48 protein-coding genes (2 of these 48 running past the window's edge) are annotated in these 56,812 nt (G+C 65.5%); 30 read left to right on the plus strand and 18 right to left on the minus strand.

Features of this window, described 5'->3' with window-relative positions; all coding sequences use genetic code 11:
• The 9 genes from ACQR0Z_RS23995 to ACQR0Z_RS24035 form a co-directional block, all read left to right on the plus strand.
• Nucleotides 1-756, plus strand: partial view of a methyl-accepting chemotaxis protein gene (locus tag ACQR0Z_RS23995; RefSeq protein WP_434920533.1) — the end only. Its footprint begins 1,269 nt before the window's first position; 756 of the gene's 2,025 nt are visible here — the last part of the coding sequence; its start codon lies off the left edge, out of view; it ends in the stop codon at nt 754-756.
• Nucleotides 757-1,028: 272 nt separating this feature from the next.
• A complete protein-coding gene (locus ACQR0Z_RS24000) occupies nt 1,029-2,735 on the plus strand; it encodes a methyl-accepting chemotaxis protein (RefSeq protein ID WP_434920282.1) in 1,707 nt (568 codons plus the stop codon).
• Nucleotides 2,736-3,022: 287 nt separating this feature from the next.
• Nucleotides 3,023-4,729, plus strand: coding sequence for a methyl-accepting chemotaxis protein (locus ACQR0Z_RS24005; RefSeq protein ID WP_434920283.1), 1,707 nt, complete (start codon nt 3,023-3,025; stop codon nt 4,727-4,729).
• Nucleotides 4,730-4,968: 239 nt separating this feature from the next.
• Nucleotides 4,969-6,645, plus strand: coding sequence for a methyl-accepting chemotaxis protein (locus tag ACQR0Z_RS24010; RefSeq protein ID WP_434920534.1), 1,677 nt, complete (start codon nt 4,969-4,971; stop codon nt 6,643-6,645).
• Between the two features lie 229 nt (nt 6,646-6,874).
• Nucleotides 6,875-8,551 (plus strand): methyl-accepting chemotaxis protein, encoded by a 1,677-nt coding sequence (locus ACQR0Z_RS24015; protein WP_434875308.1) that lies wholly within the window; start codon nt 6,875-6,877, stop codon nt 8,549-8,551.
• Nucleotides 8,552-8,822: 271 nt separating this feature from the next.
• Nucleotides 8,823-10,514, plus strand: a complete 1,692-nt coding sequence (locus ACQR0Z_RS24020) for a methyl-accepting chemotaxis protein (protein WP_434920284.1) — start codon at nt 8,823-8,825, stop codon at nt 10,512-10,514.
• Between the two features lie 298 nt (nt 10,515-10,812).
• Nucleotides 10,813-11,778: an MBL fold metallo-hydrolase gene (locus ACQR0Z_RS24025; protein WP_434920285.1), complete on the plus strand. Its 966-nt coding sequence runs from the start codon at nt 10,813-10,815 to the stop codon at nt 11,776-11,778.
• A gap of 39 nt (nt 11,779-11,817) precedes the next feature.
• Nucleotides 11,818-12,933 carry a tetratricopeptide repeat protein gene (locus ACQR0Z_RS24030; RefSeq protein ID WP_434858318.1) on the plus strand — a complete coding sequence of 372 codons (1,116 nt, stop codon included), beginning with the start codon at nt 11,818-11,820 and terminating at the stop codon, nt 12,931-12,933.
• Nucleotides 12,934-13,039: 106 nt separating this feature from the next.
• Complete coding sequence (locus ACQR0Z_RS24035) at nt 13,040-13,378, plus strand: hypothetical protein (RefSeq protein WP_434858319.1); 339 nt, start codon at nt 13,040-13,042, stop codon at nt 13,376-13,378.
• Nucleotides 13,379-13,559: 181 nt separating this feature from the next.
• Here the strand turns inward: ACQR0Z_RS24035 and ACQR0Z_RS24040 are convergent, their stop codons facing one another.
• Nucleotides 13,560-15,071 (minus strand): acetyl-CoA acetyltransferase, encoded by a 1,512-nt coding sequence (locus tag ACQR0Z_RS24040; protein ID WP_434875311.1) that lies wholly within the window; start codon nt 15,069-15,071, stop codon nt 13,560-13,562.
• Nucleotides 15,072-15,253: 182 nt separating this feature from the next.
• On the opposite strand from ACQR0Z_RS24040, the gene yghU reads away from it, so the two are divergent.
• The 3 genes from yghU (at nt 15,254) to ACQR0Z_RS24055 (ending at nt 18,022) form a co-directional block, all read left to right on the plus strand.
• Nucleotides 15,254-16,129 carry a glutathione-dependent disulfide-bond oxidoreductase gene (gene yghU, locus ACQR0Z_RS24045; RefSeq protein WP_434875312.1) on the plus strand — a complete coding sequence of 292 codons (876 nt, stop codon included), beginning with the start codon at nt 15,254-15,256 and terminating at the stop codon, nt 16,127-16,129.
• A gap of 361 nt (nt 16,130-16,490) precedes the next feature.
• Nucleotides 16,491-17,690, plus strand: coding sequence for a molybdopterin-dependent oxidoreductase (locus ACQR0Z_RS24050; RefSeq protein WP_434920286.1), 1,200 nt, complete (start codon nt 16,491-16,493; stop codon nt 17,688-17,690).
• An 11-nt stretch (nt 17,691-17,701) separates the two neighbouring features.
• Nucleotides 17,702-18,022 (plus strand): cytochrome c, encoded by a 321-nt coding sequence (locus ACQR0Z_RS24055; RefSeq protein WP_434858323.1) that lies wholly within the window; start codon nt 17,702-17,704, stop codon nt 18,020-18,022.
• Between the two features lie 24 nt (nt 18,023-18,046).
• Here ACQR0Z_RS24055 and ACQR0Z_RS24060 read toward each other — a convergent pair whose 3' ends face one another.
• Nucleotides 18,047-18,658, minus strand: a complete 612-nt coding sequence (locus tag ACQR0Z_RS24060) for a flavin reductase family protein (RefSeq protein ID WP_434858324.1) — start codon at nt 18,656-18,658, stop codon at nt 18,047-18,049.
• Between the two features lie 185 nt (nt 18,659-18,843).
• Here ACQR0Z_RS24060 and ACQR0Z_RS24065 point away from each other — a divergent pair, with 185 nt between their 5' ends.
• Complete coding sequence (locus ACQR0Z_RS24065) at nt 18,844-19,134, plus strand: hypothetical protein (protein WP_434858325.1); 291 nt, start codon at nt 18,844-18,846, stop codon at nt 19,132-19,134.
• Nucleotides 19,135-19,221: 87 nt separating this feature from the next.
• Here ACQR0Z_RS24065 and ACQR0Z_RS24070 read toward each other — a convergent pair whose 3' ends face one another.
• Nucleotides 19,222-20,055 carry an alpha/beta hydrolase gene (locus ACQR0Z_RS24070; protein ID WP_434875315.1) on the minus strand — a complete coding sequence of 278 codons (834 nt, stop codon included), beginning with the start codon at nt 20,053-20,055 and terminating at the stop codon, nt 19,222-19,224.
• 169 nt (nt 20,056-20,224) lie between these two features.
• Entirely contained in the window at nt 20,225-21,004 is a 780-nt protein-coding gene (locus tag ACQR0Z_RS24075; RefSeq protein ID WP_434920287.1) for an SDR family NAD(P)-dependent oxidoreductase, read from the minus strand.
• Between the two features lie 167 nt (nt 21,005-21,171).
• On the opposite strand from ACQR0Z_RS24075, the gene ACQR0Z_RS24080 reads away from it, so the two are divergent.
• Genes ACQR0Z_RS24080 through ACQR0Z_RS24090 form a run of 3 tightly spaced genes read left to right on the plus strand, consistent with a single transcriptional unit; the run spans nt 21,172 to nt 23,338 of the window.
• A complete protein-coding gene (locus tag ACQR0Z_RS24080; protein WP_434858328.1) occupies nt 21,172-21,966 on the plus strand; it encodes an enoyl-CoA hydratase/isomerase in 795 nt (264 codons plus the stop codon).
• Nucleotides 21,963-22,952: a phosphotransferase family protein gene (locus ACQR0Z_RS24085; RefSeq protein ID WP_434920288.1), complete on the plus strand. Its 990-nt coding sequence runs from the start codon at nt 21,963-21,965 to the stop codon at nt 22,950-22,952. Before ACQR0Z_RS24080 ends, ACQR0Z_RS24085 begins: the two co-directional genes overlap by 4 nt.
• A complete protein-coding gene (locus ACQR0Z_RS24090; protein WP_434920289.1) occupies nt 22,952-23,338 on the plus strand; it encodes a DUF6285 domain-containing protein in 387 nt (128 codons plus the stop codon). The genes ACQR0Z_RS24085 and ACQR0Z_RS24090 overlap by 1 nt, the downstream gene beginning before the upstream one ends.
• A 127-nt stretch (nt 23,339-23,465) precedes the next feature.
• On the opposite strand, the gene ACQR0Z_RS24095 is transcribed toward ACQR0Z_RS24090, so the two are convergent.
• Nucleotides 23,466-24,245, minus strand: a complete 780-nt coding sequence (locus tag ACQR0Z_RS24095; RefSeq protein WP_434920290.1) for an enoyl-CoA hydratase-related protein — start codon at nt 24,243-24,245, stop codon at nt 23,466-23,468.
• 155 nt (nt 24,246-24,400) lie between these two features.
• On the opposite strand from ACQR0Z_RS24095, the gene ACQR0Z_RS24100 reads away from it, so the two are divergent.
• Complete coding sequence (locus tag ACQR0Z_RS24100; protein ID WP_434920291.1) at nt 24,401-25,675, plus strand: acyl-CoA dehydrogenase family protein; 1,275 nt, start codon at nt 24,401-24,403, stop codon at nt 25,673-25,675.
• Nucleotides 25,676-25,994: 319 nt separating this feature from the next.
• Here ACQR0Z_RS24100 and ACQR0Z_RS24105 read toward each other — a convergent pair whose 3' ends face one another.
• Nucleotides 25,995-27,575, minus strand: a complete 1,581-nt coding sequence (locus tag ACQR0Z_RS24105; RefSeq protein WP_434920292.1) for a fatty acid--CoA ligase — start codon at nt 27,573-27,575, stop codon at nt 25,995-25,997.
• Between the two features lie 120 nt (nt 27,576-27,695).
• Nucleotides 27,696-28,571, minus strand: coding sequence for an SDR family oxidoreductase (locus ACQR0Z_RS24110; protein WP_006613814.1), 876 nt, complete (start codon nt 28,569-28,571; stop codon nt 27,696-27,698).
• Between the two features lie 103 nt (nt 28,572-28,674).
• Between ACQR0Z_RS24110 and ACQR0Z_RS24115 the strand changes: the two genes are divergently transcribed.
• The 3 genes from ACQR0Z_RS24115 (at nt 28,675) to ppc (ending at nt 34,101) form a co-directional block, all read left to right on the plus strand.
• Entirely contained in the window at nt 28,675-29,484 is an 810-nt protein-coding gene (locus tag ACQR0Z_RS24115) for a crotonase/enoyl-CoA hydratase family protein (RefSeq protein ID WP_434875322.1), read from the plus strand.
• 147 nt (nt 29,485-29,631) lie between these two features.
• Nucleotides 29,632-31,176 carry an acyl-CoA synthetase gene (locus ACQR0Z_RS24120; protein WP_434920293.1) on the plus strand — a complete coding sequence of 515 codons (1,545 nt, stop codon included), beginning with the start codon at nt 29,632-29,634 and terminating at the stop codon, nt 31,174-31,176.
• A 156-nt stretch (nt 31,177-31,332) separates the two neighbouring features.
• Entirely contained in the window at nt 31,333-34,101 is a 2,769-nt protein-coding gene (ppc, locus tag ACQR0Z_RS24125; RefSeq protein ID WP_434920294.1) for a phosphoenolpyruvate carboxylase, read from the plus strand.
• 1,109 nt (nt 34,102-35,210) lie between these two features.
• Here ppc and ACQR0Z_RS24130 read toward each other — a convergent pair.
• The 4 genes from ACQR0Z_RS24130 to ACQR0Z_RS24145 all read right to left on the minus strand — a co-directional run bounded on the left by ACQR0Z_RS24130 (nt 35,211) and on the right by ACQR0Z_RS24145 (nt 39,173).
• Nucleotides 35,211-36,326 (minus strand): SMP-30/gluconolactonase/LRE family protein, encoded by a 1,116-nt coding sequence (locus tag ACQR0Z_RS24130; RefSeq protein ID WP_434920295.1) that lies wholly within the window; start codon nt 36,324-36,326, stop codon nt 35,211-35,213.
• 128 nt (nt 36,327-36,454) lie between these two features.
• Entirely contained in the window at nt 36,455-37,369 is a 915-nt protein-coding gene (locus ACQR0Z_RS24135) for an SDR family oxidoreductase (RefSeq protein WP_434875326.1), read from the minus strand.
• Nucleotides 37,370-37,615: 246 nt separating this feature from the next.
• Nucleotides 37,616-38,755, minus strand: coding sequence for a thiolase C-terminal domain-containing protein (locus tag ACQR0Z_RS24140; protein WP_434920296.1), 1,140 nt, complete (start codon nt 38,753-38,755; stop codon nt 37,616-37,618).
• 4 nt (nt 38,756-38,759) lie between these two features.
• Nucleotides 38,760-39,173: a Zn-ribbon domain-containing OB-fold protein gene (locus ACQR0Z_RS24145; RefSeq protein WP_434858340.1), complete on the minus strand. Its 414-nt coding sequence runs from the start codon at nt 39,171-39,173 to the stop codon at nt 38,760-38,762.
• A gap of 192 nt (nt 39,174-39,365) precedes the next feature.
• Between ACQR0Z_RS24145 and ACQR0Z_RS24150 the strand changes: the two genes are divergently transcribed.
• Nucleotides 39,366-39,713: an AtuA-related protein gene (locus ACQR0Z_RS24150; protein ID WP_434920297.1), complete on the plus strand. Its 348-nt coding sequence runs from the start codon at nt 39,366-39,368 to the stop codon at nt 39,711-39,713.
• 6 nt (nt 39,714-39,719) lie between these two features.
• Nucleotides 39,720-41,072, plus strand: a complete 1,353-nt coding sequence (locus tag ACQR0Z_RS24155; RefSeq protein WP_434920298.1) for an amidase — start codon at nt 39,720-39,722, stop codon at nt 41,070-41,072.
• 14 nt (nt 41,073-41,086) lie between these two features.
• On the opposite strand, the gene ACQR0Z_RS24160 is transcribed toward ACQR0Z_RS24155, so the two are convergent.
• Nucleotides 41,087-41,845, minus strand: coding sequence for a transglycosylase domain-containing protein (locus ACQR0Z_RS24160; RefSeq protein ID WP_434920299.1), 759 nt, complete (start codon nt 41,843-41,845; stop codon nt 41,087-41,089).
• A 230-nt stretch (nt 41,846-42,075) separates the two neighbouring features.
• Between ACQR0Z_RS24160 and ACQR0Z_RS24165 the strand changes: the two genes are divergently transcribed.
• From ACQR0Z_RS24165 to ACQR0Z_RS24175, 3 genes are all read left to right on the plus strand, one after another.
• Nucleotides 42,076-42,819, plus strand: a complete 744-nt coding sequence (locus tag ACQR0Z_RS24165; RefSeq protein ID WP_434920300.1) for a 2OG-Fe(II) oxygenase — start codon at nt 42,076-42,078, stop codon at nt 42,817-42,819.
• A gap of 5 nt (nt 42,820-42,824) precedes the next feature.
• Nucleotides 42,825-43,478 (plus strand): DNA oxidative demethylase AlkB, encoded by a 654-nt coding sequence (alkB, locus tag ACQR0Z_RS24170; RefSeq protein WP_434920301.1) that lies wholly within the window; start codon nt 42,825-42,827, stop codon nt 43,476-43,478.
• Between the two features lie 74 nt (nt 43,479-43,552).
• Entirely contained in the window at nt 43,553-44,779 is a 1,227-nt protein-coding gene (locus ACQR0Z_RS24175; protein ID WP_434920302.1) for an MFS transporter, read from the plus strand.
• Nucleotides 44,780-44,794: 15 nt separating this feature from the next.
• Here ACQR0Z_RS24175 and ACQR0Z_RS24180 read toward each other — a convergent pair whose 3' ends face one another.
• The 5 genes from ACQR0Z_RS24180 to hpaH are packed head-to-tail and all read right to left on the minus strand — an operon-like array spanning nt 44,795 to nt 50,095.
• Nucleotides 44,795-46,420, minus strand: coding sequence for a thiamine pyrophosphate-dependent enzyme (locus ACQR0Z_RS24180; protein WP_434920303.1), 1,626 nt, complete (start codon nt 46,418-46,420; stop codon nt 44,795-44,797).
• A gap of 18 nt (nt 46,421-46,438) precedes the next feature.
• Nucleotides 46,439-47,308, minus strand: coding sequence for a fumarylacetoacetate hydrolase family protein (locus tag ACQR0Z_RS24185; RefSeq protein WP_434920304.1), 870 nt, complete (start codon nt 47,306-47,308; stop codon nt 46,439-46,441).
• 12 nt (nt 47,309-47,320) lie between these two features.
• Nucleotides 47,321-48,859, minus strand: coding sequence for a 5-carboxymethyl-2-hydroxymuconate semialdehyde dehydrogenase (hpaE, locus tag ACQR0Z_RS24190; RefSeq protein ID WP_434920305.1), 1,539 nt, complete (start codon nt 48,857-48,859; stop codon nt 47,321-47,323).
• 15 nt (nt 48,860-48,874) lie between these two features.
• Nucleotides 48,875-49,267, minus strand: a complete 393-nt coding sequence (locus ACQR0Z_RS24195) for a 5-carboxymethyl-2-hydroxymuconate Delta-isomerase (protein WP_434920306.1) — start codon at nt 49,265-49,267, stop codon at nt 48,875-48,877.
• A gap of 21 nt (nt 49,268-49,288) precedes the next feature.
• The gene (hpaH, locus tag ACQR0Z_RS24200; protein ID WP_434858351.1) at nt 49,289-50,095 is read right to left on the minus strand and encodes a 2-oxo-hept-4-ene-1,7-dioate hydratase; all 807 of its coding nucleotides are present in this window, start codon (nt 50,093-50,095) and stop codon (nt 49,289-49,291) included.
• Nucleotides 50,096-50,225: 130 nt separating this feature from the next.
• Between hpaH and hpaR the strand changes: the two genes are divergently transcribed.
• From hpaR to ACQR0Z_RS24220, 4 genes are all read left to right on the plus strand, one after another.
• Nucleotides 50,226-50,741, plus strand: a complete 516-nt coding sequence (gene hpaR / locus ACQR0Z_RS24205) for a homoprotocatechuate degradation operon regulator HpaR (protein WP_434920307.1) — start codon at nt 50,226-50,228, stop codon at nt 50,739-50,741.
• A 168-nt stretch (nt 50,742-50,909) separates the two neighbouring features.
• A complete protein-coding gene (locus ACQR0Z_RS24210) occupies nt 50,910-51,995 on the plus strand; it encodes a malate/lactate/ureidoglycolate dehydrogenase (RefSeq protein WP_434875339.1) in 1,086 nt (361 codons plus the stop codon).
• Nucleotides 51,996-52,125: 130 nt separating this feature from the next.
• The gene (locus ACQR0Z_RS24215) at nt 52,126-52,905 is read left to right on the plus strand and encodes an HpcH/HpaI aldolase family protein (protein WP_434858354.1); all 780 of its coding nucleotides are present in this window, start codon (nt 52,126-52,128) and stop codon (nt 52,903-52,905) included.
• A gap of 93 nt (nt 52,906-52,998) precedes the next feature.
• Nucleotides 52,999-54,522 carry a UxaA family hydrolase gene (locus tag ACQR0Z_RS24220; protein WP_434858355.1) on the plus strand — a complete coding sequence of 508 codons (1,524 nt, stop codon included), beginning with the start codon at nt 52,999-53,001 and terminating at the stop codon, nt 54,520-54,522.
• A gap of 217 nt (nt 54,523-54,739) precedes the next feature.
• Here the strand turns inward: ACQR0Z_RS24220 and ACQR0Z_RS24225 are convergent, their stop codons facing one another.
• The gene (locus ACQR0Z_RS24225; protein ID WP_006613836.1) at nt 54,740-54,937 is read right to left on the minus strand and encodes a hypothetical protein; all 198 of its coding nucleotides are present in this window, start codon (nt 54,935-54,937) and stop codon (nt 54,740-54,742) included.
• A gap of 435 nt (nt 54,938-55,372) precedes the next feature.
• On the opposite strand from ACQR0Z_RS24225, the gene ACQR0Z_RS24230 reads away from it, so the two are divergent.
• Nucleotides 55,373-56,812, plus strand: partial view of a DUF2126 domain-containing protein gene (locus tag ACQR0Z_RS24230; protein ID WP_434920308.1) — the 5' end (the start) only. 1,875 nt of this gene lie beyond the right edge of the window; 1,440 of the gene's 3,315 nt are visible here — the first part of the coding sequence; the start codon lies at nt 55,373-55,375; its stop codon lies beyond the right edge, outside the window.

A 56,812-nucleotide genomic window follows, 5' to 3' on the forward strand; every position in this document is an offset into this window, starting at 1 on the left:
GCTTCGGCGAAGACGTTGACCTCGACAGCCGAGCGCTCGCAGCAACTCGCCATCACCGTGGCCTCGGCGTCGGAGGAAGCGTCCACCAACGTGGCGTCGGTGGCGTCCGCGACCGAGGAGCTGTCGTCCTCCGTCACCGAGATCAGCCGCCAGGTGCAGGAATCCGCGCGCATGGCGGTCGGCGCCGTCGAGGAGGCGCGTCGCACCAACGAGCAGGTCAGCGAGCTGTCCAAGGCCGCCGCGCGCATCGGCGATGTCGTCGAGCTGATCAACACCATCGCCGGCCAGACCAACCTGCTGGCGCTCAACGCCACCATCGAGGCGGCGCGCGCGGGCGAAGCGGGCCGCGGCTTTGCGGTCGTCGCCACCGAGGTGAAGGCGCTGGCGGAGCAGACCTCGAAGGCCACCGGCGAGATCGGTCAGCAGATCGCCGGCATCCAGGCCGCGACCCAGGAATCGGTCAACGCGATCCGGGCGATCTCCGGCACGATCGAGAAGCTGTCGGAAATCTCGTCGGCCATCGCGGCGGCGGTCGAGGAGCAGGGCGCGGCGACGCAGGAGATTGCGCGCAACGTGCAGCAGGCGGCAGCCGGCACCGAGCAGGTCTCGTCCAACATCACCGACGTGCAGCGCGGCGCGACCGAGACAGGATCAGCCTCCTCGCAGGTGCTGTCCGCGGCGCAGATGCTGTCCGGTGACAGCAGCCGCCTCAAGACGGAAGTCGAGCGCTTCCTGGGGACGGTGCGGGCGGCTTGATCAAAGCGCGCCTGCGATGATGCGAAGGGCGTGGCCACTGGCCGCGCCCTTTTTATTTTGAGCCGAGCTCGTAGCGGACCGCTGCTCCGGCGCGACACGTGTGGCTCCTCTGGAGCTCCGTATTCTCCCGGAGGGAGTCCTACGGATCACAGTTAATACAATCGTCGTGGTGATCGAGAGACATTGACCGGGTTCCGCCAATGATGCCGGTGAGCGCTTTTCTTGCGGCTAGACAGCCGTTGCAGCGACTCATGGCTCTGATGAGGTCTTCGATGTCGCTGTTGTCCCGCTTTCGCGTTCTCACCAAGATTCTTGCCATCGTCGTGTTGATGGCGGCCGTCGCCGGCATCATCAGCTGGTTCGCCATCAGCGCGCTGGAGAACGTTGCCGAAGGCGCTGCCGCAATGAAATCCGCGGCTAATCGCGCCCTGATGGCCGCGCGCGTCAACCAGAACGTGGTTGCATTGAATCGCGCTGAATTCCGCGCGGCGCTCGATCCCCGTTCGGAAAACCGCGAGGCGGCACTCAAGGCCGTAGAGGAGCAGCGCAAGCTGTTCCTCGAGCGCCTCGATGAGGTCGCCAAGACCAAGGACGATCAGGCGCGCGCGATGATCCCCGACGTCCGCGTACTGTACGACGAATACGTCAAGAGCATGGAGGAGACCTTCCGCGTCGTCACCGCAGCCAAGGACATGCAGCTCAACGAGCAGACCGAGAGAATGCGCGATGCCGCGATGAAGAGCCGCGCCAATTCCGAGAAGCTGCAGTTCAAGGTCGCCGAGGTCGCCAACCGGTTGAATGCGCGCGTCGAGAATCTCGCCAAGGCGGCCGAGGAGGAGTACGAGAAGACCGCGCGCATGCTGGTCACGGTGGCGCTCGTCGGCATCGCGCTCGGCCTGACGCTGGGTTTCGTCATCGGTCAATACGGCATTGCCAAGCCGATGCGGGCGCTGGTCGCCGTGCTGCAGCGCATGGCCAAGGGCGAAGAGGTTGCAATCTCCGGCGAGGGACGCGGCGACGAGATCGGTGAGACCGCCCAGGCTGTCAACGAGATCAAGATCATGCTGGCCGAGAAGGCGAAGCAGGAGGCCGAGGCTAAGGTCGCCATGGACAAGATGATGGCCGAGAAGCGCCGCGCCGAGATGCACCAGATGGCCAACGGCTTCGAGCAGGCCGTCGGCCAGATCGTCGACACCGTCTCGCATGCCTCGACCGAGCTCGAAGCGTCAGCGACCTCGCTGAGCTCGACGGCGTCGCGCTCGCAGACGCTGGCGACCACCGTCGCCGCCGCATCCGAGGAAGCCTCGACCAACGTTCAGTCGGTTGCGTCCGCGACCGAGGAGATGTCATCCTCCGTCAGCGAAATCAGTCGCCAGGTGCAGGAATCCGCGCGCATCGCGAGCGATGCCGTCGATCAGGCGCGCCGCACCAATGAGCGGGTCGGCGAATTGTCGAAGGCGGCAACGCGCATCGGCGACGTCGTCGAGCTGATCAATACGATCGCCGGCCAGACCAATCTGCTGGCACTCAACGCCACCATCGAGGCGGCGCGCGCCGGCGAAGCCGGCCGCGGCTTCGCGGTTGTCGCTTCCGAAGTGAAGGCGCTCGCCGAACAGACGGCCAAGGCCACCGGCGAGATCGGCCAGCAGATCGGGAGCATCCAGGCGGCGACCCAGGAGTCTGTCGGTGCCATCAGGGAGATTTCCGGCACCATCGAGAAGCTGTCTGAAATCTCCTCGGCCATCGCCGCGGCGGTCGAGGAGCAGGGTGCTGCAACGCAGGAGATCTCGCGCAACATCCAGCAGGCCGCGATCGGCACGCAGCAGGTGTCGGCGAACATCGCCGAGGTCAGGCGCGGGGCCGGCGACACCGGCTCGGCCTCGTCGCAAGTGCTGTCGGCCGCGCAGATGCTGTCGAGCGACAGCAATCGTCTGAAGCTCGAGGTCGGCCGCTTCCTGGAGACGGTGCGCGCCGCCTGATCGCCAGGACGTCGGCATTCCTTCAACGAAGGGCGTGGCCACCGGCGACGCCCTTCGTTCTTCGAGCAGCTTGCGAGTACCGCCCAGGCGGACGCCATCGAGCGTCGTTCGCGCTCCCCGCGGTTTCCCGGACGGAATTCTACGGCGCGCAATTTTAATCAATTTACGGTGCGCGCGACATCAGACTGGCTCGGTTCCACATCCGCCGATGGTGCCGGATAGACGCGTGTTGGCACGGTTCGACCGTTCCTTGTCTGCCGCATCAGAGAGCTCCGACGAGGTCATCGATGTCGCTCCTGTCCCGCTTTCGCGTGCTCACCAAGATCCTCGCCATCGTCGTGCTGATGGCCGCCGTCGCCGGCACGATCAGCTGGTTCGCCATTGGCGCACTTGAATCGGTCGCAGAGGGCGCCCTTGCGATGAAGGCCGCGGCCAACCGTGCGCTGCTGGCCGCCCGCGCCAATCAGAACGTCATCGCACTCAACCGTGCCGAATTCCGTGCCGCGATCGACCCGCGCAATGAGAACCGCGAAGCCGCGCTGAAGGTCGTCGAGGAGCAGCGCAAGCTGTTCGCCGAGCGCCTCGACGAGGTCGCCAAGACCAAGGACGATCAGGCCCGCGCCATGATCCCCGATGTCCGCGCGCTCTACGAGGAGTACGTCAAGGGCATGGAGGAGACGTTCCGCGTCATCACCGCCGCCAAGGACATGCAGCTCAACGAGCAGACCGAAAAGATGCGCGACGCTGCGATGAAGAGCCGCGCCAATTCCGAGAAGCTGCAATTCAAGATCCGCGATGTGGCGGACCGCCTGAACGCACGCGTCGACAATCTCGCCAAGGCGGCTGACGAGCAGTATCAGCAGACCTCGCGCATGCTGATCATCGTCGCGGGTCTCGGCATCGTGATGGGCCTCGTGCTCGGCTTCGTCATCGGCCAGTACGGCATCGCCAAGCCGATGCGGGCGCTGGTCGCCGTGCTGCAACGCATGGCCAAGGGCGAGGATGTCGCGATCTCCGGCGAGGGGCGCGGCGACGAGATCGGCGAGACCGCGCAGGCCGTGAACGCGATCAAGGTCATGTTGGCCGAGAAGGCGAAGCAGGAGGCCGAAGCCAAGATCGCGATGGACAAGATGATGGCCGAGAAGCGCCGCGCCGAGATGCACCAGATGGCCGATGGCTTCGAGCAGGCGGTCGGGCAGATCGTCGGCACCGTGTCGCATGCCTCGACTGAACTGGAAGCCTCGGCGACCTCACTGAGTTCGACCGCCGCGCGCTCGCAGACGCTGGCGACGACGGTCGCTGCCGCGTCGGAGGAAGCCTCGACCAACGTGCAATCGGTCGCGTCGGCCACGGAGGAGATGGCCTCTTCCGTCAGCGAGATCAGCCGGCAGGTACAGGAATCCGCACGCATGGCGAGCGATGCCGTCGAGCAGGCGCGCCGCACCAACGATCGCGTCGGAGAACTGTCGAAAGCGGCAGGCCGTATCGGCGACGTCGTCGAGCTGATCAACGCCATCGCCGGCCAGACGAACCTCTTGGCGCTCAATGCCACCATCGAAGCGGCGCGCGCCGGCGAGGCGGGACGCGGCTTCGCGGTCGTCGCCTCGGAGGTCAAGGCGCTCGCCGAGCAGACTGCGAAAGCGACCGGCGAGATCGGCCAGCAGATCGGCAGCATCCAGTCGGCGACCCAGGAGTCCGTCGGCGCCATCCGGGAAATCTCCGGCACCATCGAAAGGCTGTCGGAGATTTCCTCGGCGATCGCCGCCGCCGTCGAAGAGCAGGGTGCCGCAACCCAGGAGATCTCGCGCAACATCCAGCAGGCGTCGATCGGCACCCAGCAGGTGTCGTCGAACATCGCCGAGGTGCAGCGCGGCGCCAGCGAGACCGGCACGGCCTCGTCACAGGTGCTCTCGGCCGCGCAGATGCTGTCCGGCGACAGCAACCGGCTGAAGGTCGAGGTCGATCGCTTCCTCGATACGGTACGCGCGGCCTGATCGCCGCGCGCGCCTTTGGTTGTGGCCGGCTGAGCGACCGCGAGGTCGTGCACCGCTCTGCACCTTCTCGGGCTTAAATCGGAACTAATTCAGTTCCATACCGGAGAACTACGACCTCGAATGTTAATGATCGTTTTAATGCCTTCTGGCCAATTGTTCGTAGTTCCCAGTCAACCGTCGCTGCCTGCCGATCGCAGGGGCTTCCAACGCCTCAGAGGACTCGTATGCTCTCGTTCCTGATGAACATGAAGACGTCGCGCAAGCTCGCCGCCGGCTTCCTCCTGACGATCATCGTCTCGGTCGTCGCCAGCTTCATCACCTGGCAGAACCTGAGCACGCTGGCGCAGAACAACGCCTGGACCGTTCACACCTATCAGGTCATCGACCAGACCAAGGCGCTGGTCTCCGCGATGGTCGACGCCGAAACCGGCGTGCGCGGCTTCCTGGTCGGCGGCACCGACAATTTCCTCGAGCCCTACAAGAACTCCGACGCCGCCTTCAAGAAGGCGCTGACCGAGGTGAAGCAACTGACCTCCGACAATCCGGCGCAAGGACGCCGTTTCGACGAGATCGCGAAGGCCGCCGCCGGCTGGCGCCAGGACGTGGCCGAGAAAGAGATCGCGCTGATGCGCAATCCGCAGACGGTGCAGGAGGCGCGCAACCTCGAATCCTCCGGCGCCGGCAAGAAGTACATGGACGGCCTGCGCGCCCTGGTGAAGGAGGTCATCGACGCCGAAGCCTCGCTGCTGCAGACGCGCGCCGACGCAGCCGACGCCGCTCTGGCCTCGTCGAAGACGGCGATCATGACCGGCGGCATCGTCATGGCTCTGATCGCGGTGCTCTCGCTGCTCGTGATGAATTCAGCCGTGACGCGCGGCATCACCAGCATGACCGCGGCGATGGGACGGCTGGCCAACAATGATCTCAGCGTCGAGATTCCCTATTCCGATCGCCGCGACGAAGTGGGCGAGATGGCCCGGGCCGTGCAGATCTTCAAGGACAACGCGATCCGTGTCCAGGCGCTCGAGGCCGAGCAGAAGGAGACCGAGCGTCGGCAGGCCGAGAACCGCCGCCGCGACATGATGGATCTCGCCGGCCGCTTCGAGCAGACCGTCGGCGACATCGTCAATGCCGTGTCCACCGCGTCGGGCCGGCTGGAAGGCTCCGCCAACACGCTGCGCCGCTCCGCGGAGCGGTCTCAGGAGCTGGCCACCACGGTGAGCTCGGCCTCGGAGCTCGCGTCGAGCAACGTGCAGTCGGTCGCTTCCGCGACCGAGGAGCTGTCCTCGTCGGTCACTGAAATCAGCCGCCAGGTGCAGGAATCCGCACGCATGGCCAATGAAGCCGTGAGCCAGGCGCGGCGCACCAACGAGCAGGTCAGCGAACTGTCCAAGGCCGCCGCGCGGATCGGCGACGTGGTCGAGCTGATCAACACCATCGCCGGCCAGACCAACCTGCTGGCGCTCAACGCCACCATCGAGGCGGCGCGCGCCGGCGAGGCCGGCCGCGGCTTCGCGGTCGTCGCCACCGAGGTCAAGGCGCTGGCCGAGCAGACCTCCAAGGCGACCGGCGAGATCGGCCAGCAGATCTCCGGCATCCAGAGCGCCACTCAGGAGTCGGTCGGCGCCATCAAGGAAATCTCCGGTACCATCGAGCGGCTGTCGGAGATCGCCTCGACCATCGCCGCCGCGGTCGAGGAGCAGGGCGCCGCGACCCAGGAGATTTCGCGCAATGTCCAGCATGCCTCGCAGGGCACCAAGGACGTCTCGACCAACATCATCGAGGTGCAACGCGGCGCCAGCGACACCGGGTCGGCCTCGTCGGAGGTGCTGACCGCGGCGCAGGCGCTGTCGTCCGACAGCAACCGGCTGAAGTCCGAGGTGAGCCGCTTCCTCGACACCGTGCGCGCCGCCTAAGCTCAACTCCCAACTTTCGACAGCAGGGCGTGGCCGCAAGGCCGCGCCCTTTTGCTGTTTGCCGGCAGCTCGCCGGCCCCGACCCATGCGCTCATCGCAGAGGACCCGTGATTTAGCGGGCGTGCCGGGCGATCTTTAACCTACATTAATTCCAAATCGGAGAATGTTCGCACCGTTACAACTTTTTGTTCATCGATATGGAACCTATAACGTGCTCAGCAATCTTCGCATGGTTTTCAAGGTCGGTCTGATCGCTCTTTTGATGGGCGCGGCGATGATCGGCCTGGTCAGCTACATGTCCAGCCAGATGTCGGCCATCGACTTGGCCTATACTGACGTCGTGAAGCGCGTCGATGCTTCAACGGTGCTGCTGGTGCGCACCAGCCGCCGCGCCGAGACCTATCGCGCATCGGCCTTCGAGTTGCTCACGGAGACCACCCCGGCCGGCAATGCGCGCCTGCTCAAGGCGTCGCAGGAGACCGCGAAGCAGGTCGTGGATGCGCTGACGAAGCTGAAGACCGATCTGCCGGAGAAGGCGGCGGGGATCGGCAAGACGGCCGACCTGTTCAACAAGGCGTTCGCCGCATGCGGCCCGGGAATTCAGGCGGCGGCCGCCGCCGATACATTGGAGCTCAACGCCAAGGCCGCCGAGAAGCTGCGCGGCGAATGCAGCGCCGATCTGAAGATCGCCGTCGATCAGGTCCTCGAAGTCGCCCGCGAGGCGATCGAGTTCTCGGAAGCCAAGGCGCGCGAGCAGCATGACAGCGTCATCGCGGGCACGCGCACCACGCTGATCATGGCGGTCATCGCGACCATCCTGGCGATCGGCGCGGCGCTCGCAGCCGGCGTGTTCGGGATTGCCCGGCCGATGCAGGCGCTCGCCGAGGTGCTGCAGCAGATGGCGCGTGGCGAGTCGCCGGCGATGGTCGGCCTCGCGCGCAAGGACGAGATCGGCGACACCGCGCGCGCCGTCGAGGGCGTCGGCAAGATGCTCGCCGAAAAGGCCCGCCTGGAGGCCGAGGCCAAGGTCGAGCAGGATAAGAAGGCCGCGCAGCAGCGCCGGGCCGACATGCAGAGGCTGGCCGACAGCTTCGAGGCTGCCGTCGGCGAGATCATCGAGACGGTCTCGTCGGCATCGACCCAGCTCGAATCCTCCGCCACGTCGCTGTCGTCGAGCGCGGGCCGTTCCAGGCAACTGGCCACCACGGTCGCAGCCGCCTCCGAGGAAGCCTCCACCAACGTGCAGTCGGTGGCGTCGGCGACCGAGCAGCTGTCGTCGTCGGTGACCGAGATCAGCCGCCAGGTGCAACAGTCGGCGCGGATGGCGGGCGAGGCCGTTGGTCAGGCCCGCTCGACCACCGATCGCGTCGGCGAGCTGTCGAAGGCCGCGACCCGCATCGGCGATGTCGTCGAACTGATCAACACCATCGCCGGCCAGACCAACCTGCTGGCGCTCAATGCCACCATCGAAGCGGCACGCGCCGGCGAGGCCGGTCGCGGCTTTGCCGTGGTCGCTTCCGAGGTGAAGGCGCTTGCCGAGCAGACCGCCAAGGCCACCGGCGAGATCGGTCAGCAGATCGGCAGCATTCAGTCGGCCACCCAGGACTCCGTCAGCGCCATTCGCGAGATCTCCGTCACGATCGAGCGGCTGTCGGAAATCTCATCGACCATTGCGGCCGCCGTGGAAGAGCAGGGCGCGGCGACCCAGGAAATCGCCCGCAACGTGCAGCAGGCCGCGGCCGGCACCGGCGAAGTGTCTTCCAACGTCGTCGAGGTGCAGCGTGGCGCGACCGAGACCGGCAGTGCCTCGTCGCAGGTGCTCTCGGCGGCGAAGTCGCTGTCGGCCGATAGCAGCCGTCTCAAGCTCGAGGTCTCACGCTTCCTGCAAACCGTTCGCGCTGCGTGATCGCGACGCGAGTCCGCACGGATCCGTCACGTCGGGAACGGCGGCAGCACCCTGGTTGCCGCCGTTTTTCGTGGATCGGGGTCAGGAGGAACAAGCGAACGACACAACCTGTGCATTTGGATCAAAAGCTCCGTAGTTGCCCGGTTGTGCCACTTTATTCTGAGTTAATCAAAGACAGGGACAATTGTCCCATAGCGACCCGAATTATTAGTCATGCCAGCGCCGGTGTGACCCTCTCGGCCATCATCGTCGATTGAAAGCCCCATCCGCCATGCGTAAGAACTTGCCTGTCACCAACGTCGAGTATCCGATTTCCGATGACACCCTGATCGTGTCGAAGACCGACACCAAGGGCAAGCTGACGTTCTTCAACGAGGATTTCGTCAAGGCCGCCGGCTTCACCGAGGCCGAGCTGATGGGCCAGCCGCACAACATCGTGCGTCATCCCGACATGCCGCCGGAGGCGTTCGACAATCTCTGGACCACGCTGAAGGCTCGGCGTCCCTGGGTCGGCGCGGTCAAGAACCGGCGCAAGAACGGCGACTATTATTGGGTGCTGGCGACGGCGTCGCCGATCTGCAAGGACGGCCAGGTGGTCGGCTACACGTCGGTCCGGACCAAGCTGCCGGCCGATCAGCGCGCCGAGGCCGAGCAGGTCTATGCGGCGATCCGTGAGAAGAAGCCGCACAATTATCGGATCGATGACGGCGTTGTCCGCCGCCGCTCGATGTTCGATCACCTCGCGATGTTCACTGGCACGATCGCGTCGCGGCTGCGGACCCTGGTCGGTCTGCAGACGGTGTTCCTCGTCGTGCTCGGCGCGATTTCGTTCGGCGAGGGCGGACTCGGCGGCATGAGCGCCGCTGCGATCGCTGCGGCCGGCGTCGTGCTGTGCGGTTTTATCGGCATGCGCACGATGAACGTGATCACCGGCCCGCTCGATCATCTCAACGAGACCATGGAGAGCATCACGCAGGGCAAGCTCGACACCCGCATGCGCATCGATCGCGACGACGAGATCGGCCGTGCCCTGCGCAATCTGCAGACGGTTCAGACCATGGTTCGCTTCAACGCCCGCGAGCTGAAGGAGCAGGAACAGCGCGCCACGGTGCAGCGAAAGCAGGAGATGGCGAACCTCGCTGAAAGCTTCGAAGGCGCCATCGGCAACATCGTCGAGACCGTCTCGTCAGCCTCGAGCGAGCTGGAAAGCTCGGCGAACTCGCTGTCGGGGACCGCGATGCGCGGGCAGGAGCTGTCGACCACGGTCGCTGCGGCCTCCGAGGAAGCGTCGGCGAACGTCCAGGCGGTCGCGTCGGCGACCGAGGAGCTGACCTCGTCGGTGAAGGAGATCAGCCGTCAGGTGCAGGAGTCCGCGCGCATCGCCTCCGACGCCGTCGAGCAGGCGCGCCGCACCAATGACCGCGTCGGCGAACTGTCGAAGGCCGCGACCCGCATCGGCGACGTCGTCGAACTCATCAACACCATCGCCGGCCAGACCAATCTGCTGGCGCTCAACGCGACCATCGAGGCCGCGCGCGCCGGCGAGGCCGGCCGCGGCTTCGCCGTCGTCGCCTCCGAGGTCAAGGCGCTGGCCGAGCAGACCGCCAAGGCCACCGGCGAGATCGGCCAGCAGATTTCCGGCATTCAGGGCGCGACCCAGGAATCGGTCAGCGCCATCAGGGAGATTTCGTCCACGATCGAACGGCTGTCGGAGATTGCCGCGACCGTGGCGGCCGCGGTCGAGGAGCAGGGCGCAGCCACCGCGGAGATCTCGCGCAACATCCAGCATGCCGCCACGGGCACGCAGGAGGTCTCCTCCAACATCACCCAGGTGCAGCGCGGCGCCACCGAGACCGGCGACACGTCGAACCAGGTCCTGACCGCGGCGCGCCAGCTCTCCGGCGACAGCCATAAGCTCAAGCAGGAAGTCAGTCGCTTCCTACAGTCGGTGCGGGCCGCCTGATGTGGTGGCGAGGGGCGCCATCAGGCGCACCCAAGTACGCTGATCGAACAGTCGCCGCACCGGCTCGGGGCACTCGCAGCCGTGTAGCGCTGTTTGTTGCGCTGCATTGCGACCGAGTCGCATGGGGCGGTCGCAACGTGGCAATTTGTCTACACTCTGTTTACCAACCAGAAAGATCCTGCTGGCGCCATAATCCCGCTAAGGTGCAAAGGTTCCTTGCAATCGACACTAGTTCAACCAGCGGTATTGAGTTGTGGTGAGTCGTGTGAAAGCGTACGGACCCTCGAGAAGGTCCGTCGTGCTGGGAGCAGTAACAGCCGCGGCAGCGTTTGGGCTCGACGCGGCTCTCGCCGTCGCCGCTGCCAAGCCGCGCCGTCGCACCGTCGACCCCGAGCGCGGCTACCGACGGATCATGGTCGGCGAGGCCGAGGTGGTCGCGCTGTATGACGGCATCTGGGAGAAGCCGCATGACGCGGGCTTCTTCAGCAATGCCAGCATCGACGACGTCAAGGGCGCGCTGCGCGCTGCAGGTCTGAGCCCCGCCTTTATTCCCGTTCCCATCTCGACCTTCGTCGTCCGGCTGAAGGGCAAGACGGTGCTGTGCGATGCCGGCGGCGGCGGCCAGGTTCAGGGCTACAATTCCGACGCGGTCTTCGTCTCGGGTCAGATGCTCAGCAATCTCAGGGCGGCCGGTCTCCGACGCGAAGATATCGACACCATCCTGATCTCGCATTTCCATCCCGATCACATCTTCGGACTGATGATCGAAGACACCAACACGCCGGTGTTTCCCAACGCCGAGATCATCGTCGCCGCGGCCGAATACAGCTTCTGGACAGATCCGTCGAAGACGGCCCGTCTGCCGCCCTGGAGACAGGCGCTGGCGCGCCGCATCCAGGGCGTGATCCCGAGCTGGAAGAACGTGTTGCCGGTAGAGGGCGAGGACGAGGTGGTGCCGGGGATCCGCTTTGTCAGCGTTCCCGGTCACACGCCCGGCCACACCGCATTCCACCTCAGCTCCGGCCAGGAGCAATTGATGATGTCCGGCGACACGGCCTATGTGCCGGCGTTCAGCCTGCGCCATCCCGAATGGCATGGCGCTTATGACCAGGACGGCCCGGCGGCGGAGGTCAGCCGGCGCAAATTGCTCGATCGAGTTGTTTCAGAAAAGATGTTGATTTGTGGATCGCATTTTCCGTGGGGCGGCTTCGGCCACCTCACCCGCGATGGCGCCCATTATGCGCTCGACCTCTTGCCCGTGTGATCCCGCCGCGAGCGCGGGGGAAGGACGCGGCACCTCGCCATGAAGAGCCATTACGAGGTGCTCGGCATTTCGCCGCGCGCCAGCCTCGACACGATCAAGCGGGCTTTTCGCCAGGCCGCGAAGGAGAACCATCCCGATCTCGTCGGCGACGGCGACGCTGCGGCCGAGCAAAAGCTCAAGATGATCATCGTGGCCTACAAGGTGCTGCGCGATCCCGACCTTCGCGCCGAATACGATGCCTTTCTCGCGCATGAGCGCGAAACGGCGCGGCGCGAGCGCTGGGATGCGATCCTGCAGTTCACGGCGGCGACGGCCGTTCTCAGCGCTGTGCTGATCGGGCTGGAGATCCTGTTCGTGCCTTCGCTCGGCGACTTCCTGAGCAGGCCGCAGCCGACGCGTTCTGTCACTCTCGATCAGCCACCGCAACCCAAGGCCGAGCCGCAGCGCGAGGCGGGCAGCCCGCCGGCATCGCCACCTGCGGTGCGGGATGAGCTCAGTGCTGCGCCGTCGGCGCAGCCTGAGGCCGTTGCAGCGGCGTCGCCGCCACCGGCAGATGTCGAGGTCGCAGAGCCGGTCGCGCCGGCAACGCCGATGAGCGCAAGCGAGTTGCTGGAGCGCGCCCTGGCCCGGAGCCGGCAGGGCGATCTTGAACTCGCCGTCGCGGATTTCGACGAGGTCGTTCGGCTCGTACCGCGCAATACCGACGTCTACCGCTATCGCGCTGAGGCTCTGGTGCGCATGGGCCGCATCGACCGGGGATTGGACGACTACGACCGGGCCATCCGGCTCGACCCGAAAAATCCTCTGCTTCTCCGTGATCGCGCGCTCGCGCTGCAGAAGCGCGGCGATCTCGACGAAGCCCTGGTCGATCTCGATCGTGCGGTGCGCATGAGCTTCAGTGACGCCGAGCTTTACAGCGATCGCGGCGCCGTGTGGCTCGCCAAGGGACGCTATGACCGGGCACTCGCCGACTTCAATCAGGCGCTGAAGCTCAATCCCGATCTCCCGCTCGCGGCCATGCGCCGCAAGGAAGCCATAGCGCGCAAGCGGGAGCATCGGCACGCCGACGATGATCGCCCATCACCCGCCGCGGCGGAAGCCGAGACCACGGGGACTCTGCCACCCGACTCCGCGTCCAAGGCGGCCCCCCGCTGAGCCGCGCCATCACGAACCCGCGGCGCGCAGATCCAATGCGCGCCACAGTTCGTTTGCCGCATGCGGTCCTCGGTCATCCGGGCTCGCAGGACCGCGGAAACATGCCATGAGTGTCTATGTCTCGATGACCGGCTTTCGCCCGAAAAGTGGAGCGAGCCGTCTTGCCCGATTCTGGTGGCATACGCTGTGGTCGCTACGGCAGGCACGCGCCGCGGCCGGCAACCTCAGCGTCGAGGTCCGGCCCGTGGCCGGTCTCTATCATACGCTGACGGTCTGGTCCGACGAGACCAGCATGCGGACTTATGTCCGCAGCGGCGCGCATCGCCGCGCGATGATGAACGTTCGTGACCTCGGCAGCGGCAAGACGCTCGGCTTCGCGGCGGACACCGCGCCTGACTGGGACACGGCCTATGCACGATGGCAGCGCGAGGCGCGGGAGGTGTAGTTGAGGGCTGATCGCTTCCCAAGAACGTCATTCCGGGGCAATCGTCATGCGCTCAAAGCGCATGGCGATTGAACCCGGAATCTCGAGCTTGTTGAGGACAGGCGCAAAACAATCTCGAGATTCCGGGTTCAAGGCCTTCGGCCTTGCCCCGGAATGACGGTGCTAGTCTAGCAACGGCGTCCTAACTCACCCGCCATTCCGGCACGCCGTCGGCGGCCATCGTGATCGAACCGAGCGCGCCGACCGGTGTCCTGTCCAGGTCCATCAGCCGCGTCAGCGTCGTCTGGTCCTGCGGCGGCACGCGCGCCAGCGTGCGCGTGTCCTGCTCGGTGCGCAGCATCACCACGCCGTGCTCGACCGCGCCGTTGCGATCATACAGCGCGGTGAAGCTCTCGACCTTGCCGTTGCCAGCCGCCTCGCTGACGAAGTCCGGCGCTGCTGAGCGATGACGATCGGCCTCCGTCTGCACGCTGACATCCTGTGACAGCGACGAGGGCTGCTCGCGCGAGATCACCAGCGCATGATGCTTGGTGACGAAGCCGCCCTGGCCGTACAGCAGGCCGCGCCTGGCGCCGCCGCGCAGCCGCCGGACCATCGCGCAGGCGGCGTGTGTCATGTAGGTGTTGAGCGGCGCGCCGAAGAAGGTCAGCCCTCCGGTGACGGTCGGCTCGACATCCGGGCCGAGGCCGAGCGTCCGCCGCGCCATCTTCGGCACGCAGGGGAAGCAGCTATAGAGCTCGATGACGTCGAACGCCGTGCCCGTGCCGCCGACGAGGTTCATCGCCGCCTGCAGCACCGCATTCTGCGGATGGCTCTCGGCGAACTGATCGCGCGTCAGATAATCGCGTGGATCTTCCGCCGAGGCGCCGCCCAGCGGATAGATCATCCGGTTCTCGGCGACGCCCGCGGCGCGCGCTTTCGCCAGGCTGGTCAGGATCAGCGCCGCGCCCATGTTGACCATGGGATTGGCGACCATCAGCTTGGTGTAGGGCCAGGCGATCGGACGGTTGTCGGCGGACGGCGTGGTGATCTCGTCCGGCGCGAAGTGCCGCTTCAGCCAGGCGTTCGGATTGTAGGCGGCGACCGCCGAGAAGCGCGACCACAGCTCGCCGGATTCGGCGAGTGCCCGCCGCGGCGTCTGGCCCCATTTGGCGGCGCTTGCGACCTCGTAGAACGGATAGACCGAGACGGGGCGGAACACGCCGAGCTTCACCGCGAGCGGCTTCTGGAACGCGGCGCCGCGCTTCGGCTCCTCGACGTCATGGGCGAACGGCGTCCACGGCAAGGTCACGCCGGCGCGCTCGGCCTTGGTGGCGGTCGATTGCGCCTCGGCGCCGCAGACCACGGCGACCTCGCATTCACCGCGCGCGATGCGCAGGGCCGCCTCATGCAAATAGCGGATCGGGCTTTCGCCGCCGACCGGCCCGTAATAACAGTGCGCAGGGTTCACACCGAGCCGCTGCGCCAGCAATTGCTCGGGATCGCGATAACGCCAGCTCAGGAAGTTGACGACGTCGAGCGAGCCGGTGTGCTGGATCAGCCTGGCGCCGGCGTCATTTTCCGCGCGGCGGATCGCCTGTTCGAGCAGCGCGAGCGGCTCCAGCCCTTCCGCGATGTCCTTGGGCCTGTCGACGATCTCGCCGACGCCGACGATCACGGGAATGCGGTCCGGGGGCAGGGCAGCTGCAGTCATGGGCGTTTCCGAAAAGCGGTCCGTGGCGAACCGTCATTGTGGTCTTGTCTTCGTTCTGTCATCGCAGGTTCGACCGCGCAATGCAGAAAATGCCGATGGCGCCCGCGCGTGCGACGGCTTCCGCTCGGCGGCATATGCGCCTAAAACCATCGCTCCTTTTGCCGCTCACGCCGGAGTCATTCGTGTCCGAACAGAACAGCTATGTGCCGCCCAAGGTCTGGACCTGGAACAAGGCCAGCGGCGGCCGCTTCGCCAACATCAACCGCCCGATCGCGGGCCCGACCCACGACAAGGAATTGCCTGTCGGCCGTCATCCCTTGCAGCTTTATTCTCTCGGCACGCCGAACGGCGTGAAGGTCACCGTGATGCTCGAGGAACTGCTGGCCCTCGGGCACAGCGGCGCCGAGTATGATGCCTGGCTGATCCGAATCGGCGAAGGCGATCAGTTCGGCTCCGGCTTCGTCTCGATCAATCCGAACTCCAAGATCCCGGCGCTCCTGGACCGCAGCGGGCCCGAGCCGATCCGCGTCTTCGAGTCCGGCGCGATCCTGGTCTATCTCGCCGAGAAGTTCGGCGCCTTGCTGCCCACCGAGCCGGCCAAGCGCGCCGAATGCCTGTCCTGGCTGTTCTGGCAGATGGGCGCCGCGCCCTATCTCGGCGGCGGATTCGGCCACTTCTACGCCTATGCGCCCACCAAGATCGAATACGCCATCGACCGCTTCGCCATGGAAGTGAAGCGCCAGCTCGACGTGCTCGATCGCCGCCTTTCCGAGAGCGAATATCTCGCCGGGCCGGACTACACCATCGCCGATATCGCGGTGTGGCCGTGGTACGGAGCGCTGTCGAAGGGCCTGCTGTACGAAGGCGGCGAGTTCCTCTCGGTGCAGGACTATAAGAACGTGCAGCGCTGGACCGACCAGATCGCACAGCGCGCCCCGGTGAAGCGCGGTCGCATGGTCAACCGCGTCTCCGGCGACCCTGCCAGCCAGCTGCACGAACGCCACGACGCCAGCGATTTCGACACCAAGACGCAGGACAAGATTGGCCAGAGCAAGTAGTTGTCTACCTTGCCGCGGTAGGGTGGGCAAAGGCGCGCCTCGATCGTTGTAGACTTGCACAGCTGTTCGAGCGCGCCGTGCCCACCATCGTCCCTCGCGTCCACCGCCGGTGGGCACGCGCCGCCTGACGGCGCCGCTTTGCCCACCTTACACATTCACCACGACCCAAGCGCTCGCGCTATTCTCGCCGCAGTGCAGCGGATCGCGGTGGCTTGACCTCCGACCTTCACATCGTTTCTCCGCCTCAGAGAATCGTGCAACTATCATCTCCTGCAGAGATCTGGCTGCGTGCCGGACGAACTGAACGCATCGTCCCGAGGTGATGACCTCTGGCGAGAACGACCACTCCGGAGGGAGTCGCATGATCGACAGGCGTGATCTGCTCAAGGGAGCGGGGCTGGCCGCCTTGCTGGGTGGCCTTGGAGCGAGCCGTGCGCTGGCCGAGGACAGCGTGACCTTGCCGTTCGCCAATGGCGAGCGCCCGCTGGTGAAATATCCGCAGAAGCGATTGATGATCGGCCTGACGAGCCGGCCGCCGCAACTCGAGACGCCGTTTTCGGTGTTCAATGACGGCGTGATCACGCCGAACAACGCCTTCTTCGTCCGCTATCATCTGGCGGGGCTTCCCTACGATCTCGATCCGGACAAGTTCGCGCTGGAAGTGAAGGGCAAGGTCGACAAGCCGCTCAAGCTGTCGCTCAAGGACATCCGCAAGCTGAAGGCGACCGAGATCGTCGCCGTCAACCAGTGCTCCGGCAACAGCCGCGGCTTCTTCGAGCCGCGCGTCGCCGGCGGCCAGCTCGGCAACGGCGCGATGGGCAATGCCCGCTGGCGCGGCGTGCCGCTCAAGACCGTGCTCGAGATGGCCGGTGTCCAGGCCGGCGCGAAGCAGGTCACCTTCAACGGCATGGATGGCCCGATCGTCGACAAGACTCCGGACTTCGTCAAGGCGCTGGACGTCGATCACGCCATGAACGGCGAGGTGATGCTGGCCTACGGCATGAACGGCGAGGATCTGCCGTTCCTCAACGGTTTTCCGCTGCGTCTGATCGTGCCCGGCTATTACGGCACGTACTGGGTCAAGCACCTCACCGAGATCACCGTCGTCGACAGCGTGTTCGAGGGCTTCTGGATGAAATCGGCCTATCGCATTCCGGATACGCCGAACAACGCGGTCGAGCCCGGCACCGCGCCGAAGGCGACGATCCCGATCAATCGCTTCACGGTCCGTTCCTTCATCACCAGCGTCAGCGATGGCGCGAAGCTCAGGGCGGGGACGGCTGTCCTGCGCGGCATCGCCTTCGATGGCGGCAGCGGGATCAAGCAGGTCGCCGTCTCGACCGATGGCGGCCAGACCTGGACCGATGCGAAGCTTGGCAAGGACCTCGGGAAGTATTCGTTCCGGGAGTGGAAGCTGCCGGTGAAGCTGACCGCCGGAGCCCACGCGCTCAAGGTGCGGGCGATCAGCAATGCCGGCGAGACGCAGCCGGAGACGCCGCGCTGGAATCCGGCCGGTTATCTGCGCAATGTCGTCGAAACCGTCCGCGTCACCGCCGCTTGAGGAGCACGACCATGCAACGGATATCTTTCCTCGCTGCGCTGGCCGTCGCGCTCGGGTGTCTTGCCGCCGGGCCGGCCGCTCTCACCGCGGCGCCCGTCAACTACAAGGTTCCTCCGGAGACGGCGGCCTTCAAGCCGGGGCCGGACCTTGCCGCCGTGCAGGGCAATTGCACGGCCTGCCACTCTTCCGATTACATCAGCACGCAGCCGCCGATGAAGAACAAGAAGGAGTTCTGGCAGGCCGAGGTCACCAAGATGATCAAGGTCTATGGCGCGCCGATCGACGACGCCGATGTCGGCAAGATCGTCGACTATCTCGCCGCGACCTACTGACCATCCGGTGCGGCTGGGCAAGGCTCAGCTGGCACCCTTCGCCGGCGGGAAATCCATCCGGTCGTTCGTGCGGCAATAGCGGTCGGCGAACATGCGTCCCACGGGATGGAACAGCTCCATCTCGACCCGCATCTTCTCGCTGTCCCACAGCTCGTCGCGGATGTGGAACGCAAGGCCCTCGCCGAGCACCAGCACGCGGTCGCCGTTGACGTCGATCAGTTGCCAGGTCTTGCACTCCATCGCGAACGGCGCGTCCGCGAGCCGCGGCACGGAGATCATGCGCGAGGGCGCGAGCTTCAGCCCGAGATGATCGGGCTCGCCGACCTCGGGTGGAAAGTCGCCGCCGGTCTCGTGCATCGCCTGCGCCAGCGGCTCGTCGGTGATGTGCACCACGAACTCGCCGGCGCGGCGGATGTTGACCAGCGTATCCTTGACCCGGCCGTCGGGGCGCAGGTTGATCGCGAACACGCAGAGCGGCGGATCCTCGCCCATCACGTTGAAGAACGAGAACGGCGCGGCGTTCACGACGCCGGTCTCGCCCTTGGTCGTGACCCAGGCGATCGGCCGCGGCAGCACGAAGGAGGTCAGGATCTTGTAGCGCTCGCGCGGGCTTAGATCGGTGGAGAGGTATTCCATGTGGTGCGGCCTCGGATATGTCGGTCGGCCGACCGTAGTCGGCCAGGGTGCGTTGCGGAAGCCGATAAAGCGGGCAGCGGCTGCGTGCATCCACGGCGATCGCTCCGTGAAATTCAGTGTTCCCTGGAACGGCACCGGACGGGCCACGTTCGAACAGCACAGCAACTAAAAATGGAGGTCACGCCATGAAACCAACGATCAGTTTGATCGCGTGTGCGCTCGTCGTCTCGGCCACCTCGGCCCTGGCGCAGGGCGGTCAGCAGCCGACCGCGCCGCCTAGCGCGAACAACTCGGGAGCAGGCATTCAAGGTGCGCCCGGCAACAAGAACGGACCGGCGGCCACTGATTCCGGCACCGTCGGCTCGTCCTCGATCATCAACCAGCAGAATCCGAACGTCAGTGCTCAGGACCCGTCGAACATCAAGGGCATGCCTGGCAACAAGAACGGGCCGCCCGCCAAGAAGCCCCAGAATTGAATATGCCCTGGCGAGGCGGTTGCTGACGCAGCCGCCTCGCTCCATTCTGGTGTTGTTGTTGAGCGGGTTCGCAGAGTCCTTGCCGTATCACGGCAGAGCCGCCGCGCCGTTCGTGACGATGAGATTGTCCGTATCGGCCGGCGCCAGCTCGCTCGTCGAATCGCCGCCGAGATATTTGTCCAGCGTCGCCTGGATCCGCTCACGCGCCGTATAAGGACCGCGATCGCTCATCCAGGTGTGCTGGAACTCGGTCTTGATGATGTCGATGCCGCTCTTCTTGCCGAGCTGCTTGGGCAGCACGTCCGGATCGGTCTTGAACTCCGGATCATCGGAGCGGAACGACAGGATCTTGAGCTTGTCCCTGACGACGAAAGGAACGCGCAGATTGTCAAGCGTCACCACCTGCGAGACGATGTTGGGATGCTCCTTGGCGAAATACATCGCGGTGTCGCCGCCGTTGGAATGGCCGACCAGCGTGAGATGATCGTAGTCGGCATTGGGATGCCGCTTCTTCATCTCGTTCAGCACGCAGAGAATGTTGGCCTCGCCCTTCTTGTAGACGTCGAGCCGGCCGACATAGGGCAGCCCGATCTTGGTGACGAGCGGCGGGTCCGTCGGCAGATCCTGCTGCACGCTGGCGACGAGATAACCGCGCGCGGCGAACACGTTCGCCAGGAACGAATACTCGGTGTTCTTCACCGTGTTGCCGTTGGAGATGATCGCGACCGGCAGCCGCCAGAGCCCGGCGTTCGCCTTCATCTCGTAATCCTTGCGGACCGCGATGTCGACGTTGATCGGCCGCTGCCGCGCGGCGTCATAGAATTCCCGGCTTTCGTGCTGAATGCCCCATTTGGCCATCGCAAAGTAACCGGCCACAGCCAGGGCGGACACACAGGCCAAAACCGTCACACCGCGCTTCATGGCATCCTTCCCCTTGGAATTCTCCTCGTCATGTGATGAGGGACAACGCCGAGGTCACGGGGGCGTGGCAGGGCAAGGCGGATTAAATTTCTGAAATCTTGGAAAAAGGGGCGGGAACAAATCCGGCCTTGGCGGACCGGCGCACCGGTCCACCGTAGGTCCTGGCCGGTCAGAACGCGGTATAGCCGCCGTCGATCACGAAGCAATCGGCCGTATGGTACGACGACGCCTTGCTCATGAGGTAGACAGCGATGCCGCCGAAATCCGACGGCTCGCCGAAGCGGCGGACCGGGATGCGTGGCATCACGTTGGCCACGAACTTCTCGTTGCCCATGATGCCGGCCGTCATGTCGCTCTTGATCCAGCCCGGCAGGATCGCGTTCGCGGTCACGCCGTAGCGCGCCAGCTCGACCGCCAGCGCCCGGCACAGCGCATTGAGCGCGGCCTTGGTGCCCGCGTAGTGCTCGTTGCGCGCGGTGCCGAACAGCGAGGCGAGACTTGATGTCGCAACCAGCCGGCCGAACGGATCGCCGGCTTCTGCCCGCGCCGTCATGTGCCGGGCGGCGGCCTGGAACGCGTGGAAGACGCCGTCGAGATTGGTCGCGAACATCGTGCGCCATTCCTCCTCGCTGCGCTCAATGAAGGGCTTGCGGCCACCGCCGCCGATGCCGGCATTGGCGAAGCAGCCGTCGACGCGGCCGAAGGTGTCGAGCGTGGCCTTCATGGCTTCGGCGACAGAGGCGGGGCTCGTCACGTCGCAGATGCGCGTGTCGACTTTGCAGGGCCCTGCGGCCATCGATGCGGCAGCAGCCTTGTTCTTCTCGGCGTTGCGTCCCCAGATCGAGACGTTGCAGCCACTGGACGCAAGTGCCTGGGCAATGCCGAGGCCTATGCCTCCATTGCCGCCGGTGACGACCGCCACGCGGCCGGTGAGATCGAACAGGGTCATGAGCGTTTCCGTGATGATGTGAGGACGCTGTGCGTCGCTTCGGTTATTTGGATGACGCAACCATGGACAAGCGAAGCGCAAAAATCAAATATGCTGCACGAAGCCGGCAATGCCGCGAATTTCCGCCGCGAAGAATGCAGCGCTCGAAAAGCTCTTGAGAGGAAACCATGCAGTTCAAGCACGTCACGCTCGATTTCGACGGGCCCGTCGCCATCCTCACGCTCGATCATCAGGAGGTGATGAACGCGGTCTCCATCGACATGCTCGGCGGCCTCGCCGAGGCGCTCGACGAGATCGAGGAGAGGAAGGCCGACGTTCGTTGCCTGGTCGTCACCGGCGCCGGCCGCGCCTTCTGCACCGGCGCCAATCTGCAAGGCCGCAACGCCCAGGCCAAGCCCGGCCGCAGCAATGCGGGCGCGGCGCTCGAGACCGCTTTCCATCCGTTCCTGCGCCGCCTGCGCAATCTGCATTGCCCGATCGTCACCTCGGTGAACGGCCCGGCCGCCGGCGCCGGCATGAGCTTCGCGCTGATGGGCGACATGATCCTGTGCGCCAAGTCTGCCTACTTCCTGCAGGCGTTCCGCCGCATCGGCCTGGTGCCGGATTGCGGCTCCACCTGGCTGCTGCCGCGTCTCGTCGGCAAGGCGCGCGCGATCGAGCTGTCGCTGCTCGGCGAGAAGCTGCCGGCCGAGACGGCGCTGCAATGGGGCCTCGTCAACCGCGTCTACGACGACGCGGCGCTGAAGGAGGAGACGATGAAGCTCGCGCACGAGCTCGCCAATGGGCCGACGGTCGCGCTGGCGCAGATCCGGCGGCTGTATTGGGAGAGCCCGGAGAATTCGTTCGAGGAGCAGCTCAACGAGGAATTCCAGTCGCAGCGCATCGCCGGCGCGACCGCCGACTTCAAGGAAGGCGTCACGGCGTTCCTCGAAAAGCGTCCGGCCAAGTTCAAGGGCCAATGATCGAGACCGAACTGTCCCGCTGTGTCGTCGCGTTCATGCCGGGCGCGACCGGCGTGCGTGGCGCCGCCAAGCTTTCCGGGGGCGCCAGCCAGGAGACATGGCGCTTCGACATCGTCCATCCTGATGGCGATGTCGGTGCTATTCTGCGCCGCTCGCCGAAGGGCTACGGCGCCGCGCCCGGTCGAGCCGCCGGGCTGGACAATGAAGCCGCCCTCATGCGGCTGGCGCACGCCGCCGGCGTGCCGTCGCCCGAGGTGTTGCATGTGCTGGCGCCCGGTGATGATCTCGGCACCGGCTTCATCATGCGCCGCGTCGAAGGCGAGACCATCGCGCGCAAGATCTTGCGCGATGCTGAGTTCGCCGAGGCGCGGCCGCGCCTCGCACGCCAGCTCGGCGGCATCGCAGCCGGCATCCACGGCATCGCGCGGGAGGCCTTGCCGTCGTTGCGCGAGATGAACGCGACCAGGGAGATCGCGGAGCTCGCTCGCGAATATCACAGCTTCGACTGGCCGCGCCCGGTGTTCGATCTGGCGCTGCGCTGGCTGTCGCAGAATGATCCCGGCCCCTCGGCGGAGGTGACGCTGGTGCACGGCGACTTCCGCAACGGCAATCTGATCATCGGGCCCGACGGCGTGCGCGCCGTGCTGGACTGGGAGCTCGCCCATCTCGGCGATCCCATGGAGGACCTCGGCTGGATCTGCGTCAACTCCTGGCGCTTCGGCGAGATCGACAAGCCCGTCGGCGGTTTCGGCTCGCGCGCGGAGCTGTTCGCCGGCTACGAGGCCGCCGGCCGCAAGGTGGATGCTGACCGGGTGAAGTTCTGGGAAGTCATGGGCACGTTGCGCTGGGGCGTGATGTGCTGCGGCATGATGCAGCGGTTTCGGATCGGCCCCGACCATTCGATGGAGCGTGCCATGATCGGCCGCCGTGCGTCTGAGACCGAGATCGATCTGCTGCGGCTTCTGGCGCCGCGAGGAGAGGGCTGATGCAGGACGAACCGACGTTGACCGAGCTGGTGCAAGCGGTGGCCGATTTCCTGCGCAACGACATCGCCCCGCTCATCTCCGGCCACCAGGCGTTCAAGCTGCGCGTCGGCATCAACGCGCTGGATCTCGTGGTTCGCCAGCTGACTCAGGCTGCGCCGGCGGACGCTGCCGAGCATGCGCGCTTGAAAGAGTTGCTTGGGCGGGATGCTACCTTGCTCGACCTCAATCGCGCACTGGCCGAGCAGATCGCGAGCGGTGCCCTCGACCTCGCGACGCCGGGACTGAAGGAGCATCTCTGGCAGACCACGCTCGACAAGCTCGCTGTCGATCAGCCCAACTACGCATCCTACAAGCGCGAGGCGGGGAGGCGCACCAATGGCTCCTAACTCTCTGTCGTCATGCCCGGGCTTGACCCGGGCATCCATCCTCTCACAAGGCTGTCGCGAGGCATGGATGGCCGGGTCAAGCCCGGCCATGACGGAGCGGAGGCAAGATCGCGCAGTCATCCAGGCACTACCGCCCCAGCCACTTCGGCGCCCGCTTTTCCGAGAACGCCTTCGGGCCCTCGATGTAGTCCTGCGAATGGATCATCGCCTGCACCGCGGGATAGTCGCGCTGCTCGGTGATGGCCTGCTCCAGCGAGACCGCGAGGCCCTTCTCGATCGCCTGCTTGGAGGCGCGGATCGACATCGGCGAGTTCTTGGCGATGGTCTCGGCCCAGCGCTCGGCCGCCGCCAGCGCCTCGCCTTGCGGCACGACCTCGTTGACGAAGCCGAGCTCATGGCCCTCGCGGGCGCCGACGTGGCGGCCGGTCAGGATCATGCCCATCGCGCGCTTCATGCCGATCTGGCGCGGCAGCCTCTGCAGGCCGCCGGCGAGCGCGGCGAGGCCGACGCGCGGCTCGGGCAGTGCGAAGGTCGCGTTCTCCGAGGCAATGATCAGGTCGCAGGCCAGCGCGATCTCGAAGCCGCCGCCCATCGCAACGCCGTTGACGGCGGCGATCAGCGGCTTGTCGCAGTCGAAGCGCGACGTCAGGCCGCCGAATCCGCTTCGGCCCCAGCCGCGCTTGCCGCCGGCCGCCTGCCATTTCAGATCGTTGCCGGCGCAGAACGCCTTGTCGCCCTCGCCGGTGACGATCGCGACCCATTGCTCGGGATCGGCGGCGAAGCCGTCGAACACCGCTTCGAGCTCGTAATGCGCGTCGGTATGCAGCGCGTTGTAGACCTCTGGGCGCGCCAGGGTGACGATCGTGACCGGCCCCTTGCGCGTGACTTTCGAGAATTTCAGCTCCATCGGCCGTTCCTCCTGGTTTCTGATTGGCAACGTTGCGCGAGCTTAGCGCCTTCACTGCGTTTTCAATCATCCAAATACGCAACCGCGCTGCGCGCCACAAGCACGCGGCGGAGATCCAAGATCAAGAACAACAACGACAGAAAGGGAGACACGCCATGGATTTTTCCTTGCCCAAGGAGCTTACCGCCTATCTCGATGAGCTCGACCGCTTCATCGCCGCCGAGATCAAGCCGCTGGAGGAGGCCGACGACAACATCCGCTTCTTCGATCATCGCCGCGAATGGGCGCGCACGGATTTCGAGAATGGCGGCCTGCCGCGACATGAGTGGGAGCAGCTGCTGCGCAAGGCCAAGGACCGCGCCGATGCGGCCGGGCACCTGCGCTTCGCAATCCCGAAGCGCTATGGCGGCAAGGACGGCTCCAATCTCTGGATGGCTGTGATCCGCGAGCATTTTGCCTCGAAGGGCCTCGGCCTGCACAATGACCTGCAGAACGAGCACTCGATCGTCGGCAATCTGCCAATCGTCACCATGCTCGACCGCTACGGCCGCGAGGACCAGAAGGCGATGATCGACGGCTCGATCACCGGCAAGTACCGCATCACCTTCGGCCTCACCGAGCCGCATCATGGCTCCGATGCGACCCATATGGAGACGAAGGCGATCCCTGCGACGCGCGACAACGTCAAGGGCTGGCTGATCAACGGCGAGAAGATGTGGACGACGGGCATGCACGTCGCCACCCATTGCGCGCTGTTCGCGCGCACCTCGGGCAATGACGGCGATGCCCGCGGCATCACCTGCTTCCTGGTCCCGGCCAAGAGCGAGGGCGTCAAGGTCGAGGAATATCTCTGGACCTTCAACATGCCGACCGACCATCCCCGCGTCAGCTTCACCGACGTGTTCGTGCCAGAGGATGCTCTGTTCGGCGAGGTCGGGCGCGGGCTGTCGCTGGCGCAATGTTTCGTCCACGAGAACCGCATCCGACAGGCGGCGAGTTCGCTCGGCGCCGCGGTGTTCTGCATCAATGAGAGCGTCAACTACGCGCGGGAACGGAAACCGTTCGGCAAGGCGCTGGCCGAGAACCAGGCGATCCAGTGGCCGCTGGTGGAGCTCGCGACGCAGGCGGAAATGTTGCGGCTCCTCATCCGCAAGACCGCCTGGGAGATGGACCAGCTCACCCAGGCGCAGGTCGAGCACACGCTGTCCGACAAGGTCTCGATGTGCAACTACTGGGCTAATCGTCTCTGCTGCGAGGCGGCCGACCGCGCCATTCAGGTGCATGGCGGAATGGGCTATTCGCGCCACAAGCCGTTCGAGCACATCTACCGCCACCATCGCCGCTACCGCATCACCGAGGGCAGCGAGGAGATCCAGATGCGTAAGGTGGCGGGCTTCCTGTTTGGGTACATGGGGGCGAACAAGCGATGAGGTTGTCGTCGTAGGAAAGTCGTCATCGCGAGCGCCAGCGCAGCAATCCAGACCTGTCACGTGGCCCCTGGATTGCTTCGGCGCAAGGGCGCCTCGCAATGACGATGGGGAGAGCGCGCACACTCTCTCCTCCGTTATTCCGGGGCGTGCGCAGCACGAGCCCGGAATCCATAACCACGACCGCCCGCGTGACGAAGACCTGCGCCACAACCAGATCGCGCCGAACCCGGTTTCGTGAGTATGGATTCCGGGTTCGCCCCGCTGCGCGGCGCGCCCCGGAATGACTCGTGGAGCGGGCATACTCCCCGTCCGCCCATTATCAATTCACCTGCCTGTCCTTGCCCGCCCAATACGGATCGCGCAGATTTCGCCGCAGGATCTTGCCGGAGGGATTGCGGGGCAAGGCGTCGAGGAAATCCACGGTCTTCGGCGTCTTGAAGCCGGCGATGCGGGTGCGGGTGAAATTGATGATGTCGGTCGCGGTCGCCTGCTTGCCCGGCTTCATCACCACGATCGCCTTGACCGCCTCGCCCCATTTGTCGTCGGGAATGCCGATCACTGCAGCTTCGGCCACGTCAGGGTGATCGCAGATCGCGCTCTCGACCTCGGCGGGATAGATGTTCTCGCCGCCGGAGATGATCATGTCCTTGATGCGGTCGTGGATGTAGACGTAGCCGTCCTCGTCCATGTAGCCGGCATCCCCAGTGCGCAGCCAGCCGTCCTTGCCGAGCGTGCGCGCCGTTGCCTCCGGTAGATTCCAATAGCCGGCCATGTTGGAGCCGGAGCGGGTGGCGATCTCGCCGACTTCGCGCGGCGGCAAGGGATTGCCAAGGGGATCGATGATCGCGACCTCGACGCCGGGCAGCGGCTTGCCGGCCGAGCGCATCCGCTCGAGCCCCTCGACGTGATCCTCCGGCGGCAGCGCGATGATGGTGCCGGTGGTCTCCGTCATCCCGTACATCTGCACGAAGCCGCATTTGAAGACGTCGATGCATTCCTTCAGCAACGCCGCCGGGATCGGCGAGGCGCCGTAGAGCATGTATTTCAGCCGCGAGAAATCGACCTGCCGCGCGCGCGGCTGCCGCACCACGAACTGCATCGCGGCGGGGACCATGAACAGCTTGGTGATTCCGGACTGCTCGAAGAAGTCGAGGATCCTGGTCGGATCGAACTCGCGGGCGATGACGCCGCGGGCGCCGTGATACAGGCTCATCAGACCCCAGCCGGAGCCGCCGATATGGAAGATCGGCATCGCGATCAGCGACACGTCGTCGGTCGACCATTTGTTCCAGTCCGGCTTGTCGTCCGGATTTCCGGTGTTGACGAGGTTGAGGAAGTTCGCATGCGACAGCATCGCGCCCTTCGGCTTGCCCGTGGTGCCGGAGGTGTAGAGCTGGAGCGCGATGTCTTTCGGCGTAATATCAACGCCCGGATCATCAGCGCTTTGCGCATCGCGCAACGCCGTATAGTCCTGCCACTCCGGCGCGCCGCCTTCGGTGGTGATGATGTGCCGCACGCTCGGAAGCTGGTCGCGGATCTGCCGGATCATGGTGATGAACTCCGGCCCGACGAACAGGGCAGGGGCCCTGCAGTCCTCGACGATGAAGGCGACCTCCGGACCGGCCAGCCGCCAGTTCACCGGCGCCATCACGACGTTGGTCTTCATGGCGCCGACCAGCAGCTCGAAGTAGCTGTCGCTGTTCTTACCGAAATAGGCGATCCGCTCACCTGGCTTCAGGCCGAGCACCTTCAGCGCGTTGGCCACCTGGTTGGTCTTGCGGTCGAATTCGGCGAAGCTGGTGGTGCGGCCCTCGAACTCATAGGCGGTCGCGGAGCCGAGTGCCTGCGCCTGGCTGCGAACGACATCGACGAGCGTCGACGCTGCCGTCGTGACGGTCATGTTTCCCCTCCGATTGTGCCGTGTTTTCGTTTTTTGTTTTGTCGTCCTCGCCCCGGATCGCGCCGGAGCGAGCATCGTTCAATCAGTCTACCGAGCGCCCGCCGCCGATCAACAGCGCCGTCAGCTCGTGCGCGTCGCCCGGTCCTTCTCGTTCTGCGCCTTGATCGACTCCTTGGCCTTGGTCCAGTCGTCGTCGCTCCAGTCGCGCAGCTGATAGAAATTGCCGCCCATCGCCAGCGCCTGGGCGCCGTCCATCGCGATGGTCTCGCCGTTGATCCAGTTGCAGCCGCCGGAGATCAGGAACACCGCGAGGTTCTGCAGCTCCTCCATGGTGCCGACGCGACCCATCGGGTTCATCGCCTTGGTGCGCGCGCCGGCCTCGTCGCCCGGCTTGATGCGCTTGCTCATGCCCTCCGTCGGAATCTCGCCGGGCGCAATGGTGTTGAGGCGGATACCGTAGCGGCCCCATTCGGTGGCGAGCGACATCGTCATCGCGTGGATCGCCGATTTGCTCATCGCCGACGGCACGACATAGGGCGAGCCGTTGCGCACCCACGTCACCGTGATCGACACGACGTTGCCCGGCTGCTTCGCCGCGATCCAGCGCTTGCCGACGGCGTGCGTCACGTAGAACGTGCCGTGCATCACGATGTTGGCGACTGCGTCGAATCCGCGCGGGCTCAATTCCTCGGTGCGGGAAATGAAGTTGCCGGCGGCGTTGTTGATGAGATCGGTCAGGCCGCCTTCCTGGAAGATCGCCTCGATCATCTCCTCGACCGCCATCGCATTGCGGATGTCGACGCCGTGGCTGGTGACGCGGCCGCCATAGAGATCCATCAGCTCGGTCGCGGTCTCGTCGCAGACGATTTTCCGCCGGCCGCAAATATGCACTTCGGCGCCGAGTTGCAGGAAGCGGGCGGCCATCGCCTTGCCAAGGCCGGTGCCGCCGCCGGTCACCAGAATACGCCGACCCTCGAGGAGATTGTCCTTGAACATGGAAGTTTCCGCCTGAGATGTTGTGAGTTAATTGGTCGATTGACTAAACTGCTCCGACAGCCTTCTGTAAAGTCACAAAGACAATCGTGAGGAGACCGCCCCGATGGACAACCGCATCGCGATCGAGATCAAGGACGGCGTCGCCGATGTCCGCCTGGTCCGCGCCGACAAGATGAATGCGCTCGATCAGGAGATGTTCGCGGCGCTGGTCGCGGCGACCGAACGGCTGTCGAACGAGAAGGGGCTGCGCGCGGTGGTGCTGTCCGGCGAGGGCCGCGCGTTCTGCGCCGGGCTCGACATGGGCCGCTTTGCGGCGATGAAGGAGTCCGGCGGCAACGGTATCGCTGGCGGCGAGAAGCGTGACCTCACCGTTCGCACCCACGGCAAGGCGAATTTCGCCCAGCAGGCGGTATGGGGTTGGCGGCAGCTGCCGGTGCCGGTGATTGCTGCGGTGCATGGCGTCGCCTATGGCGGCGGCTTCCAGCTCGCGCTCGGCGCCGACATGCGCTACGTCGCGCCCGACACCAAGCTGTCGATCATGGAGATCAAATGGGGCCTCGTGCCCGACATGGCCGGCACGCCTGTTCTGGCGACCCTGATGCGCGACGACATCCTGCGCGAGCTGACCTATACTGGCCGCGTGTTCTCGCCGGAGGAGGGGCAGGCCTACGGCCTCGTCACCCGCATCTGCGCCGATCCGCGCGCGGCCGCGCTGGAGACGGCGCGGGAGATCGCGGGCAAGAACCCGGATGCGATCCGTGCCGCCAAGCGGATGCTGAACAATCTCTCGGTCGATCCGGGCCCGGCGCTGCTGGCGGAATCGGTCGAGCAGCAGAAGCTGATCGGCAGCCCGAACCAGTTGGAATCGGTACGAGCCAACATCGAAAAGCGCGCGCCGAAGTTTGCGGATTAGCGCGGTCGTTCCGGGATGCTCCGCAGGAGTAGACCCGGAACCTCGAGATTCTCCGGTGCGCAATTGCGCACCGTAGTTCCATGCTGCGCATCGCCCCGGAATGATCACGACACTCAAACCGACGTCAGATCGGACAAGGCAACAACAATGGAAACGTCCTCTCTTTTCTCCGGCATCATCTCCGGCGACCGTCGCCGCAGCCACCCCGACATCGCCGACCGCGCCGCGCGGATCGCCAGCGGTCTCGCGCAGCTCGGCGTGCGCCAGGGCGATTGCGTCTGCATGCTGATGCGCAACGACATCGCCTTCATCGAGGCCGCCTATGGCGCGATGCGGCTCGGCGCCTATGGCGTGCCGGTGAACTGGCATTTCAAGCCGGAGGAGATCGACTACATCCTCAAGGACTCCGCGACGCGGGTGCTGATCGGCCATGCCGATCTCTTGCACCAGCTTCGCGGTCTCATTCCACCTGGCGTCACCGTCCTCAGCGTGCCGACTCCACCGGAGATCCTGTCGAACTACAAGATCGCTGCAGACCTGCTGCAAACGCCGGACTTTGCGATCGAGCTGGAGAGCTGGCTCGCCGAGCAGCCCCCCTACGACGGTCCGCAGGTGCCGCAGCCGCAGAACATGATCTACACCTCGGGCACGACCGGACACCCGAAGGGCGTGCGCCGCAGCGCGCCGACGATCGAGCAGGCGGCCTCGGCCGAGCGGATGCGGGCGCTGATCTACGGCCTGAAGCCGGGCTCGCGGGCGCTGCTGCCGGGGCCGCTGTATCACTCGGCGCCGAACGCCTTTGGTCTCCGCGCCGGCCGGCTCGGCGGCGCGCTGGTGCTGATGCCGCGCTTCGAGCCGGAAGAGTTTCTCGCCATCATCCAGGCGGAGCGCATCGACACCATCTTCATGGTGCCGACGATGTTTATCCGGCTGATGAAGCTGCCGGAGGAGGTGCGCCGCCGCTACGACATGTCGTCGCTGCGCCATATCATCCATGCCGCCGCGCCGTGCCCGGCCGACGTCAAGCGCGCGATGATCGAATGGTGGGGGCCGGTGATCTATGAGTTTTACGGCTCGACCGAATCCGGCGCGGTGACCTTTGCCACGTCGGAGGACGCTCTGCGCAAGCCCGGCACTGTCGGCAAGGTCTCGCCGGGCGCCGAGCTGCGCTTCCTCGGCGAGGACGGCCGTGTCCTGCCGCAGGGCGAGGTCGGCGAGATCTACTCGCGCATCGCCGGCAACCCGGACTTCACCTATCACAACAAGCCGGAGAAGCGGACCGAGATCGACCGCGACGGCTTCATCACCTCCGGCGATGTCGGCTACATGGACGAAGAGGGCTACGTCTTCCTCTGCGACCGCAAGCGTGACATGGTGATCTCCGGCGGCGTCAACATCTATCCGGCCGAGATCGAGGCCGTGCTGCACGCGGTGCCCGGCGTGCACGATTGCGCCGTGTTCGGCATCCCCGACGCGGAGTTCGGCGAGGCGCTGATGGCCGTCGTCGAGCCGCAGCCGGGTGTGGTGCTGGACACCGGCGAGATCAAGGCGCGGCTGAAAGCCTCCCTGGCCGACTACAAGGTGCCCAGGCACATCGAAATCCAGGGCCAATTGCCGCGCGAGGACTCCGGCAAGATCTTCAAGCGGCGGCTGCGCGATCCCTATTGGGAACGGGCGGGGCGGCAGATCTGATGCGACCGTCAAGGACAGGAGGTGAGCGTCGCATTCAATAAGGCAGCCGACGCCTCTTTCTTGATCTTGCGCTGCGGTACGGATACGGCAGACTGACCCGTAAATGGGCAGCTGCTGGAGAGCGCATCCATGTCGCCGCAAGCCATACAAGATGTCATGCCAGAGGAAATCCGTCCCAATCGCGCCGCCGAGGCGCAGGCCATGGAGGAGGACGCGCGGCTCCGCGACGATATCCGCCTGCTCGGCCGCATCCTCGGCGACACCGTCCGCGACCAGGAGGGCGCCGATGTGTTCGACCTCGTCGAACTGATACGCCAGACCTCGGTGCGCTTCCACCGCGACGAGGACCGCCAGGCGCGGCGCGAACTGGAGCAGATCCTCGATGGCATGAGCACGGCCGAGACCGTCCGCATCGTCCGCGCCTTCAGCTATTTCTCGCACCTCGCCAACATTGCCGAGGACCAGAACAACATCCGCCGCATGCGCGCCAAGAGCGACGGCAATGGCGGCGCAGGGATGCTGGCGGCGACGCTGGCGCATGCCAAGTCGGCCGGGTTCGAGGCCGCCGAACTGCGCAAGTTCTTCTCGACCGCGCTCGTCAGCCCCGTCCTCACCGCGCACCCGACCGAGGTGCGGCGCAAGAGCACGATGGACCGCGAGATGGAGGTCGCGATGCTGCTCGACCGCCGCGAGCGGATGCAGCTGACCCCGGACGAGCGAGAGGCCAATGACGAGGCGCTGCGCCGCGCGGTGCTGACCCTGTGGCAGACCAATTTGCTGCGCCGGACCAAGCTGACCGTGCTCGACGAGGTCACCAACGGCCTGTCGTTCTACGACTACACCTTCCTGCGCGAAGTGCCGCGGCTGCTGTGCACCCTGGAGGACCGGCTGAATGACGGCGCCGAGGTCGCGGGCGACCTTGCGTCCTTCCTGCGCATGGGCAGCTGGATCGGCGGCGACCGCGACGGCAATCCGTTCGTCACCGCCGAGGTGATGCGCGGCACGCTCAAGCTGCAGTCGAGCCTGGCGCTGCACTATTATCTCGAAGAGCTGCATCGGCTCGGCAGCGAGCTGTCGATGGCGGCCCATCTCGCCGATGTCTCCGAGGAGCTGCGTGTGCTCGCCGAGCGCTCGCCCGACACGTCGCCTCATCGCAGTGGCGAGCCGTATCGGCTGGCGGTGTCGGGCATCTACGCGCGCCTCGCAGCCACCGCGAAAAAGCTTGGCATCCAGATCAGCCGCCTGCCGGTGGCGGCGGTGGCGCCCTATGACAGCGTCAAGCAGCTGCAGGACGATCTCGACGTGCTGCATCGCTCGCTGATCGCCAACAATGCCGAGGTGATCGCGCGCGGCCGCCTGCGGATGCTGCGGCGTGCCGTCGACTGCTTCGGCTTCCATCTGGCGCGGCTCGACATCCGCCAGAACTCGGCGGTGCATGAGCGCACGGTGGCCGAGCTGATCGATACCGCGATGCCCGGCATGTCCTATCTGGCGCTCAGCGAGGATGCGCGTGTCAGCCTGCTGGTCAGCGAGCTGCGTAACGCGCGCCCGCTGGTGTCGCAATTCGTCAAGTACAGCGACGAGACCATCGGCGAGCTCGATCTGTTCCGCGCCGCGGCCGAGGCGCACGCCACGTTCGGCGCCGACGTCATCTCTCAGTGCATCATCTCGATGTGCAAGGGCATGTCGGACATGCTCGAGGTCGCGCTGCTCCTGAAGGAGGTCGGCCTGATCGATCCTTCCGGCCGCTGCGCGGTCAACATCGTGCCGCTGTTCGAGACCATCGAAGATCTGCAGGCCTCCAGCGGCATCATGGATCGGATGCTGGCGCTGCATGATTATCGCCGCCTGGTCGACAGCCGCGGCGCCGTGCAGGAGGTGATGCTCGGCTATTCCGACAGCAACAAGGACGGCGGCTTCGTCACCTCGGGCTGGGAGCTCTACAAGGCCGAGATCGGGCTGGTCGAGATCTTCGAGCGCCACGGCATCCGGCTCCGGCTGTTCCACGGCCGCGGCGGCTCGGTCGGCCGCGGCGGCGGCCCGAGCTATGACGCCATCATCGCCCAGCCCGGCGGCGCGGTGAACGGCCAGATCCGGATCACGGAGCAGGGCGAGATCATCTCCAGCAAGTACTCCAACGCCGAGGTCGGCCGTTATAATTTGGAGATCCTGGCCGCGGCGACGTTGGAAGCCAGCCTGCTGCACCCGCGGCAGCCGGCGCCGAAGCCCGAATATCTCACCGCCATGGACCGGCTCTCCGAACTCGCCTTCAAAGCCTATCGCGGCCTGGTCTACGAGACCGACGGCTTCGTCGACTATTTCTGGGCCTCGACCGTGATCAACGAGATCGCGACGCTCAACATCGGCAGCCGTCCGGCGTCGCGCAAGAAGACCCGCGCGATCGAGGATCTGCGCGCCATCCCCTGGGTGTTCTCCTGGGCGCAGTGCCGGCTGATGCTGCCGGGCTGGTACGGCTTCGGCAGCGCCGTCGAGACCTGGATCGCGGAGAATCCGGAGCAGGGCATGCCGTTCCTGCGCGAGCTCAATCGCGAATGGCCGTTCTTCCGCATGCTGCTGTCGAACATGGACATGGTGCTCGCCAAGAGCTCGATCGCCATCGCCTCGCGTTATGCGGAGCTGGTGCCGGACGAGGGCTTGCGCGAAAAGATCTTTGGCCGCATCCGCCGCGAATGGAATCTGGTGATCGAGACGCTGCTCGACATCACCGGCCAGGAGCGTCTGCTGCAGGGCAACCCGCTGCTGGAGCGCTCGGTCCGCAACCGCTTTCCGTATCTCGATCCGCTCAACCACGTTCAGGTCGAGCTGTTGAAGGCGCACCGCGCGCAAAACCCGGACGAGCAGGTGCTGCGCGGCATCCAGCTGACCATCAACGGTATCTCGGCGGGCTTGCGGAATACGGGGTAGGCCCCGATCGCAGCCGCGGCCTCGCTGTCGTCCCGGCCTAGTGCGCAATTGCGCACGCGGCGCCGGGACCCATACCCCCAGGGAGGAGTTTGGGGCAGGCGTGTGGTTGGCATCTCGCACGTCACGTCTGCTGCGGCGTATGGGTCCCGGGTCGGCGCCACGATGCGCTTCGCGCATCGCGGCTTGCCCGGGACGACGACGGTGGGGCGGGCGAATTCACGGCTCAAACAGCAATTAAGACATACGATCTCGTTCCCGCTGCGCGTCGCGCCCGAGCTCTTGCGATCTGTTCGTCCCTCACAATTGTGCAAGGGCGCGGGGAATGCCGGGTGAAGGCCTCACCCATGGCCCGCCTGCAACAAGAAAAGCAGGCGGCAGTCACCACAGGTTCAGCCGAACATCCGGCATTCCCCGCGCGATGTCTTCACGCTTATACGCGATCTCCCCGGTGTGCCGGCTCGTAGACACCGTCGCCCGTGCGATGCGTAGGCACCACACGAACTTGACGCCTGCATCGGGGCGCCAGGACCACGCGATTTCACGTCCGCAACAGCGCCGTTCGTCCGCGCATCCGTGAAGACACGCTGCGGCTCCATGCGGCCATCGCATCCCCGCCTCGCGTGTCGTGACGATCGCGCGCTACGCCCCTTGCTTGAGGCGGGATGGGGAGAGAAAAGCATGAATTCCGAAAAATAGCAATAAGATTATTTTTAATAGAAGTTAGTACGGGGCCCATGAAGCTGTTGCCAAGACCAGAGCTCGGTCGCCATGAAGCGCGTCCCACGTTACAGCACACTTTCACCCCTCACCCTGAGGAGCGCGCCACTTGGCGCGCGTCTCGAAGGGCGAGGCCCGGTCTGGGCCTCATGGTTCGAGACGCGCCGCCATGCAGACCGTCTCTGATGGCACGATCGGGGCACGGCGCTCCTCACCATGAGGATCTGGTATCCAAGGGGTCCTGCATACCGACCAATGAACACGCCGAGAGGCGTGTTCATTGAACCAACTTCGAAGCCGGCGTGCTCGTGGAGAGAGGCGGCAGATGATCATGTCGGGCGCGCGCTGACGTGAGGCGTACGAGCAGCGCGCGCCGGGGGCAGCAGCCCGACCTAACAGATATGCGCGCCCTGCGTCTCCACATACACCGCATACAGCGATTGGCTCGCCGTCATGAACAGGCGGTTGCGCTTCTTGCCGCCGAAGCAGACGTTGGCGCAGATCTCGGGCAGCTTGATCTGGCCGATGCGCTGGCCATCGGGCGCGAAGATGTGGACGCCGTCATAGCCTTCGCCGACCCAGCCGGCGCCGACCCAGAGGTTGCCGTCGATGTCGACGCGCAGGCCGTCCGGGAAGCCGGACTTGCCGTCGAGCGTCATGTCGACCAGTGGCTTGCCGTTGGAAAGCTTGTCGCCGTTGATGTCGTATTGCCAGACCACGTTCTTGGCATTCGGATAGTGCGTGATGCCGGTGTCGCAGACATAGAGCTTCTTGTAGTCGTGGCTGAAGGCGATGCCGTTCGGCTTGAACGGCTCATCCGCCACTTTCGTCACTGCGCCGGACTGCGCGTCGACGCGATAGACTGCCTCCTTCTGGAACGGCTGGTTGGAGCCGTTGCGGACGTTCTGGCCTTCGTAGAGGTTGATCGAGCCGTAGCCGGGATCGGTGAACCAGATCGACTTGTCGGCGGGATTGACGACCATGTCGTTCGGGCCGTTTAGCGGCTTGTCGTTGGCCTTCTCGGCGAGCACCGTCACCGTGCCGTTGTGCTCGAAGCGGACGAGGCGGGTGCGCTCCGCGGTGATCTGCCGTCCCTCGTAGTCGAATGTGTTGCCGTTCGACTCGTTGGAGGGCTTGCGGAACTGCTGCGAGATGTGGCCGTCGTCGTCGAGATAGCGGAGCTGCCGATTGTTGGGGATGTCGCTCCAGACGAGATACTGGCCCTGCGTGTTCCACGCCGGTCCTTCCGCCCACAGGCAGCCGGTGAACAGGCGCTTGATGACGGTGTTGCCGACCTTGGCCTTGAAGCGCTTCTCGTCGATCACGACGATGTCGGGATCGGGATAGCGCTGCGGCTGCGCGCCCGGTCCGTAGTCACGCGCCACGGCGGGCGAGACGGCCGCAGCGGCGGCGGCAAAGCCGGCGACACCCTTGAGGAGCGTGCGCCGGTCGAAGCGATCAGCTTCGGCCGGCACGTCCTTGATGAGATCGTGTCGTGAATTCGTCATGGTTTCCTCCAAACGTTTTTTGTTGGGAGGCGACCATACGACGGAATCGTGGCTTTCCGCGGGTTGTTCGGATAAAAAACAACTTGAGAGTGTTTGCGCTGCGAAGACTATTTTGCGCGCTGCAAATCTCAGATCGGATCCCAGCCGAAGATATCCGCCGAACGATCGAGCTTGTAGAACGACGGCTTCAGCGCCGGCATGCCGTGCTCGGCGATGGTCTGGGGCGTCCAGCCTTCGCCGCGATGCACCGAGCGCAGCGGACGCGACTGGCCCATCAGGAAGATCTCGTTCATGCGCACGGCAAAGATCTGGCCGGTGACGTCCTTCGAGGCATCGCCCAGCAGATAGGCGACGACCGGCGCGATCTTCTCCGGCCCCATCCGCTTCATCCGTTCGACGCGCTCCTTCTCGGCCTCGGTCTCCGCCGGAATGGTGCCGATCATGCGGCTCCAGGCGAACGGAGAGACGCAGTTGGAGCGGACGTTGAAGCGGCCCATGTCGAGTGCGATCGACTTCGACAGGCCGACGATGCCGAGCTTGGCGGCGGCGTAGTTGGCCTGACCATAATTGCCGATCAGGCCTGAGGTCGAGGTGAAGTGCACGAAGGAGCCGCTCTCCTGCTCGCGGAACAGCCGCGCTGCGGAGTGAGACACGTAGAACGAGCCCATCAGGTGCACCTTGATGACGGCCTCGAACGCCTCGATGCTCATCTTGTGGAAGATCATGTCGCGCAGGATGCCGGCGTTGTTGACGACGCCGTCGAGCTTGCCGAAATGATCGGTGGCGGCCTTGACGATCTTGCTGGCCGGGATCGCTTCCGACACGGACTCGAAATTCGCGACCGCCGTGCCGCCGGCCTTGCGGATCTCCTCGACCACTTCCTCCGCGGGGGCAGCGCTGGTGCCCGAGCCGTCGGAGGCCACGCCGGGATCGTTGACCACGACCTTGGCGCCCTCGGCGGCGCACAGCAGCGCGATCTCGCGCCCGATGCCGCGGCCGGCGCCGGTGACGATGATGACTTTGTCCTGGAGCGATTTGGTCATGAGAGTTTCCTTGGCTGGATGTGTGTTGTTACCTCGCCCGCCGCAGGGGGGGGGCGATGTTTAGCGGTTGGGGCCTCATGGTTCGAGACGCGCCGAAGAGGCGCTCCTCACCATGAGGGTTGAGATCTCTCCCAGGTATCAGTTCTCTTTCCGCGAAATCAGTCCTCGTCCTGAGGAGCCCGCCGAAGGCGGGCGTCTCGAAGGACGTTGGAGGCTTTGCTGAATGCCACGAACTGTCCCGCGTCGTTACCTCTCGTTGGTGAAGATGATCGTGCCCGATGCGGCGAACATGCCGCCGACGCCGTGGCACACGGAAATTTTCGCATTCGGCACCTGCGCCGGCGCGATGCCGCGCATCTGGCGGACGCTCTCCTGCAGCGCGTACATGCCGTACATGCCCGAATGCATGTAGGACAGGCCGCCGCCATTGGTGTTGAGCGGCAGCTTGCCGCCGGGCCGCGTGTGGCCGGCGGCGATGAACGGGCCGGTCTCCTCGTGCGGCATGAAGCCGAGATCGCCAAGGCCGAACAGCGGCAGATGCGCGAACGCGTCGTAGATCATGAGGTGATCGACATCGGCATGATCGATGCCGGCTTCCTTGAAGGCGAGGGGGCCCGCGACCTTAAAGGCGCGCGACGAGGTAAAGGTCTCCATCTGGCTGACCATCGGCGTCTCCACGCTCTCGCCGGTGCCGAGAATGTACACGGGCTTGCGGGGAAAATCGCGGGCGCGATCGGCCGAGGTCAGGATCAGCGCGCCGCCGCCGTCGGTGACGAGGCAGCATTGCAAGAGGCGGAACGGATAGGCGATCATGCGAGAGTTCAGCACGTCCTCGACCGTGATCGGGTCCTTCATCATGGCGCGCGGATTCTTCGCCGCCCACTCGCGCTGCACGACGGCCACCATCGCGAGCTGCTCATGGGTGATGCCGTAGGTCTTCATGTAGCGCAGCACGGGGATCGGAAACATGCTGGGCGGACCGTAGACGCCGAACGGCGCCTCGAACTGGCCTTGCAAACTGTCGGCGGGAATCGAGCGCGGCAGCTTGCCGATCATCGACTTGCCGCTTTCGGCATGGGTGATCAGCACGGTCTTGCACAGCCCGGCCTCGATCGCCGCCGCGGCGTGACGGACGTGCAGCATGAAGGAGCAGCCGCCGACCGAGGTGCCGTCGACCCAGGTCGGGGTGATGCCGAGATAGTGGCACATCTGCTGCGGCGTCTCGACGGCGGTGGCGAAGCCGTCGATGTCCGACAGCTTCAGTCCGGCATCGGCGATCGCGTTCAGCGCCGCATCCGCATGCAGCTGGATCTGCGACATGTTCGGGATGACGCCGAGCTCGGTGGTCTCGGCCGCACCGACAACAGCAACCTGGTTACGACGCATGGCGTTATCCTTTCGCCGGTCGGAACAGGGGTAAAGTGATCTGGTCGTCGAGCGGCTCGAAGGTGACTTCGAGCGGCATGTCGAGCTCCAGCGCCTCCGGCGTCTGCGGGCAGCCGGTGATGTTGCTCATCATCCGCGGACCTTCCTCCAGCGCGACGACGGCGATCGCGTAGGGCGGCGTGAAGCCGGGCGCGGCCGGGCGATGGTTGATGACGTAGCTGTAGAGCGTGCCTTTGCCAGAGGCCTTGAAGATACTGACCTTGCGGCTGGCGCAGGACGGGCAGAACGGCCGCGGCGGAAAGTAGACGTGATCGCAGGCGTCGCAGCGTTGCAGCCGCAATTCGCCGGCGCGTGTGCCGTCCCAGAAATGCTGGGTCTCCGGCGTCGGCTTGGGGCGTGCGCGCATCGGCTCGGCCATCCCGGTGATCCTCCCGTGAGGCGGGCTCCGTCGCCCGCTGCTTTGCTGGTTTGATGCGCCATTTGGCGAGGGGGCGTCAACGGTCCATCGCGCCGCGCATGCGGCTCTCCCGCAGGCGCAGAGGTGTTTTTCGGAGGCAATTGCCGCCCGATGAAAATTGGTCTTTGATGCTGTCACATGATCGGAGGCGAGATGAAGCTGCGTGATATCGCCCATTCCAGGACCGGCGACAAAGGGGACATGTCGAACATCTCGGTCATCGCCTATGATCCCAGGCACTATCCGCTGCTGCTCGCAGAGGTGACGGCGGAGCGGGTCAGGGCGCACTTTGCCGGCATTGTCTGGGGGGAGGTGGTCCGCTATGAGCTGCCCAACATCGCGGCGCTGAACTTCGTGATGAGCCGGGCGCTCGGCGGCGGGGTGACTCGCTCGCTGGCGCTGGATGCGCACGGCAAGTCGCTGAGTTCCGCGCTGCTCGATCTCGATATTCCGGCTGATGCCGCTGACCGAAGTGCTGACCCCAGTCTAGACCCAAGTTAGGATGCCATGACCGCTGCCAATCCGACCCTCGCCGCGCTCGCTGACGATCTCGCCGCGGGACGCACGACCTCGCGCAAGCTGGTCGAGGACTGTCTCGCCCGCATCGCCGATCCCGCCGGCGAGGGCCAGCGCGCCTTTATTCACGTCGACAAGGACGCGGCGCTTTCGGCCGCCGACGGCATGGACGCGCTGCGCAAGGCCAATGCGGCGCCGTCGCCCTATGCGGGCATTCCCGTCTCGATCAAGGACCTGTTCGACATCAGGGGCCAGGTGACCCGCGCCGGCTCGCGCGCGCTGGAGGATTCGGCCCCGGCCGAGGCCGATGCGCCCGCGGTGGCGCGGCTGCGCAAGGCGGGCTTCGTCGTGATCGGCCGCACCAACATGACCGAGTTCGCCTATTCCGGCATCGGCATCAACCCGCATTACGGCACGCCGAAGAGCGCGTGGAAGCGCGAGGTCGGCTACGTGCCCGGCGGCTCGTCGTCGGGCGCCGCGGTCTCCGTCGCCGATCGCATGGCCTTTGGCGCGCTCGGCACCGACACCGGCGGCTCCTGCCGCATCCCCGCGGCGTTCAACGGCATCACCGGCTACAAGCCGACGCAGTCGCGCGTGCCGCTCGACGGCGGCGTGCCGCTGTCGACCACGCTCGACAGCTTTGGCCCGCTCGCCAACACGGTGGCGTGCTGCGCGGTGCTCGATTCCGTCTTGGCCGACGAGCCGATCCGTCCGCTGGCTGCGCGTCCGGTGAAGGGGCTGCGGCTCGCGGTGCCGACGACCATCGTGCTCGATGAGCTCGATGCCGAAGTGGCCGCAACGTTCGAGCGCGCGCTGGAAACGCTGTCGCGCCAGGGCGCGCTGATCGAGCGCATCGAATTCCCGGAGTTTCTCGATGTCGGCGTCATCGGCATGAAGGGCGGCTTCGCCGCCGCCGAGAGCTATGCCTGGCATCGCTTCCTGCTCACGGCGAAGGGCGACGTCTACGATCCGCGAGTGTCCGTGCGCATCCTGCGCGGCGAGGCGATCACGGTGCCGGACTACATCGAGATGCTCAACGCCCGCCGCTCCCTGGTGACGCGCGCCGCCGCGCGCATCGCGCCCTATGACGCGCTGGTGATGCCGACCACCGCGAACGCGCCGCCGAAAATCGCCGATCTCGCCGACGACGCCGCCTTCGCGCGGGAAAACATCCGTGCGCTGCGCAACTGCACCTTCATCAACATGATCGACGGCTGCGCCATCTCGCTGCCGGCGCATCGCCACGGCGAGGTCCCGGTCGGCCTGATGCTGGCGCAGTCCGGCGGCCAGGACCGCAAGCTGCTGGAGATCGCAGCCGGGGTCGAGGGCGTGGTGCGGGGCTGAAGCGTGGCGAGCGCTCAGGGTTTGCGCGGCGGTACCGCGAGGACGGGCAAGGGCGCGGCCTTGGCGGCGGTCGCCTGGGCCTCGTCAATGAGACCGGCTGACAGCATCTTGTCGAGGATGTAGTTGCGCCACTCGCTGTCGCGTTCAGAGGGCCTCGGCCATCGGAAACGCGTGATCAGCAGGGCGATTTCGTCGACGTCGAGGCTTGCGAGGGATTTGCCGAAATGCGCGGTTGCCGCCGCTGCGACACCATAGGTGTTGTAGCCGACATAGCTGTCGTTCAGGTAGGACTCCAGGATACGCTCGCGCGACAAGGTCCGCTCCAGACGACTCATGAAGACGAGGCTTCCGATGTGCCAATCAGCGCTGTGGCAACAGTCTGGAGCCAGGACATGCAGGCAATGGCGGGTGACCGCAAACGTGATCCTGGTATCGGGCCGTCCGTCACCCTTGACAATGGCTGCCGCCATCGCCGGCAGAACGAGATTGGGCCGCGTCTGAAAGTCCGGTCCGGTCGATGCGATAATAGCCTGGCGTAGCAGCGGAGGCATGTCGGCCAGCGCGACGTAGGGCGATCCCGCTTCGAGCGGACAAAGATGGCCGGTGGCAGGAAGCGCTGCGATCTCGGCCTCAGTGGGGACGCCAAGATGATATTCGGCGTACCATATTGCGTAGCCTTCGGCGTAGAGCAGCAGCACGACCGCGAGCGAGAGCACGGCCAGGATCGACTTTCCGAGCAGGATGAGGAAGCGCTGGTTGCGTGGACGGTGCATCGTCAGAAGATTGGTTCCGCCCGAAGCGTTTCGGTTCATCCGGACGTACCGGCGCGATGAGGCCAGAGCGTCAGGAAACGGGTGGCTGACGCTGGCCCTTCTGTCGCATCCTCGTCATTCCGGGATGCGCGCCCTTGCGCGCAGGCCCGGAATCCATAACCACCATCGTGAGTATGGATTCCGGGCTCGTCGCTGCGCGCCGCCCCGGAATGACAGCTGGGATCAAGTTTATGGCCAGACTCGAGCAGGCAGTGCCCGACCTCAATCCGGCCGTCGCGACCGGGATCGATGCGATCGACTGGACGGTGGCTGAACGCGACCTCGACGCCAGCGGCTGCGCCGTGTTGCCGCAACTGCTCTCGGCCGACGCGTGCCGCACGCTGGCATCGTTGTATCCGGACGACCGCCGTTTCCGCAACCGCGTGATCATGGCGCGGCACGGCTTCGGGCGCGGCGAGTACAAATATTTCAGCTATCCGTTGCCGGAGCCGATCGCGCGGCTGCGGCCGCTTCTCTATGCGCAACTGGTCGGCATCGCCAACCGCTGGAACGCGACGATGGGCATCGCCGTTCGTTACCCCGACGCGCATGCCGATTTTCTCGCCCGCTGCCATGCCGCCGGCCAGACGCGGCCGACGCCGTTGCTGCTGCAATATGACGAAGGCGACTACAATTGCCTGCACCAGGATCTCTATGGCGAGCACGTGTTTCCGTTGCAGGTCGCGATCCTCCTGTCCGAGCCCGGGCGCGATTTCGAGGGCGGCGAGTTCGTGCTGACGGAGCAGCGGCCGCGCATGCAGTCGCGCGCCGAGGTGGTGCCGCTTCGGCAGGGCGATGCCGTGGTGTTTGCGGTCCACAATCGCCCCGTGCAGGGCACGCGCGGCAGCTACCGGGTCAATATGCGCCACGGCGTCAGCCGGCTGCGCGCCGGCCGGCGGCATACGCTGGGGGTGATCTTTCATGATGCGAAGTGAGGCGCATGACGGCTGATCTGTTCGATGGGCTTGAAACGCCGGCTCCGGCGCGCGAACCGCTCGCGCCCGGCGCGATGCTGCTGCGCGGCTTCGCGCGGCCTGATGAGGTCGAGCTGCTTGCCGCGATCGCGGCGATCACCGCGCAGGCGCCGTTCCGCCGCATGATCACGCCGGGCGGCCATCAGATGTCGGTGGCGATGACCAACTGCGGCCCGTTTGGCTGGGTGACGGACCGCAGCGGCTATCGCTATGATGCCGTCGACCCGGAGAGCGGGCAGCCCTGGCCGGCGATGCCGCCGCTGTTGCGTGAGCTTGCCGAGAATGCCGCGAGAGAGGCTGGCTTTCCAGGCTTCGCGTCAGATGCCTGCCTCATCAACCGCTATGAGCCCGGCGCGAAGATGTCGCTGCATCAGGACCGCGACGAGCGCGACGTCGGCGCGCCGATCGTGTCGGTGTCGCTCGGCCTCCCCGCCACGTTCCTGTTCGGTGGCCTCAAGCGCACCGACAAGGCGCAGCGTCATCGCCTGGCCCATGGCGACGTCGTCGTCTGGGGCGGGCCGGCGCGGCTCGCTTTTCACGGCGTCGCGCCGCTTGCCGACGGCGAGCACGCCTTGCTCGGCAGCCGGCGCATCAACCTGACGTTTCGCCGCGCGCGGTAATCCCGGCCGCTCTGTGACCTCGCGCATTTTGCAATGCGCGGCCCGCGCTCTATGCTGCGCGCGGGAGAGGGGCCATGACGACTGTCGAACTTGCGGACGAGCGCGCGCCGGCTGCGACGCGGCTCGGACTTCACCTCGCGCTGCTGCAGCTGGTCTTCAGCCTGCTGTGGACCACCTATGTGATCTATCTGCCCAAGCTCGCGGCGCAGGCCGGCATCGCGCCATCAGCCGTGATCCTGATCCTGATGCTGGACCAGGCGATCTTCACGCTGTCGGATACGGCGATGGGCCTCGCCGCCGATCGCATCGGGCCGCTCGCCAGCCGCTTCGGCGTCTTCATCGCACTCGTCACGGCGGTATCCTGCGGCGCGTTCGTCGCGCTGCCGTTCGTGGCGGCCACCGCCGGTCCGGCCGCCTTCATCGGACTGATCGTGGTGTGGGCGCTGACGTCGTCGGTGCTGCGGGCGCCGCCTCTCACTCTGCTCGGGCGCTACGCCGCGCGCCCGGCCGTGCCGTTCCTGGTGGCGCTGGTGATGCTCGGCTATGGCGTGGCCGGCGCGGTGTCACCTTATCTCGGCGTGATCATGCGCGATTATGACGCCCGGCTGCCGTTCATCATTTCCTCCGTCGTGCTGCTGCTGACCGCGCTCGGCCTCTCACGTGTCGCGCAGGCCGGCGGTCCGGCCGCGGCGCCGATGGCGGCCGAGGCCGCGCCGAAGCCGCTGCGCGGGTTGCCGCTGCTGTTCATCGGCGCAATGGTGATCCTCGCGCTCGGCTACCAGCTGCATTTCAGCATCAACAGCGCGGCGTTCTATCTGCGCTTCGCCAAGCCGGAGGATCTGCCCTGGCTGATGCCGGTGTTCTGGATCGGCTTCAATCTCGTGCTGTTTCCGGCGAGCGTGGTCGTCAAGCATCGCGGCGGCCTGATCGTGATGGGCATCGCCGGCCTGCTCGGCGCGATCGCGATCGTGATCGCCGAACTCGCGGGCGCGCTCACGGTGCTGATCGTGGCGCAGTTCATCGCCGGCGCCGCCTGGGGCTGCATGATGATGAGCGCGATGTCGGCGGCGCTGGCGATCGGCTCGACCGGGGCCGAAGGCAAGGTGACCGGGCTGGTGTTCTCGGCGCTGGCGCTCGCCACCTTCGCGCGGATCGCCGCCGTCGCCGGCGGCCTGCAGAAATTGCCCGACTATGCGCCGCTGGTGCAATGGGCGCCGGTCGCCTGCTGGTTCGTGGCCGGCGCCGGCCTGCTGGTGATGGCCGCAGCCGGATGGCAGGGACGCCGCGCGTCCCCGCCGTGAGATCCTTAAGCGCCCTCAGGGCTTCGCCGGGTGGATGAAGGCCCAGGGCGAGACCTCGCTGTCGCGGGGCACCTCGATATCGATCAGATAGGGGCCTCCATGCGCGAGCGCCTTCTCCAGCGCCGCCTTGAATTGCCCCGGCGCGGTGACGCGGCTCGCGGCAACACCGAACGACTCCGCGAGCTTGACGAAATCCGGATTGACGAGGTCGGAGGCGACGACGCGGCCGTCGAAGCGCTCGCGCTGGTCGCGCCGGACATTGCCGTAGGAGTTGTTGTTGAACACCAGGGTCACGACGCCGATGTTGTACTGCACGGCGGTCGCCAGTTCCTGCACCGCGAACATGAATCCGCCATCGCCGGTGATCGCGACCACCGGCTTGTCGGGATGCGCGACCTTGGCGCCGAGCGCCGTCGGGAAGCCGGCGCCGAGCGTGCCCTGATAGCCCGAGGTGATGAAGGTGCGCGGCTGGTAGACCGGGAAGCCGTACCAGGAGGCGAAGCCGACCTGCGACAATTCGTCGGTGACGATGGCGTCATGCGGCAGCACCTCGCGCAGCACGTTCAGATAGGCCATCTGCGGCTGCACCTTCTGGATCTCCTGCAAGGTGGCCGCGGTCGCTTCGCGAATGGCCGCGCGGCGGCTCGAGGTCTTGCGATACCGGGTCTTACTGACGGCCGCCGAAAGCGCGGCCGTGCCGGCCTTGGCATCGGCGACGATGCCGGCATCCACGATCAGGCGCCGCATCTCGGCGGGATCGATGTCGATGCGGATCGACTTCAAGCCGTCCGGCTTGAACGGCCAGCGGAAGGTCGTCGGTAGCTCCATGCGCGTGCCGATGCCGATCATCAGGTCGGTGGTCGGCCACAGCTTGTAGGCCGCGGCCATGGTGAGCCCGAGCTCATGCGCGTTGGAGACGATGCCGCGTCCCGAGCGGAACGCGACGACCGGGGCGTCGATCATCTCGGCGAGTTCGAGGATCTCCTCGCGCGCCTCGATCGCGCCGGAGCCGACGAAGATCATCGGCGCCTTGGCGCCTGCGATCAGCGCGGCCGCCTTGGCGATGCGGTCGGGATCGGGCTGCGGCGGCGTGAACGGCGCGAGCGGCTTCGCTGCTGACGTCTCGGCCCTCTGCGTGAACACGTCCCACGGCATTTCCAGCGCGGCCGGGCCGCGCCGGCCCGACAGCATTTCCTGGAAGCCGCGCGACACGAGCGTCGTCGCGCTGTCGGGATATTCGATGCGCTCGGCCCATTTCACGAAGGTGCGCAAGGTCGCGAGCTGGTCAGGCATCTCGTGCAGATGGCCACGGCCGCGGCCGAGATAGTCGGTCGGCACCTGGCCGGTCAGGCACAGCACCGGCTCGTTGCAGCCGAAGGCGGTGAGCAGCGCCGCACCGGCATTGAGCACGCCGGGGCCGGGGACGACGCTGAACACGCCGGGCTTGCCGCTGGCGCGCGCATAGCCGAACGCCATGTAGCCGCAGGCCTGCTCGTGGCGCGCGCCGACGACCTTGAGCTGCGCCTGATGAAAGGCGTCGAACAGGCCGTAGACCTGCGCGCCGGGCAGGCCGAACACGGTGTCGACGCCGTGGGCGACGAGCCCGCTGACGATGGCTTCGCCGCCGGTCATGGTGGTCATGCTGAACTTCCGTCTTGATCAGTTTTCGTCGACGACGCCGTTGCGCAAAGCGCCGACGCCTTCGACTTCGATTTCGATGACATCGCCGGGCTTGAGATAGCGCGGCGGATCGAACCGCGCACCGGCGCCGGTCGGCGTCCCCGTCACGATCACGTCACCCGGAACGAGCGTCGTGAAGGTGGAGATATAGTTGATGAGGTAGCGGAAGCCGAAGATCAGCCGCGACGTGCGATCGTCCTGCCGCAGCTCGCCGTTGACGCGGGTGGTCAGCCGGACATCGGCGATCTGGCTCTCGCTGGTGTAGGGCACGATCCAGGGCCCGAGGCTGCCGGTGGAGTCGAAATTCTTGCCCTGCGTGACGTTGAACTTGGCGTGTCGCACCCAGTCGCGGATCGTGCCTTCGTTACACAGCGTCAGCGCGGCAATGTGATCCAGCGCCTGGGCCTCCGGGATGTGCCGGCCAGCCTTGCCGATGACCAGCACCAGCTCGCCTTCGTAGTCGAGCTGCGGCGAGGCGCGCGGGCGCACCAATGGCGTCTCATGGCCGACGAAGGAACGCGGCGTCCGCATGAACATCGACGGATACTTCGGCGCGTCCTGGCCGTCCTTGTACTCGGCGTTGCGGTCGGGATAGTTGACGCCGATGCAGATGATCTTCTCGGGCGAGGGGATCGGCGGCAGCCAGGTGATCGCATCGAGGCCGTGATCCGGCGACAGGCCGGCGGCGGTCTCGATCAGTCGGGGAAGGGCGCCCGCCGCGATGACTTCGCGCAAGGTCGGATAGTCCTTCGCAAAGCGCGCGGAGAGATCGACGAGACCCTTGTCGGTCACGAGCCCATAGCGGACTGAGCCGTCGACGGCATAGGTGGCGAGGCGAGGGGAGGTCATGGGCATTGCTCCTCAGACGCCGAGCCGCTGGATCTTGTGGGTGCCGCGGGCCAGCGAAACGTGCTTGGTCTCCATGTAGAAGTCGAACGAATAGTCGCCACCGTCACGGCCGATGCCCGACGCCTTCATGCCGCCGAACGGCGTCGGCAGATGGCGGACGTTCTCCGAGTTCAGCCAGATCATGCCGGCCTCCAATGCGTCGGCGACGCGCAGCGCGCGGCCCATGTCACCCGTCCAGACGTAGCCGGTGAGGCCATACTGCACGTCATTGGCGATCGCGACCGCGTCGGCTTCGTCGCGGAACGGGATCACGGTGAGGAAGGGACCGAACACCTCTTCCTGCGCGACGCGCATCGTCTGGCTCGCGCTTGTGACCAGCGTCGGCTCGACATAATGTCCGCCGCCCGGACCATCGAACCGCTTGCCGCCGACGGCGATGGTCGCGCCGTCCTGCCGCGCGATCTCGGCATAGGAGCAGACCTTGGCGAGATGCCGCTCGTGGATCAGCGGCCCGATCTCCGTCGCGGGATCGAGCGGATGACCCACTTTCAGCGCGCGCACGCGCGCGGCGAGCTTGGCCGTGAAGGTCTCCGCGATGCTCTGCTGCACCAGCAGCCGGCTCGACGACGTGCAGCGCTCGCCGTTGAGCGAGTAGATCATGAACACGACCGCATCGAGCGCGCGGTCGAGATCGGCATCGTCGAACACGATCACCGGGTTCTTGCCGCCGAGCTCGAAGTGCACGCGCTTCAGGGTCGGCGCGCCCTGCGCCATGATCGCAGATCCCGTCGAGCTCTCGCCGACGAAGCCGATCGCCTTGATGGCGGGATGCTCGGTCAATGCCTTGCCGGCCTCCTCGCCGAAGCCATGCACCGTGTTGAGCACGCCGTCGGGAATGCCGGCGTCCTTGGCGAGCTTCGCCAGCCGTTGCGCGGTGATCGGCGACCACTCCGCCGGCTTGTGCACAACCGTGCAGCCGGCCGCGAGCGCAGGCGCGATCTTCCAGGTCGACAGCATGAAGGGCGTGTTCCACGGCGTGATCACGCCGACCGGGCCGATCGGCACCCGGGTCGAGATGTTCCAATGCTCCTCGCTCGGCGTGCTCAGGCCGTCGCGCGCCTCGGTACATTTGTCGGCGAAGAAGCGGAAATTCTCGGCGGCGCGGATCGCGGCCTTGGCCATGAAGCGATAGGCCTGCCCGGTGTCGATGCATTCGATTACGGCGATGTCGTCGGCGTTGTCCTCAATGGCGTCGGCGACCCGGTGCAGCAGCTTGCGCCGCATCGCCGGCGCCATGTCGCGCCAGGACTTGAAGGCGAGCGCCGCCGAGGTCGCTGCGCGGTCGATGTCCTCGGCATTGCCCCGTGCCACGGTGGCGAGCACGGCATTGTCGATCGGCGACTTCGTCTCGAACGTCGCGCCCGAGATCGCCGGCACCACCTTGCCGTCGATGAAATGGCCGATGCCTTCGTCCTTCAGCTTCGCGAGCAGGGGCGCGGCGCGGTCGAGATTGGCCTTGTAGATGTCGGCTTTGGGGCTGGCCTTATCCATGGGATGCCTCCGCTTTCAGGGCATTTTGGCTTTCAGGGCGTCGTGGATGTTGTTGCGCTTCCAGCTGGTCGCGGCGTCGTTGATTTGCATGTCGAAGGACAGCGCGAATTTGCTGTTGGCAAACACCGGATCGAGATGCGCCGATAGCGCCTTGAAGACATGTTCGCCTGCCTTCTGCCGCGCCGGAAGGTCGCGGCCTTCGCCGAGTCGCAACAGCATGGCGAGAAAACCGTAGTCGAGCTTGCCATCGGCAATCGCGTAGTGTTCGCAGCGGATGGCGCGGACGCGGATGCCGCCGATCGGGAAGATCCCGGTCTCGCTCGCGGCCTTGCGGACCACTTCGCAGACCGCGGCCATGTCGACACGCGCGTCGAGATTGGCGGAATATTCGATGCTGAAATGCGGCATGGTGCGGTCGCTCCAAGAACCTCAGGCGAAATAACAGCTCACCGTCCCATAGGGACCATAGTCGGCCTGGATGGTATCGCCCTTGCGCGCCTCGATCGGCCTGATGAACGAGCCTGCGAGAACGACCTGCCCGGGCTCGAGGGCCAGCCCTTGCGCCGCGATCTTGTTGGCGAGCCAGGCCACGGCCGTTGCCGGATTGTTCAGGACGCCCGCAGCGAGGCCGGTCTCTTCGAGCTGGCCGTTCTTGGTGCAGAGCGCGCCAACCCAGCGCAGATCGGTGTCGAGGGGGCGCAGCGGACGGCCACCGAGCACGATGCCCGCATTGGCTGCGTTGTCGGCAATCGTGTCGAAGATCTTGCGCGTGGCCTTGGTCTCGGGATCGACGCGTTCGATCCGGGTGTCCAAGATCTCCAGCGCGGGCACGACGAAGTCGGTCGCGTTGAGCACGTCGAACAGCGTGCAGTCCGGTCCCGCCAGGCGCTTCTTCATGATGAAGGCGAGCTCGGCTTCGATCCGCGTCGCGATGAACCGGTCGGACGGCACGAGACCGCCATCGGCAAAGAACATGTCGTCGAGCAGCACGCCCGAATCCGGCTCGTCGATGTTGAGCGCGCTCTGCATCGCCTTCGACGTCAGCCCGATCTTGTGGCCCTTGATGACACGCCCGGCAGACACTTTGATGGCGACCCATGCCTGCTGGATCGCATAGGCGTCCGCGATGCTGATATCGGGGAATTCCTGGGACAGCTGGCGGATCTGGCGGCGGCTTTGCTCGGCCTCGTTCAGGCGCAGGGCGCAGCTTTGAATCTGGTCAGGCGTCAGCGGCATGAGAGCGATCTCTCGGAAAACAGGTGGCGGCAGATGATTAACATGTTAAGTTTTCGGCGGCAAACCGAATTGGCATATGTTGCACTGCAAATATCGAGGCGACGATTCGTCGCCTCGCTGGGGTGATGAGATGAGCGAGACCAGGGCCAAGGTTGCGAGGTCTGCGACGAAGCGCGCGCGCAAGGTCCCGATGCGCGATTTCTCCCAGTCGCTGCCGATGGCGTTGTTGCGCGCACGCGAGGCCGTGATGCGGCAGTTCAGGCCAAGCTTGCGCCAGCATGGACTGACGGAGCAGCAATGGCGCATTCTGCGCGCGCTGGCAGCGGTCGACGCCATCGAGGTGACCGAGCTGGCGCGTGTCGCTTTCCTGCTTGGGCCGAGCCTGTCACGCATTCTGCGCGATCTCGAGGCTCGCGGCCTGATCGCGCGCGAGGTTGACTCCCGCGACATGCGCAGGGGAGTTCTGTCGATCTCCGCGAAGGGCTTGAAGTTGATCGCGCAGGTCGCGCCCTCGTCGGAGGCGATCTATGCATCGATCGCTGAGCGCTACGGCGCGCGCAAGCTTGCCGCATTGCACAAAATGCTGGGCGAGCTCGAGCAGAGCATGGGTGACGAATTCGCGGCGGATGAGCACGCTGAGGACTGATATGAGCCGGATAAAGCGGGAATCGTCGACGCTCTTGTCAGGCTGGTACTTGGCAGGCTCTGAGCCGGTTTGATAAGAAGCGATGCAGTCGAGCGGAGATGGCGTGCGTCGCAGGCATGGCAATCCATGCTAACTCTGTCTGCGTGCTGATCGAACCCGCGAGTTGACATGGTCACAATCAAGGTTGCTCATCTCATCGACTTCGTCGCCGACATCTTCGAGCGCGCCGACTCGTCGGCGGAAGAGGCGCGACGGATCGCCACCTACCTGACCACCGCGAACCTGACCGGGCATGACAGCCATGGTGTCATTCGGGTCCCCGTCTACATCCGCTGGAAGAAGATGGGATCGATCGTGCCGAACCAGACGGCCGAGATTGTGGTCGATACGCCGTCCCTGGTGGTGGTGGATGGCAAATTCGGCTACGGTCAGACGGTGACGCCGCAGGCGGTGAGGATCGGTATCGAGCGCTGCAAGACAAGCGGCCTGGCCGCGCTGGCGCTGCGCAATTCCGGCCATCTCGGCCGCGTCGGCGACTGGGCCGAAATGGCCGCCGCCGAAGGGCTGGTCTCGATCCATTTCGTCACTGCCGCAGGCTCGCTGCTGGTCGCCCCCTTCGGTGGCGTGGAGAAGCGATTCTCGACCGCCCCTTACTGCGTCGGCATTCCGCGTGACGGGCAGGATCCGATCGTGCTCGATTTTGCGACCTCGGTCGTCGCCGAAGGCAAGGTGCTGGTGGCGAGCCGCGGCGGCAAGAAGCTGCCGAAGGGCGCGCTGATCGATTCCAACGGGACCCTCAGTGAGGATCCGGCCGTGCTGTATGGTCCCTATGAGGCGGAGGGGACGCGCGATCATACCAAGGGAACAGGCGCGATCCGCGCGTTCGGCGAGCACAAGGGCTCGGGCCTTGCGTTCATCTGCGAACTGCTCGGCGGCGCCCTGACCGGTACCGGCGCGACCTCGGCCAATCGGCGCTTCGCCAACGGCATGCTCGCGATCTACATCGATCCGAAGGTGGTCGATCCCGCCAATTTCTTCGACAGCGAGGTCACCCGCTACACCGATTTCATCCGCGCGACCAAGCCCGTCGCGGGGGTCGATCAGGTTCTGGTGCCCGGTGACACCGAGCGCAAGACGCGGGCTGAACGCACCGCCAACGGCGTGCCCTTGCCCGATGACACCTGGGCGGCGATAGTGAATACGGCACGCGAGGTGGGCGTCAGCGAGGCGAGCATCCAGCGCGCCACATCGTGACGCGGTGGCGGCCAGCGAAATCAAGCCATCCGAAGCCGCACGGGCTTCACTGACCGCAGCGTGCTGCGGGCGCAACCGAAACGTCGAACAAGTCAAATCGATTTGAACAACCAGGGAAGGAAATCCGGTCGTGGCGAACAACAAGGTCAAGCAGCTCTGGGCCGAAGGCAAAGCGGTGGTGAATGCCTGGCTCGCGATCCCCTCGGGGTTTTCCGCGGAGGTCGTGGCGCAGTGCGGCTTCGACAGCGTCACCGTGGACATGCAGCACGGTGTGCAGGACTATCTGTCGATGGTGCAATGTTTCCAGGCGATGCATGCTCATCCGGTCACGCCGATGGTGCGCGTGCCGTGGAATGAGCCCGGCATCATCGGCAAGGTGCTCGATGGCGGCGCGTATGGCGTCATCTGCCCGATGGTCAACACACCTCAGGAAGCCCGCAATCTCGTCTCCTACTCGAAGTACCCGCCGAAGGGTGTCCGCTCCAACGGCCCGATCCGCTCCGGCATGTACGGCGGTGCCGGCGAGTACCAGAAGACGGCCAATGACGAAATCGTGCTGCTGCCGATGATGGAGACGAAGACGGCGGTCGAGAACATGGAGGCCATCCTCGACGTCGAGGGCATCGACGGCGTGTATATCGGACCGTCCGATCTCGGCTTCTCCTACGGCCTCGTGCCGAAGCTCGATCGCGACGAGCCGGAGATCCTCAAGATCTACGAGAAGATCGTCAAGGAGTGCGGCAAGCGCGGGCTGAACCCAGGCATCCATTGCAGCGGCGCCGAGGGCGCGGCGCGCGCGATCAACATGGGCTTCAAGCTGGTCACGCTGTCGAACGAGGTCGGTCTGATGCAGGTCTATGCCCGTCAGCAGGTCTTGCAGACGCGCAAGGACTCCGGCGGCAAGGCCTGAGGGCGAATTGCTGATGGCGAATAGCGAGTAGGGGTGCCTCTACTCGCTCTGCGCTGTTTCCACGACCGATGAGTTCCAACGAGAGAGACTGCCATGGCTCCCGCTCCCGTCATCCGTCTTCATCCCGAGGACAGCGTTCTGATCGCGCGCGCGAGCCTGCCGCCCGGGCTGGCCGTAGCCGATGGCGTCGTGACGGTCGATCGTATCCCGGCGGGACACAAGGTCGCGGTGCGTCCCATCGCGCAGGGCGAGCCGATCCGCCGTTACGGCCAGATCATCGGCTTCGCCACTTCGCCGATCGCGCCGGGGCAGCACGTTCATACACAGAACTGCGGCATGGGCGATTTCGCCAAGGACTACGCCTATGGCGTCGACGTCAAGCCGACGCCGAATTTCGATCTGCCGGCGACGTTCGAAGGCATCCGCCGCCCCGATGGGCGCGTCGCGACCCGCAACTATATCGGCATCCTGACATCGGTGAATTGCAGCGCCCATGTCGCGGGCCTGGTCGCCGACGTCTTCAAGAGGAATCCGTTCACGGGCGATGATCCGCTCGCCGACTATCCCCATGTCGATGGTGTGGTGGCGCTGACGCACAAGACGGGCTGCGGCATGACGATGGATGAGCCGCTGAAACTGTTGCGGCGAACGCTCGGCGGCTACGCGCGGCACGCGAACTTCTCCGCGGTGATCGTGCTGGGGCTGGGCTGCGAGGCCAATCAGATCGGCGGGCTGATGGAAGAGCAGAAACTCGCCGGCCGGTTGCGCGCGATGGACATCCAGGAGGTCGGCGGCACCCGCAAGACCGTGGAGGCCGGCATCGCCTTCGTGAAGGAGGCGCTGACCGACGCCAACAAGGTGAAGCGCGAGACGGTTCCCGCGAGCGAATTGACGGTCGCGCTCCAGTGTGGCGGCTCCGACGGCTACTCCGGAATCTCCGCCAACCCCGCGCTTGGTGCCGCTAGCGATCTGCTGGTGCGACATGGTGGCACGGTCATCCTGTCGGAGACGCCGGAGACCTACGGCGCCGAGCATCTGCTGACGCGCCGCGCCGTGAGCCGCGATGTCGGCGAGAAACTGGTGTCGCTGATGCGCTGGTGGGAAGAGTATACAGCGCGCGAAGGCGCGGAAATGAATGCCAATCCGAGCCCTGGCAACAAGGCGGGGGGCTTGACCACCATCCTGGAGAAGTCGCTCGGCGCGATGGCCAAAGCCGGCAGCACCAATCTGGTGGATGTGCTGCATTATGCCGAAGCCGTGACCAAGAAGGGCTTCGTGTTCATGGACACGCCCGGCTACGATCCGGTCGCGGCGACGGGGCAGGTGGCCGGCGGAGCCAATCTCGTCTGCTTCACCACCGGACGTGGCAGTGTGTTCGGCTGCAAGCCGGCACCGTCGATCAAGCTGGCGACGAATACGCCGATGTACAAGCGGATGGAAGACGACATGGACGTCAACTGTGGCACCATCCTCGACGGCGAGGAGACGGTGCAGGAGTGCGGCCAGCGGATCTTCGAATTGATGCTGAAAACCGCGTCCGGGCAGCCGACCAAGAGCGAAAGCTTCGATTTCGGCGGCGCTGAGTTCGCGCCCTGGGTGCTCGGTGCGACGATGTAGCTCGGGCTTTCGAGCTCTTCGCTGGCTTCTTGGCCGGTTTCTCGGCTGCCTCGCGAGCGGATTGCCGGATGTTTCCGTGCCGGCATCTGATCGCAGCTGGGATCACGTCGTAGCTGAGACTGGATCGCAACTGAGATCAGATGACAGGCTGGTAGCGCCGCCTCGGTACACCGACTTGGGCTGGCCGCGCTGACGCGCGACAGCGGCGCCGAACAAATTACCGCTGGTGGCCGAGGCCAATGCCCAGCGCCAGGGCCTTCTGGCGCAGCGAGCCTTCAGTCCGCTTCATCGCCTTGGCGATCTTGGCAACCGGGGTCTTGGACTTCGAGTGCTGCTTCAGCAGCTTGATGTCGGCGGCGGTATACGGCTTGCGCGCCAACTTCTTGGTAGCTGCCTTCTTAGCTGTCTTGGCCAACGTGATTCTCCTTTTGGCAATGGGGGTCCTAAATAGCACGTGTAGTCGAGCTATCAAGTGATTGCGGCGAATGCAACGCTATTAGTTCTTGTTAGTTCAACTTTCGGGGTTAATCCCTGCTATTGCAGAGTGGTCAATCTTCCGTGACCGTATCGGCCTCTCCCTGTGGACAACTCCGAGGGGACACGGTGAAACGGGTTGTTTGTTCTTCTCCCGTTCTTGTTAGGACGCCTGAGTTGGTCACGGTCCCGCCGCAAAAGCCACCGGTGCGTGCAGTCCGAACACCTGATCGGGGCGCGATGAGACCGAAGGACGGCCGAATTGTCATCTTTCGAGCCCAGGACGGTTCATTAGGCAGCTCTGCCCGTTGTTAGTGCTTGATCCCTGAGCACGGCAATGTTCTGCTCAAAAAAGTTGCTGGAGCGCTGAACCCACGTGTCAATCTACGTCGCATTACATCACGTCACCCATTATAAGTATGATCGTCCGGTCGGATTGGGCCCGCAGACCATCCGTCTGCGTCCGGCTCCCCATACCAGGACGCCGGTGCTGAGCTATTCGCTCAAGGTCACGCCATCGAACCATTTCGTGAACTGGCAGCAGGACCCGCAGGGCAACTGGCTCGCGCGCTATGTTTTTCCGGAGAAGGTGAACGAACTGAAAATCGAGGTCGATTTCACGGCGCAGATGACCGTGATCAATCCGTTCGATTTCTTCGTCGAGCCTTATGCCGACAGCTTTCCGTTCGCCTATCCCGACGGATTGAAAGCGGAACTCGCGCCCTATCTGGAGACGATCGAGCCCGGACCAAAGTTCGCGGAATACTTGAAGTCGCTGCCGCGCGAAGCCGACAACACGGTCAACTATCTCGTCGACCTCAATGCGCAGTTGCAGAAAAAGATTCGCTATATCATCCGGATGGAGCCCGGCGTTCAAACGCCGGAGGAGACGCTGGCCTCGGCGGCGGGCTCCTGTCGCGACTCCGCATGGCTGCTGATTCAGACGATGCGGCATCTCGGTCTCGCCGCGCGCTTCGTCTCGGGCTATTTGATCCAGCTGCGTCCTGATATCGATCCGATCGAAGGGCCGGTCGAGGTCGAGAATGACTTCACCGATCTGCATGCCTGGGCGGAGGTCTATCTGCCCGGTGCCGGGTGGATCGGATTCGATGTGACCTCGGGCATGCTTGCGGGCGAGGGACATATTCCCGTCGCCGCGACCCCGCATTATCGCTCGGCCGCGCCGATCTCGGGCAGCGCCGGAATTGCCGAGGTCGACTTCGCCTTCGAGATGAATGTGAAGCGTATTCGCGAAGCGCCGCGGATCACGCGGCCTTTTTCGGATGAGTCCTGGCAGAAGCTCGATCAGCTCGGCGAGGCCGTCGACGCCGATCTCGCCGTTCACGACGTGCGGCTGACGATGGGCGGCGAGCCGACCTTCGTGTCGATCGACGACATGGAGTCCGCGGAGTGGAATACGGCGGCGGTCGGTCCGGCCAAGCGCGGGCTTGCCGACAGCCTGATCCGGCGCCTGCGGTCGCGGTTCGCGCCCGGTGGCCTGCTGCATTACGGCCAGGGCAAATGGTACCCCGGCGAAAGCCTGCCGCGCTGGGCGTTCGGACTGTATTGGCGCAAGGACGGCGAGCCGATCTGGCGCAATCCCGATCTGATCGCGAGCATCGACGCCCCGCGCATGGCCACGATCGCGGATGCGGAGCGCTTCCTCGATACGACGGCGGAGACGCTCGGCCTCGAGCCGGACTATGTGCTGCCGGCGTATGAGGACCCCGCGCATTGGTTGCAAAAGGAAGCCGCGCTGCCGGAGAACGTCGATGCGCTCGACTCCAAGCTCGACGATCCGGAAGAGCGCGCGCGG

Origin of the sequence: Bradyrhizobium sp. HKCCYLS3077 (genome assembly GCF_051167555.1) — a bacterium.
GTDB lineage: Bacteria > Pseudomonadota > Alphaproteobacteria > Rhizobiales > Xanthobacteraceae > Bradyrhizobium.

What these genes read in the sequence shown, in the direction of transcription:
- ACQR0Z_RS24000 (WP_434920282.1), top strand. Translation starts at nt 1,029, where the DNA reads ATGTCGCTGTTGTCCCGCTTTCGCGTTCTCACCAAGATTCTTGCCATC.
- ACQR0Z_RS24005 (WP_434920283.1), top strand. Translation starts at nt 3,023, where the DNA reads ATGTCGCTCCTGTCCCGCTTTCGCGTGCTCACCAAGATCCTCGCCATC.
- ACQR0Z_RS24010 (WP_434920534.1), top strand. Translation starts at nt 4,969, where the DNA reads ATGAACATGAAGACGTCGCGCAAGCTCGCCGCCGGCTTCCTCCTGACG.
- ACQR0Z_RS24015 (WP_434875308.1), top strand. Translation starts at nt 6,875, where the DNA reads ATGGTTTTCAAGGTCGGTCTGATCGCTCTTTTGATGGGCGCGGCGATG.
- ACQR0Z_RS24020 (WP_434920284.1), top strand. Translation starts at nt 8,823, where the DNA reads ATGCGTAAGAACTTGCCTGTCACCAACGTCGAGTATCCGATTTCCGAT.
- ACQR0Z_RS24030 (WP_434858318.1), top strand. Translation starts at nt 11,818, where the DNA reads ATGAAGAGCCATTACGAGGTGCTCGGCATTTCGCCGCGCGCCAGCCTC.
- ACQR0Z_RS24035 (WP_434858319.1), top strand. Translation starts at nt 13,040, where the DNA reads ATGAGTGTCTATGTCTCGATGACCGGCTTTCGCCCGAAAAGTGGAGCG.
- ACQR0Z_RS24040 (WP_434875311.1), bottom strand. Translation starts at nt 15,071, where the DNA reads ATGACTGCAGCTGCCCTGCCCCCGGACCGCATTCCCGTGATCGTCGGC.
- ACQR0Z_RS24050 (WP_434920286.1), top strand. Translation starts at nt 16,491, where the DNA reads ATGATCGACAGGCGTGATCTGCTCAAGGGAGCGGGGCTGGCCGCCTTG.
- ACQR0Z_RS24055 (WP_434858323.1), top strand. Translation starts at nt 17,702, where the DNA reads ATGCAACGGATATCTTTCCTCGCTGCGCTGGCCGTCGCGCTCGGGTGT.
- ACQR0Z_RS24060 (WP_434858324.1), bottom strand. Translation starts at nt 18,658, where the DNA reads ATGGAATACCTCTCCACCGATCTAAGCCCGCGCGAGCGCTACAAGATC.
- ACQR0Z_RS24065 (WP_434858325.1), top strand. Translation starts at nt 18,844, where the DNA reads ATGAAACCAACGATCAGTTTGATCGCGTGTGCGCTCGTCGTCTCGGCC.
- ACQR0Z_RS24070 (WP_434875315.1), bottom strand. Translation starts at nt 20,055, where the DNA reads ATGAAGCGCGGTGTGACGGTTTTGGCCTGTGTGTCCGCCCTGGCTGTG.
- ACQR0Z_RS24075 (WP_434920287.1), bottom strand. Translation starts at nt 21,004, where the DNA reads ATGACCCTGTTCGATCTCACCGGCCGCGTGGCGGTCGTCACCGGCGGC.
- ACQR0Z_RS24080 (WP_434858328.1), top strand. Translation starts at nt 21,172, where the DNA reads ATGCAGTTCAAGCACGTCACGCTCGATTTCGACGGGCCCGTCGCCATC.
- ACQR0Z_RS24085 (WP_434920288.1), top strand. Translation starts at nt 21,963, where the DNA reads ATGATCGAGACCGAACTGTCCCGCTGTGTCGTCGCGTTCATGCCGGGC.
- ACQR0Z_RS24090 (WP_434920289.1), top strand. Translation starts at nt 22,952, where the DNA reads ATGCAGGACGAACCGACGTTGACCGAGCTGGTGCAAGCGGTGGCCGAT.
- ACQR0Z_RS24095 (WP_434920290.1), bottom strand. Translation starts at nt 24,245, where the DNA reads ATGGAGCTGAAATTCTCGAAAGTCACGCGCAAGGGGCCGGTCACGATC.
- ACQR0Z_RS24100 (WP_434920291.1), top strand. Translation starts at nt 24,401, where the DNA reads ATGGATTTTTCCTTGCCCAAGGAGCTTACCGCCTATCTCGATGAGCTC.
- ACQR0Z_RS24105 (WP_434920292.1), bottom strand. Translation starts at nt 27,575, where the DNA reads ATGACCGTCACGACGGCAGCGTCGACGCTCGTCGATGTCGTTCGCAGC.
- ACQR0Z_RS24110 (WP_006613814.1), bottom strand. Translation starts at nt 28,571, where the DNA reads ATGTTCAAGGACAATCTCCTCGAGGGTCGGCGTATTCTGGTGACCGGC.
- ACQR0Z_RS24115 (WP_434875322.1), top strand. Translation starts at nt 28,675, where the DNA reads ATGGACAACCGCATCGCGATCGAGATCAAGGACGGCGTCGCCGATGTC.
- ACQR0Z_RS24120 (WP_434920293.1), top strand. Translation starts at nt 29,632, where the DNA reads ATGGAAACGTCCTCTCTTTTCTCCGGCATCATCTCCGGCGACCGTCGC.
- ppc (WP_434920294.1), top strand. Translation starts at nt 31,333, where the DNA reads ATGCCAGAGGAAATCCGTCCCAATCGCGCCGCCGAGGCGCAGGCCATG.
- ACQR0Z_RS24130 (WP_434920295.1), bottom strand. Translation starts at nt 36,326, where the DNA reads ATGACGAATTCACGACACGATCTCATCAAGGACGTGCCGGCCGAAGCT.
- ACQR0Z_RS24135 (WP_434875326.1), bottom strand. Translation starts at nt 37,369, where the DNA reads ATGACCAAATCGCTCCAGGACAAAGTCATCATCGTCACCGGCGCCGGC.
- ACQR0Z_RS24140 (WP_434920296.1), bottom strand. Translation starts at nt 38,755, where the DNA reads ATGCGTCGTAACCAGGTTGCTGTTGTCGGTGCGGCCGAGACCACCGAG.
- ACQR0Z_RS24145 (WP_434858340.1), bottom strand. Translation starts at nt 39,173, where the DNA reads ATGGCCGAGCCGATGCGCGCACGCCCCAAGCCGACGCCGGAGACCCAG.
- ACQR0Z_RS24150 (WP_434920297.1), top strand. Translation starts at nt 39,366, where the DNA reads ATGAAGCTGCGTGATATCGCCCATTCCAGGACCGGCGACAAAGGGGAC.
- ACQR0Z_RS24155 (WP_434920298.1), top strand. Translation starts at nt 39,720, where the DNA reads ATGACCGCTGCCAATCCGACCCTCGCCGCGCTCGCTGACGATCTCGCC.
- ACQR0Z_RS24160 (WP_434920299.1), bottom strand. Translation starts at nt 41,845, where the DNA reads ATGCACCGTCCACGCAACCAGCGCTTCCTCATCCTGCTCGGAAAGTCG.
- ACQR0Z_RS24165 (WP_434920300.1), top strand. Translation starts at nt 42,076, where the DNA reads ATGGCCAGACTCGAGCAGGCAGTGCCCGACCTCAATCCGGCCGTCGCG.
- alkB (WP_434920301.1), top strand. Translation starts at nt 42,825, where the DNA reads ATGACGGCTGATCTGTTCGATGGGCTTGAAACGCCGGCTCCGGCGCGC.
- ACQR0Z_RS24175 (WP_434920302.1), top strand. Translation starts at nt 43,553, where the DNA reads ATGACGACTGTCGAACTTGCGGACGAGCGCGCGCCGGCTGCGACGCGG.
- ACQR0Z_RS24180 (WP_434920303.1), bottom strand. Translation starts at nt 46,420, where the DNA reads ATGACCACCATGACCGGCGGCGAAGCCATCGTCAGCGGGCTCGTCGCC.
- ACQR0Z_RS24185 (WP_434920304.1), bottom strand. Translation starts at nt 47,308, where the DNA reads ATGACCTCCCCTCGCCTCGCCACCTATGCCGTCGACGGCTCAGTCCGC.
- hpaE (WP_434920305.1), bottom strand. Translation starts at nt 48,859, where the DNA reads ATGGATAAGGCCAGCCCCAAAGCCGACATCTACAAGGCCAATCTCGAC.
- ACQR0Z_RS24195 (WP_434920306.1), bottom strand. Translation starts at nt 49,267, where the DNA reads ATGCCGCATTTCAGCATCGAATATTCCGCCAATCTCGACGCGCGTGTC.
- hpaH (WP_434858351.1), bottom strand. Translation starts at nt 50,095, where the DNA reads ATGCCGCTGACGCCTGACCAGATTCAAAGCTGCGCCCTGCGCCTGAAC.
- hpaR (WP_434920307.1), top strand. Translation starts at nt 50,226, where the DNA reads ATGAGCGAGACCAGGGCCAAGGTTGCGAGGTCTGCGACGAAGCGCGCG.
- ACQR0Z_RS24210 (WP_434875339.1), top strand. Translation starts at nt 50,910, where the DNA reads ATGGTCACAATCAAGGTTGCTCATCTCATCGACTTCGTCGCCGACATC.
- ACQR0Z_RS24220 (WP_434858355.1), top strand. Translation starts at nt 52,999, where the DNA reads ATGGCTCCCGCTCCCGTCATCCGTCTTCATCCCGAGGACAGCGTTCTG.